This window comes from Halomonas aestuarii, assembly GCF_001886615.1.
GTDB classification, from domain to species: Bacteria; Pseudomonadota; Gammaproteobacteria; order Pseudomonadales; family Halomonadaceae; genus Halomonas; species Halomonas aestuarii.
The window spans coordinates 622,120-676,819 of the sequence record NZ_CP018139.1; the positions used below are offsets into that span (position 1 = coordinate 622,120).

The following is a 54,700-nucleotide window of genomic DNA, read 5'->3' on the forward strand; positions in this document are numbered from 1 at the left end:
CCACCAGGGCCGCCAGGGCCAGGGTCAGGTTGAGGGGGATGTTCTGCTGCTCGCTGTCAGGAGGGTGGGGCATGCCCGGTCTCACGGCCGTTGATGTCCGCTCATGATGCCGGGACACGGATCAATTGCAAGGTACCGGAACCATCCTCGACCGTCGGGCTCGAAGGCGGGTGTCCGCCAGGCGACAAACAAGGAACAAGGAGAGCCCCATGCCACACGCCCGCCCCCTGCGCCCGCTGCTCGTCCCGGCCCTGGCCGCACTGATGTCGATGGCCGCGCCGCCGACGATGTCCGGCGCCCTGGCCGCGGAGTTGCCCCACCGCCTGGATGTCCAGGCCGAGGCCGAACTGCAGGTCGTGCCGGACCGCGCCACCCTCAATGCCCGCCTCTGGGAACACACCCCGGCCGTTGCCCGGGAGGACGACGTCGACCGGGACGCCGGTGCCCTGCGCGAGGCGCGCGAACGCCTGGAGACCCGCGCGGCCGACCTGATCCGACATCTGGAAGCGCAGGGCGTGGAGCGCGAGTCGATCACCGCCGGCTCGCTGCAGGTGCAGCCGCAGCACCTGCCAGCCCTGCGGGGTAACAACGGCGAACGAGAGGACCGGGTACGCACCCGCCTCGAGCGTCCCCTGCGCATCGAGGTCGATGATCTCGCGCGACTGCCGGGGCTGCTAGACGCCTTGACCGAGGCCGGCGTGAATGCCCTGGACGGCGTCAGCTACGACCTGGCCGACCGAGACGCCGCCACCGACAGGGCGCTGGTCAAGGCACTGGAGAAGGCTCGCCACAAGGCCGACCTTATGGCCGAAACCCTGGGCGTCGCCCTGGGCGAGGTGATCGCCGTGAGCGAGACCCGCTCGCCGGTGTTCCAGCCGCGGATGATGGCCATGAGTGCCGACACCATGGAGAGGGCCCCCGCGGCGGAGTACCGCCCGGGCACCATCACCATCGATGCCGGGGTCAGCGTCAGCTGGGCGATCGAGTAGCGCCGCGCCAGACGCTCAGAGGTTGATGGTCTCCACACCGCCCATGTAGGCGCGCAGCGCCTCGGGCACGGTGATCGAGCCGTCGGCGTTCTGGTGGTTCTCCATCACCGCGATCAGGCAGCGCCCCACCGCCAGGCCGGACCCGTTGAGGGTGTGCAGCAGCTGCGGCTTCTTCTGGTCCGGATGGCGGAAGCGCGCCTGCATGCGACGGGCCTGGAACGCTTCGCAGTTGGAGATCGAGGAGATCTCGCGGTAGGTCTCCTGGCTCGGCATCCACACCTCCAGGTCATAGGTCTTGGCCGCGCCGAAGCCCATGTCGCCGGTGCACAGGGTGACCACTCGATAGGCCAGGCCCAGCGCCTGGAGGATCGACTCGGCATGGCCGCGCATCTCCTCAAGGGCCTCGTAGCTCTTCTCCGGCTCGACCATCTGCACCATCTCGACCTTGTCGAACTGGTGCTGGCGGATCATGCCCCGGGTGTCGCGACCGTGGGAGCCCGCCTCGCTGCGAAAGCAGGGCGTGTGGGCGGTCAGCCGCACCGGCAGCGCCTTGTGCTCGAGGATCTCGTCCCTAGCGAAGTTGGTCAGCGGCACCTCGGCGGTGGGAATCAGGTGGTAGCCGCGCTCGTCGTCCAGGCGGAAGAGGTCCTCGCCGAACTTCGGCAGCTGGCCGGTGCCGTGCAGCGATGCCTCGTTGACCATGTAGGGGACGTAGCACTCCTCGTAGCCATGCTCGAGCGTCTGCTTGTCGAGCATGAACTGGGTAAGCGCCCGGTGCAGCCGCGCGATGGGACCGCGCATCACGGCGAAGCGGGAGCCGGTGAGCTTCGCCGCCAGCTCGAAGTCCAGGTCGCCCTTGAGCGCCCCCAGGTCGACGTGGTCGCGCACCTCGAACTCGAAGGTCCGGGGCGTGCCCCAACGATGGAGCTCGACGTTCTCCTCCTCGCTCTGCCCTTCCGGCACGCTCTCGTGGGGCAGGTTGGGGATGCCGCTGACCAGGGTGTCCCACTCGGCCTGCACCTCGGCAAGGCGGGCCTTGGCGGCGTCGAGCCGGTCGCCCAGGTCGCTCACCTCGTCCAGCAGCGGCTGGATGTCCTCGCCTTGGGCCTTGGCCTTGCCGATCGCCTTGGAGCGGGTGTTGCGCTCGTTCTGCAGGGACTCGGTCTCGGCCTGCAGCTCGCGGCGCCGCGACTCCAGCGCCTCGAGGCGCCCGGTATCGAGGTCGTAGCCCCGGGTGGCCAGTCGTTGGGCGACCGCGTCGAGGTCGCTGCGCAGCAGTTTGGGATCGAGCATGGCATCCAGTCCGTTGCAGTCGGTGAAGGGCGGTCGGTGAAGATCGGCCGATGAAAATCAGGCGGCCCATTGTAGGCAAAAGGCGGCAGGAGCGCCACGCGGCGGGGCCCGCGGGGTGCGCGGCACCGCCCTGTCGCGGTAGAGTAGGCCCATCCCCTCTTCTCCGCCCGACCCCGTCGCGGCGGCACCACGATTGAACACGACACCATGATCGCACGCTTGGACACCGCTGACGCCAGCACCCTGCCGGGCCCCGACGCCCACTACCTGCGTTTCCTGGAGGCCCTGGAGGCCGAGGGCTTCGAGGGCGAGATCACCCCGGACCATGCCACCCGCACGGTGCTCGCCACCGACAATTCCATCTACCAGCGCCTGCCCCAGGCAGTGCTCAGCCCGCGGCACGGCGCCGACCTCGAGCGCCTCGCCCGCCTGGCCGGGCGCGAGGAGCACCGTGGGGTGGTCCTCGCGCCGCGCGGCGGCGGCACCGGCACCAACGGCCAGTCGCTCACCGACGGCCTGGTGGTGGACGTCTCGCGGCACATGAACGCGATCCTCGACATCGACGCCGAGAAGCGCCGGGTGCGCGTCCAGGCCGGGGTGGTCAAGGACCAGCTCAACGCCGCCCTGAAGCCCCATGGGCTCTTCTTCGCCCCGGACCTCTCGACCTCCAACCGCGCCACCATCGGCGGCATGATCTCCACCGACGCCAGCGGCCAGGGCAGCTGCGAGTACGGCAAGACCCGCGACCACGTGCTCGAGCTCGAGACCGTGCTGCTCGGCGGCGAGCGGCTGGTCAGCCGACCGGTGACAGACGATGAGCTCGGGCCGCTGTGCGAGCGCGACGACGTGACGGGGGCCGCCTATCGCACCGCCCGGGAGATCATCGACACCCAGAGCGCGCTGATCGACGCCACCTTCCCGCCGCTCAACCGTTGCCTGACCGGCTACGACCTGGCGCACCTGAGGGACGGAGAGGGTCGCCTGGACCTCAACAGCCTGCTGTGCGGCTCCGAGGGGTCGCTCGGCCTGCTCGACGAGGCGGTGCTCAACGTGCTGCCGATCCCGCGGCACTCGACCCTGGTCAACGTGCGCTATGCGGGTTTCATGGAGGCCCTGCGCGACGCCAAGGCCCTGATGGGAAGCGATTCGACGCCCACCTCCATAGAGACGGTGGACGACACCGTGCTGCTGCTGGCCATGGAGGACTTCGTCTGGGACAGCGTCGCCGAGTTCTTTCCGGCCGGCGACACCCCGGTGCGCGGCATCAACCTCATCGAGTTCAACGACGACGACCCCGGGCGCCTGGCCGAGCGGGTCGACGCCTTCTGCCGCCACCTGGAGCAGGATGCCACCGTCGAGCGGCTCGGCTACACCCTGGCCGAGGGCCGCAACGCGATCCAGCGGGTCTACGGCATGCGCAAGCGCGCCGTGGGACTCCTAGGCAACGCCCGCGGCGAGAAGCGCCCGATCCCCTTCGTCGAGGACACCGCGGTGCCCCCCGAGCACCTGGCGGACTTCATCGCCGAGTTCCGCGCCGCCCTCGACGCCCGAGGCCTCTCGTACGGCATGTTCGGCCATGTGGATGCCGGGGTGCTCCACGTACGTCCGGCCATCGACATGAAGGACCCCGAGCAGGAACGGCTGATCCGCGAGGTCTCCGACGAGGTCGTCGAGCTCACCCGGCGCTATGGCGGCCTGCTCTGGGGCGAGCACGGCAAGGGCGTGCGCTCGGAGTACTCGCCGGCCTTCTTCGGCGAGCTTTACCCCAGCCTGCAGCGGGTCAAGGCGGCCTTCGATCCCCACAACCAGCTCAATCCCGGCAAGATCGCGACGCCCTTCGGCAGTCACCCTGATCAGTCCTTCCACGACGACGGGGAATCGGGGGCAGGTCGCAGCGAAGGTCATTTGCCAGGGAGGGCAAATGTAGCGCCCAAGGAGGGGTTCACATCGCCTTCGCGATGGTCCGGCACCCCGGGGCCCTCCCCCGATAGCACGGGTGCGGGAGGCGTTGCCACATCCGAGGCGACCAAGGCCAAACCGGTCAAGTTCGTGGATCCCGGCCTGCTGGCCATCGACGGGGTGCCCACCCGCGGCCAGCTCGACCGCACCATCGACGAGCGGGTATGGCAGTCCCACGCCGCCACCGTCTACTGCAACGGCAACGGCGCCTGCTACAACTACGACCCAAACGACGCCATGTGCCCCTCCTGGAAGGCCACCCGCGACCGCGTCCACTCGCCCAAGGGGCGCGCGAGCCTGATCCGCGAGTGGCTGCGCCTGCAGGGCGAGGCCGGCATCGACCCGGTGGAGGAGTCCCGCCGGCAGCGGGCCGAGGGCGCCTGGGGGTTCGTCAAGCGCTTCCCCCGCCGCGCCCTCAACACCTGGCGCCGGGGCCGGGAAGCCGACTTCTCCCATCAGGTCTACGACGCCATGGCCGGGTGTCTGGCCTGCAAATCCTGCGCCGGCCAATGCCCGGTGAAGATCAACGTGCCGGACTCCCGCTCGCGCTTCCTCGAGGCCTACCATGGCCGCTACCTGCGCCCGCTGCGGGACTACCTGGTGGGCGGCATGGAGTTCCTGCTGCCCACGCTCTCCCGCGTTGCCCCGCTCTACAACGCCGCCCTGGGCAACCGCCTGGTCGACCGGCTGCTGGCCGGCCCGATCGGCCTGGTGGACAGCCCCCGGCTCTCCCGCGCCAGCCTCAAGAAGCAGCTCGCCGCCTGGGGCGTGGCGGAGGCCACGCCGACCTCGCTCGGCCTGCTCACCGAGGCCCAGAAGGCCAGGAGCGTGGTGCTCGTCCAGGACGCCTTCACCAGCCACTTCGAGGCGCGGCTGGTCATGGACATCGTCGAGCTGCTCTCGAGGCTGGACGTGCGGGTCTTCGTGGCGCCCTTCGCGCCCAACGGCAAGCCCCTGGACGTCCAGGGCTTCCAGGGGGCGTTCTCGCGCACCGCCGAGCGGCAGGCCCGTCGCCTGACGACGCTGGCCCGATTCGGGGTGCCCCTGGTCGGCATCGACCCGGCCATGACCCTGACCTACCGCCAGGAGTACGTGAAGGCGCTGGGGCCTGACGCGGTACCCGAGGTGCTGATGCTGCAGGAGTGGCTGGTGACCCAGTCATCCACCCTGGCGGCTCGCCTCGCCCCCGCGGGCCTCGACGTCGAGGACCCAGGCTACCGGCTGCTCTCCCACTGCACCGAGAAGACCAACGCCGCGGGCAGCCCCCGGGCCTGGCAGCAGTTGTTCGCCGCCTTCGGCCTGGACCTCGAGCTGGTCGCCACCGGCTGCTGCGGCATGTCCGGCACCTACGGCCACGAGGCGCGCAACCTCGAGACCTCCCGGACCATCTACGCCCAGTCCTGGCAGCCGCTGGTGGAAGATGCGGCCAACCGCGGAAGGCTGCTCGCCACCGGCTACTCCTGTCGCACCCAGGCCAGGCGGTTCTCGGACCAGGCCCTGCCCCACCCGCTGCAGGCCCTGCTCGAGACCCTGCGCCGCGCCGGCTGAGCCGACCACCAGCGCCCACCGGCGATGCGGCCGGTGGGCGCCGAGTCGCGCGGACACCGCGCGAGCAGGAGGCGCATCCATGAACCGCACCCTGATCCTCGTCGGCCTGCTGATCGTCGCCATCGGCCTGCTCTGGCCCTGGCTGTCGAGGCTGCCCTTCGGTCACCTGCCCGGCGACATCGTGATCCGCCGCGAGCATGTCACCGTCTACGTCCCGATCACCACCATGATCCTGGTCAGCCTGGTGGTCTCGGCGCTCCTGTGGCTGTTCCAGCGCTGACCCGAGGCTCGGCCGCGGCGATTGTGCGATCCATCGGCGGTGACTAATCTGCAGACTGCCCCACGCCAGGAAGCTCGCCATGGAAAGCCCCGCCGTCCTGCTCACCGGCATCGGTCTCCTCTCCCTCGCTTGTCAGTGGCTCGCCTGGCGGCTCAAGGTGCCCGCCATCCTGCCGCTGCTGATCATCGGCATCCTGGTCGGACCGATCACCGGCCTGCTGGACCCCGACGCCCTCCTCGGCGACCTGCTCTTTCCGCTGGTCTCGCTGGCCGTGGCGGTGATTCTCTTCGAGGGCAGCCTGACCCTGAGCTTCGCCGAGCTGCGCGGGCACGGCCATACGGTGCGTCGCCTGGTGACATGGGGCGTGCTGATCACGGCCGTGATCAGTGCCATGGCAGCCCGCTGGCTGCTCGACCTGTCGTGGGGGATGGCCAGCGTGCTCGGTGCCCTGCTGGTGGTCACCGGCCCCACCGTCGTGCTGCCACTGCTCGAGACCCTGCGCGCCAGGCAGTCCCTGACCCAGATCCTGCGCTGGGAGGGCATCCTCATCGACCCCATCGGCGCCATCGGCGCAGTGCTGGTCTACGAGTACGTGGTGATCGGCGCCTCCGGGGATGCCTTCACTCACACCCTGGGGCTGTTCGGCCTGACGGCGCTGATCGGCTTCGGCCTGGGGGGCATCGGCGGCTACCTCTGGGGGTGCGTGCTTCGTCACCACTGGCTGCCTCGCCAGCTGCACAGCTTCGGCACGTTGATGGTCATGCTGACGCTCTATACCCTCTCCAACCAGCTCTTCCACGAGTCCGGCCTGCTGACCGTCACGGTGATGGGCGTCTGGATGGCCAACATGCAGCGGGTGCCCACCGGGCCCATCGTCGAGTTCAAGGAGACCCTGTCGGTGCTGCTGATCTCGGGCCTCTTCATCCTGCTTGCCGCGCGGCTCGGCCTCGATCAACTGGCCCTGCTGGGCTGGCCGGCCTGGGCCTATCTGGGGGTGCTGATGCTGGTGGCGCGTCCGCTGACCGTGTGGCTCTGCACCGCGGGCAGCGGGCTCGACTGGCGGGAGAAGGCGCTGCTGGCCTGGGTCTCGCCAAGGGGCATCGTGGCGGCGGCGGTGGCCTCGCTGTTCGCCCTCAAGCTCGAGGCCCAGGGCCTGGCGGGCGCCGAGATGCTGGTGCCGGTGACCTTCATGGTGATCATCGCCACGGTGGTGGTTCAGGGACTACTCTCCCGCCCCCTCGCCGGCGCCCTGGGCGTCACGACCCCGCCGCCGCGAGGGTTCCTGATCCTGGGCGCCAACCCTGTCGCGCGTGCCATGGGCCAGGCACTGCAGGAGGCTGGCGTCGCCGTGCGTCTCTGTGACCACGACCGGGATGCCCTCGAGGACGCCCGCATGGCCGGACTGCCGACCTATTTCGGCAACCCGACCTCGGCGCATGCCCGGGAGCATCTGGAGATGACCGGCCTGGGCCACTTCCTGCCCCTCTCCCCCTACCGCGAACAGAACGACCTGGCCGCCCTGCACTTCGAGGGAGTGCTGGGGCATGGCAAGGTCTTCCAGCTGGCGGTCGACGGGGAGCGTGACGACGCGAGGGAGCGGCCCCGGCAACTGGCCGACCTTCCCCGCCTGTTCGGCCAGCAGGTGACCTGGAGCCAGCTGGCGAGCCTGGTGGCCCAGGGGGCGGAGGTGAGAACGACACGTCTGCACCAGGCCTTCGACTTCGACGCCTATGTCGCGACCCATGCGCATCGCCTGATGCCGCTGTTCTGCATCGATGCCCAGCAGAAGGTCCGCGTCGCCAGCGACCAGTCTCCGCTCGAACCACAGCCGGGGGAGACCCTGATCAGCCTGGTCTACTCCGACTCTCCCGCCTTCTGAAGGGACTTGCGTAGACAGAACGTCGACCTGCCGGCCGGACAAGCTGACTACACTTCGGTCGTGCCCGATGATTGTCCCCCATAACCATAATAAGGGATGAGCTCATGCCGTATCGTTTCACGCTCCTGCTGCTGGCCTGCTGGAGCACCCTCTCCTGGGGGCAGACCAGCGAAGACCCCGACCGACAGGAGGACACTCGCGTCCCCTCGGCCAGCGAGGCCTTGCCCACCATCACGGTGACCGCCCCGAGACTCGCCCGGGACCTCTACGACACCCCGGCGGCCGTCACGGCCCTGACCCGGGAGGATATCCAGCAGGGCCAGCAGGGCGTGCGTCTGGACGAGGCCCTGGTGACGGTACCCGGCGTCTTCCTCCAGAACCGGGACAACTTTGCCCAGGGCCAGCGCATCGCCATTCGGGGCTTCGGTGCCCGGGCCCCCTTCGGCATCCGCGGCATCCATGTGCGGGTCGACGGCTTCCCCTACACCCTCCCGGACGGCCAGGCCCAGGTCGATGCCGTGGACCTGGACAGCGCCGAGCGCATCGAGGTCATACGCGGCCCCTCCTCGGTGCTTTACGGCAATGCGGCGGGCGGCGTGGTGGATATCCAGACCGGCGACGGCAGTGAGCTGGTCCGTTCGCCCGTGGTGACCCTGCAGGGGGGCAGCCACGACTTCCGCAAGCTCGCCATTCGCAACGGCGGTGAATACGATCGGTGGATCCACAGCATCAGCGTGTCGGCACTGGACTTCGACGGCTATCGCGAGCAGAGCAAAGTGAAGAAGCGCCTGCTCAACGGCCGGCTGGGCTACCGGCTCGACGACGATCGCACCCTCTCCGCGCTGGTCAACGTGCTCGACAATCCGCGCGCCGAGGATCCCAGCGCCCTGACGGCCGAGGAGGTGGCCGAGGATCCCAGTCAGGCCCGCGATTTCGCCATCGACCTGGATTCTCGTCAGGAGGTCGAGCAGCAGCTGATCGGGCTGCACTACGAGGATCTCGCCATGGGGGAGGGGGAATTCAATGCCCGGGCCTTCGTCAGTCGACGCGACTTCCTGCAGCAGCTCCCCTTCCCCGGCAGCAGCCTGATCGACTACGAGCGCCACTACTACGGCGGGAGCCTGGACTACACCCTGCCGATGACGCTGGCGAATCGCCCGCTACGGACCGTGGTGGGGCTCGACGTGGCCCGACAGGAGGATGACCGCGGACGCCGCAGCGTCGATGGCACCGGCGAGGTCACGGGCGTCACCGCGAACGAACAGCAGAACGCCACGTCGGCAGGGGTCTTCCTGCAGAGCGAGCTGGGCCTGACCGAGCGCCTCGACCTGAGTGCCGGGGTCCGCCACGACAGCGTGCGCATGACCATCGACGACCGTCTGGTCGATGCCGACGACCCGGACCAGAGCGGCAGCCGCACCTTTCGCGAGTGGACCGGGAGCCTCGGGATGAGCTACCGCTTTCATCCTGACCACCAGCTCTATGCCACCCTCGGCACCGCCTTCGAGACCCCGACCTTCACCGAGTTTGCCCCCTCGGACGGCAGCGGCGGCTTCAATCCCGACATCGAACCGCAGACCTCGCTGAATCGCGAGGTCGGTCTGCGTGGACGGCTGGGCAGCGGGCTGACCTATGACCTGGCGGCCTTCTCGGTGCTCGTCGACGACGAGCTGATCCAGTTCCAGGCCTCGGATGGCCGCGACTACTACAGGAATGCCGGCAAGACCCGACGGGAGGGCATCGAGCTCGGCCTGGACTGGAACCTCAGCCTGGATTGGCGGCTGAGCAGTGCGCTGACGCTGGCCGACTACGAGTTCGAGCGATTCCGCGACGAGGATGGCAGCTACGACGGCAACGACCTCCCCGGGCTGCCCAGCCGACTGTGGATGAATCGCCTGACCTGGTACGGCAGCGGCGAGCGCTTCGCCACCCTGGAAGCCCAGTACAACGGCTCCTTCTATGCCGACAACGCCAACGAGGTGCAGATTCCCAGCCACTGGCTGTTCAACCTGCGCGCCGGCGACGCCTGGCGCCTGGGCGGCGGCAACACGAGGCTCGGGCTGAACGTCGGCGTCCGCAACCTGCTGGATGAGGACTACTACGAGAACGTGCGCATCAATGCCTTCGGGGGGCGCTACTACGAGCCGGCGCCGGGCACCACCTGGTTCGCGGGACTCGAGCTCGGCTTCTGAACCACTGTCGATGCCGGAAACGACAGCGGGCAGCCCGAGGGCTGCCCGCTGTGGTTCTCGTTCGAGGGCGGATCAGAAGAAGAGCCGCCTGAGCGCCTCACCGGGCTCGGCCTCGCGCATGAAGGCCTCGCCCACCAGGAAGGCGTTGACGTCGTGCTCACGCATGCGCAGCACGTCGTCCCGACTGTGGATGCCGGACTCGGTGACCACCGTGACCCCCGCGGGAATGCGCGGCAGCAGTTCCAGGGTCGTCTCGAGCCGGGTCTCGAAGGTGTGCAGGTCGCGATTGTTGATGCCCACCAGGGCGAGGTCGAGCCTGAGCGCCCGCTCGAGCTCATGGGCGTCATGGACCTCCACCAGCACGTCCATGCCGAGCTCGACGGCCTGGCGGTGCAGGTCCGCCATCCGGGCGTCATCCAGGGCGGCGACGATCAGCAGGATGCAGTCCGCCCCGATGGCGCGGGCCTCGCTCACCTGATAGCCATGGGTGATGAAGTCCTTGCGGATCACCGGCAGGCCACAGGCCTCTCGCGCCTCGATCAGGTAATCCTCGTGCCCCTGGAAGAAGTCGACGTCGGTGAGCACCGAGAGACAGGCGGCGCCGCCCTCGGCATAGCTGGCGGCGATCTCGCCTGGCCGGAAGTCCTCGCGCATCACGCCCTTGGAGGGCGAGGCCTTCTTGATCTCGGCGATCACCCCCGGGTCGCCGGCCTGGATGCAGCGGTCGAGGGCGGCGACGAAGCCCCGCGGCGCGTCCTGCTCGGCGGCCAGGCGCAGCAGCGACTGCTCGGAGACGGCGCGCGAGCGCTCGGCCACCTCCTCCTCCTTGCGGGCCAGGATGCGCTCGAGGATGGTGGGCAGGGCGGGAGCATCGGTCATGTCGGGTCTCACTGGGTGAACACGCGGGTGAAGTTGGCCAGCTCGCGGAGCTTCTCCAGCGGCAGCTTCGAGGCCTGGGCATCCTGGGCCATGGCGACCCCCTCCTCGAGGGTATCGGCCACGCCGGCGGCATAGAGCGCCGCACCGGCATTGAGCGCGACGATGTCGGCCGCGGGCCCCTCGCCCACCAGCGCCTGCTCGACCAGCCGCAGGCTGTCCTCGGCGGTCTTGACGCGCAGCGGGTCCAGCGACTGGCGCGGGATGCCGAACTGCTCGGGGGTGATGGTGTACTCGCGGACCTCGCCGTCCTTGAGCTCGGCGACCAGCGTCGGCTGGGCCAGAGAGATCTCGTCCAGGCCGTCCTCGGCATGGACCACCAGCACGTGGTCGCTGCCCAGGCGCCGGAGCACGTCGGCCATCAGCGGGACCAGCTCGGGGGCATAGACCCCCAGCACCTGGTTGGGCGCCCCGGCGGGATTGGTCAGCGGCCCCAGGATGTTGAACAGGGTGCGGACCCCCATCTCGCGACGCGGCGCCACGGCATAGCGCATCGCGGGATGGTGGTTGGGCGCGAACATGAAGCCCACGCCCACCTGCTCGATGCAGCGGCCGACCTGCTCGGCGTCGAGGTCCAGGTGGATGCCCGCCACGGCGAACAGGTCGGCGCTGCCGGAGGAGGAGGAGACGCCCCGGTTGCCGTGCTTGGCGACATGGGCGCCCCCGGCGGCCACCACGAAGCTCGCCGCCGTGGAGACATTGAAGAGGTTTGCGCCGTCACCGCCGGTGCCGACGATGTCGACCACGTTCTCGGCCTGGAGGTGCACGGGCGTCATCAGCTCGCGCATCACCTGGGCCGCGGCGCTGATCTCCTCGGCGGTTTCGCCCTTCATCGCCATGCCCATCAGGAAGGCGGCGATCTGCGGCTCGCTGGCCTCGCCGGTCATGATCTGGCGCATCACCGCGTGGGTCTCGTCGAAGCTCAGGTTCTCGCGGCGCATCACCGCACCGATGGCCTCTCGCATCTGCATCATGGTTCTCCTCGAATCAGGCACGGCCCAGCGGCGCTGAAGGACGACGCTCTAGAAAGTTGGCCAGGAGCTCATGGCCCTGGCGGGTGAGGATCGACTCGGGGTGGAACTGCACGCCCTCCACATCCAGTTCGCGATGGCGCAGCCCCATGATCAGCCCGGGGGTGACGTCGTCATCGTCGCACCAGGCGGTGACCTCCAGGCAGTCGGGCAGGCCCTCCCGCGCCACCACCAGCGAATGATAGCGCGTCACCTCCAGCGGGTCCTCCAGGCCCTCGAACACGCCCTGCCCCAGGTGGCGGATCCGCGAGGTCTTGCCGTGCATCACCTGGGGGGCGCGGACGACGCGCCCGCCGTAGACCTGGCCGATGGCCTGGTGGCCCAGGCAGATGCCGAGCACCGGGATGCGACCGGCGAAGCGGCGGATGGCGGCCATGGAGATGCCGGCCTCGTCGGGGGTGCAGGGCCCCGGGGAGATCACCAGGTGGCTCGGCGCGAGCGCCTCGATCTCGTCCAGGGTGATGGCGTCGTTGCGGTGGGTCTCCACCTCGGCGCCCAGTTCCCCGAGGTACTGGACCACGTTGAAGGTGAAGCTGTCGTAGTTGTCGATCATCAGCACGGACATGGCGGGCTCTCCGGCACTCGCCCGGCCGAAGCCGGACGACAGGAATCAGGGGTCACTCGAGGTTGTCCAGGCCGCGCTCGGCCATGGCCACGGCACGGAACAGGGCACGGCCCTTGTTGAGGGTCTCCTGCCACTCCATCTCCGGCACCGAGTCGGCGACGACGCCGGCGCCGGCCTGGACGTGCAGCTGGCCGTCCTTGATGACCGCGGTGCGGATGGCGATGGCGGTGTCCATGTTGCCGTGCCAGGAGAGGTAGCCCACGGCACCGGAATAGATGCCGCGCTTGACCGGCTCCAGCTCGTCGATGATCTCCATGGCACGGATCTTGGGGGCCCCGGAGAGCGTGCCGGCCGGGAAGGTGGCGCGCAGCACGTCCATGGCGGAGAGGCCCGGCTTCAGGCGGCCGGTGACGTTGGAGACGATGTGCATCACATGGGAGTAGTGCTCCACCGCCATCTGGTCGGTCACCTTGACCGACCCGATCTCGCTGATGCGTCCCACGTCGTTGCGCCCCAGGTCGATCAGCATCAGGTGCTCGGCGACCTCCTTGGGATCATTCAGCAGATCGGCCTCCAGCTCGCGATCCTCCGCCTCGGTCTTGCCGCGGACTCGGGTCCCGGCGATGGGCCGCACCGTGACCTCGCCATCCTCCAGGCGGGTGAGGATCTCCGGCGAGGAGCCGGCGACCTGGTGATCGCCCAGGTTCAGGTAGAACATGTAGGGCGAGGGATTGAGGCTGCGCAGGGCGCGATAGAGGTCCAGCGGGGCGGCCCGGTAGGGGATCGACATGCGCTGGGAGGGCACGCACTGCATGACGTCGCCGGCCAGCACATACTCCTTGATCTTCTCCACCGCCGCCTTGAAGCCCTCCTCGGTGAAGCCCGAGGTGAAGTCCCCCTCCTGCACCGCCTCGCGTCCCGTGCCCGGACTGATCGTATTGAGGGTGGCGCTGCGCAGGCGCACCTCGAGGCGCTCCAGCCGATCCACGGCGCGTTCGTAGGCCGCCTCCTCGGCCGGGTCGGCATGGGTCCAGAGGGCCAGCCGGCCGGAGAGGTTGTCGAACACCACCAGGTCGTTGCAGACCATCAGCAGAATGTCCGGCACGCCGATCGGGTCGGGCTTGGCATCGACATGGGCGCCGCGCAGGCGGGGCTCGATGTAGCGGATGGTCTCGTAGCCGAAGTAGCCCACCAGGCCGCCGTCGAAGCGGGGCTGGTCGTCGAGGCGCGGGACCCGGAAGCGGGCCTGGAAGCGCTCTATCCACTCGAGGGGATCCTCCACCTCCACGGCCCCCTCCTGCTCGCCGTCGACGATGTGGCTGACCGTGAAGCCGCGCACCTCGATGCGCTCCTGACACGGCAGGCCGATGATCGAGTAGCGCCCCCACTTCTCGCCGCCCTGCACGGACTCAAGCAGGAAGGTCCAGGGTTCATCGGCAAGCTTGAGGTAGGTGGAGAGCGGGGTATCGAGGTCGGCCAGCACCTCGCGGGTGACCGGAATGCGGTTATAGCCGGCGTCGGCCAGCTCGTGGAAGCGGTCGGGAGTCATCATGCCCGGGTCCTCGCGGCGGAGAGAAAGACACTGGTGGAACGAGAGACGCCCCGGGGGGGCGTCCGGTCAGGCGAGCGTCACCATCGCCAGGCGCCGGTCATGCCAGGGCGTGGGAGGGATCTTGCCGTGTCGCGGCGGGAAAAGGCATCCAGCGTCATGCGGGTGTCCATCGGAGGAGATCGCGAGATCCGTTATAACAAAAAACTATTGATATTGCGCTTCATTATAGCGCAGACAAAATCACCCTAAACGAGTTCCGCCAGCGATTCAACCGTGCCATCCGGGTGGCTCAGGGTCACCGGCACGCCGTGGTTGTAGCCGTAGGGCACCGCCAGGGTCCGGAAGCCCGCGGCGCGCCCGGCCTCGATGTCGTGGCGGGAATCGCCGACCATCAGGCAGGCCGAGGGCGGGATATCGCACTGGGCCGCCACGTGCAGCAGCGGGGCCGGATCGGGCTTCTTGCTCGCCAGACTGTCGCCCCCCAGGCAGAGCGCGAAGCGCCCATGTAGGCCGAAGGCCTCGAGGATGGGCGCGATGAAGGCACTCGGCTTGTTGGTAACAAGGGCCAGGTTGACGCCGCGCGCCTGCAGTCCTTCCAGGGCCTCGCGCACGCCGGGGTAGAGCCGGGTGCGGGCGCTGGGCGCGCGCCCGTAGTGCGCGAGGAAGCCCTGATGGGCACGGGCCAGCAGCGCCTCGTCGGGCTCCCGGTCCTGGGCGCTCTCCAGGGCGCGCGCCATCAGCCGTAGCGAACCGTTGCCCACCCAGTCGCGCACCCGTGGCTCGCCACGGGGCGCCAGGCCGAGGTCCGCCAGGGCGGCGTCCACCGCCGCGGCCAGGTCCGGCACGGAGTCGACCAGGGTGCCGTCGAGGTCGAAGGCGACCAGCCGGATATCGTTCAGGATGGGGTGCATGACGCCTCTCGTCGGGAACAGTCGGCTCGCCATTATGCCGCAGAGAAGGTGGGCATGACATCAGCAGGGGCCTATGCTGGAGTCCCTGACAGACTGGAGCCATTCCATGAGTGTGCCAAGAATCGTTGTGATCGGTGGTGGTGCCGGCGGCCTAGAGTTGGTCACTCGGCTTGGCCACAAGCTGGGGAGGCGGGGGCGCGCCGAGGTCGTGCTGGTCGACCGTAATGCCACGCACATCTGGAAGCCCCTGCTGCACGAGGTTGCCACCGGGGCGCTGGATTCGGGGCTGGACGAGATCTCCTACCAGGGCCACTCCAGTCTCCACGGCTACACGTTCCAGCGCGGCACCCTGAGCGGCATCGACCGTGAGGCCCGCACCCTGACTCTGGCCCCGGTGCTCGATGACGCAGGCAGCGAAGTACTGCCCTCCCGCGAGCTGGCTTACGATCAGCTGGTGCTGGCGCTGGGCAGCGTCAGCAATGACTTCGACACGCCCGGTGTCGGCGAGCATTGCCACTTCCTCGACAGCCCCCAGCAGGCCGAGGCCTTTCGCCAGGACATGCTCAACACCTTCCTGCGCCACAACGCCTCGCGTGTGGACCCGCCGGCGCGCATGACGGTGGGGATCATCGGCGCCGGCGCCACGGGCGTGGAGCTGGCGGCGGAGCTCCATGAGGCCTCGCGGATGCTGCACAGCTACGGGGTCACGTCATCCGACGCCGACCACCTCGATGTGCACCTGATCGAGGCCGCCCCCCGGATCCTGCCGGCCCTGCCCGAGCGCATCAGCCAGGCGGTGCGGGGTGAGCTGGAGCGCCTGGGGGTGAGGATCCATGCCGAGACCCGCGTGACACGGGTCGATGCCTCGGCGATCCATACCGCCGACGGCGCACGCATCGATATCGATCTCGGCGTCTGGGCGGCGGGCATCAAGGCCCCGGCCCTGCTCTCGGAGCTGGGACTGCCCACGGAGCGCAATCACCGCCTCAAGGTCCATGAGACCCTGCAGAGCACGGAGGACCCACAGGTGTTCGCCATGGGCGACTGCGCCAGCTGCCCGCAGAAGGACGGCAGCACGGTGCCCCCGCGCGCCCAGGCCGCCCATCAGCAGGTCGCGACCCTCTACCGCAACCTGCTCGCCCAGCACGCCGGCAAGCCCCTCAAGCCCTTCACCTACCGGGACCGCGGCTCGCTGATCTCGCTGGCGCACTTCGATGCCATCGGCAGCCTGATGCGCGGCGCCTCGGCGCGCAGCCTGTTCATCGAGGGGCACCTGGCGAGGTTCTTCTACGCCTCGCTCTATCGCATGCACCAGCGCGCCATCCACGGCACCCTCAAGACCGGCCTGATGGTCGTGGTGGATGGGCTCAATCGCTTCCTCAAGCCGCGCCTGAAGCTGCACTGACGCCGACACAACGACGAGGGCCGCCGGGTCTCCCCTGGCGGCCCTCGTCGGGACACAAGACGACCGATGCTCAGCGCCTGCCGAGGTCGCTCGCCGCGTCGCCGTGGTGATGGACATGCACGTCGCGCTGGGGGAAGGGAATGCTGATGCCCTCGCGGTCGAAGCGCCGCTTGATCTCCTCCGTCATCCCCCAGTGGACGTCCCAGTAGTCGCCGGCCCTGACCCAGGGCCGCACGATCCAGGTGACGCTGGACTCCCCCATCGCGCTCATGCGGATGTTGGGGGCCGGCTCGTCGAGGACCCGGGGATCGTCGGCGACCACGCCCTCGAGCACGCGGCGCACGCGGTCGATGTCGGCGTCGTAGCCGACCCCCACCGCCAGGTCGACCCGGCGGGTGTCGTGGGCCGAGACGTTGGTGATGGCGCCGCTCATCATCTGGCCGTTGGGCACGATGATCTTGCGGTTGTCGCCGGTCTTGAGCTCGGTGGTGAAGATCTGCACGTCCACGATCACGCCGGCCACGCCCCCGGCCTCGACGTAGTCGCCGATCTTGTAGGGACGGAAGATGATCACCATGACCCCGGCGGCGAAGTTGGCCAGCGACCCCTGGAGCGCGAGGCCCACGGCCAGGCCGGCGGCACCGATCACGGCGATCAGCGAGGCGGTCTGGATGCCGACCCGGCTGATGGCCGCCAGCACCACGAAGATCAGCAGCAGCGTATAGACGATGTTGCCCAGGAACTTGACCAGCAGCGGCTCGACCTTGGCCCGCTGCATGCCCCTGATCATCAGCCGATGCAGCCCCTTGGCGACCCAGCGGCCGATCACGAAGATGGCGGCCGCCGCCACCAGGTTGATGGCGAAGGCCAGGCCGGTGGTCTGGAGGTGAGCGATCAGGCCGCCCGGATCGATACCGTTGATGCCGTCCATGGACGTCTCCTCGTTCCTTGAAAGCGTGTCGTGCAAGGCCGCGGGGGCGGTGCCGGCGGCCCGCCCTTTATGGCCTCAATCCCGCGACTGCGCAAGCCAGCGACGCTTGTCCCGGGCGGGAAGGCGCTTGATGGCGGCCTCGCGCCGCAGCGCCTCGCCGTGGCTCCCGACGCACTCGTGGTGCACCAGCACCAGCGGCCCCTTGCCGCGCAGCGCCTTGGCGCCGCGGCCGGCACGATGCTCGGCCAGGCGTCGGTCGACGTCGGTGGTGATCCCGGTATAGAGGGCGCCCGAGGCGGTCTCGACCAGGTAGAGGTACCAGGCCCGGTCGTCCGACGGGGCCGGCGGGTCGGCGGCGTCCATCGACTCAGGCGCCGGCCAGGGCCCGACGGAAGTCCCCGATCACCCCGTCGTAGCGGTGCGGGTCGTCCTCGTTGCGCGCCTTGAACACCGCCGAGCCGGCGACGAAGGTGTCCGCCCCGGCGCGCGCGATCTCGGCAATGTTGTCGACCTTGACGCCGCCATCGACCTCCAGGCGGATCGGCCGCCCCGAGGCATCGATGCGGCGGCGCACCTCGCGCAGCTTGTCCAGGGTCCCGGGAATGAACGACTGGCCGCCGAAGCCGGGGTTGACGCTCATCAGCAGGACCATGTCGACCTTGTCCATCACGTAGTCGAGGTAGGCGAGCGGCGTGGCCGGGTTGAAGACCAGGCCGGCCCGGCAGCCGCCATCGCGGATCAGCTGCAGGGAGCGGTCGATGTGCTCGGAGGCCTCGGGGTGGAAGGTGATGTAGCTGGCCCCGGCATCGATGAAGTCGCCGATCAGCCGGTCCACCGGCTTGACCATCAGGTGGGCGTCGATGGGCGCGGTGACCCCGTGCTTGCGCAGGGCCTCGCAGACCATGGGACCGATGGTCAGGTTGGGCACGTAATGGTTGTCCATCACGTCGAAGTGGACGATGTCCGCGCCGGACGCCAGGACGTCGTCCACCTCCTCGCCCAGGCGGGCGAAATCGGCGGAGAGAATCGAGGGCGCGATCTGGAAGTCGGGTCGGGGGTCGGTCATGGCGACGATCGGTTCCTGTGAGAGTCGATGGGCACGATGGGCGGCATTCTAGCAGGATCTCGCCGCCCGCCGTATCGCTTGCAGGTTAGTGACACCGCGCCGATAGTGGTCAGGGCATGCCTTTCCCTTCCGGAGGAACTCCACGATGTCCGCCCGACTGTCCCGCTCCCTGGGTGCCGGCCTCCTCGCCGGCACGCTGCTCTTCGCCCCGACGCTGTTCGCCCAGCCGGCCATCCTCGAGGGGGAACGCTTCCACCCCGAGGAAGGCGCTCGGGGGATGGTGGCGACCAGCCATTTCCTGGCGTCCCAGGTCGCCCACGACGTCCTCGCCGACGGGGGCAACGCCGTGGATGCCGCCGTCACCGCGGGCTTCGCCCTGGCCGTCACCCAGCCCCGCTCGGGCAACATCGGCGGCGGTGGCTTCATGCTGATCTCCGACGAGGAGAGCGGCGAGGTCATCGCCATCGACTATCGGGAGGAGGCCCCGGCGGCGGCCACCGAGACCATGTTCCAGGACGAGGAAGGCAACGCCGTCTCCGAGTGGTCGCGCTTCACCCATCGCGCGGCCGGCGTGCCCGGCACCGTGGCGGGCCTGGCCTTGGCGCTGGAGAAGTACGGCACCCTGAGCCTGGCCGAGGCCCTGGCGCCGGCGATCCGGCTGGCCGAGGAGGGCTTCGAGGTGCCCCAGCGCTTCGTCGACGGGGTGAGCGAGGCCAGCGACCGCCTGACGAAGTGGGACTCGACCAAGGCGATGTTCTTCAAGGAGGACGGCAGCCCCTATGAGGTCGGGGAGACCTTCCGGCAGCCGGACCTGGCGGCGACCCTGCGGCGGATCGCCGAGCAGGGCGCGCGCGAATTCTACGAGGGTGAGACCGCCGAGCTGATCGTCGCCGAGATGCAGGCACACGACGGCCTGATCACCCTCGAGGACCTCGCCGGCTACCAGCCGGTGATCCGCGAGCCCAGCCACGGCAACTACCGCGGCTACGACGTCTACGCCATGAGCCCCCCCTCCTCCGGCGGCGCCCATATCGTGCAGATGCTCAACATCCTCGAGGCCTACGACATCGGTGACATGGGCTTCGGGGCGGCGAACACCATCCACCTGATGGCCGAGGCGATGAAACGCGCCTATGCCGACCGCTCCGAGTACCTGGGCGACACCGACTTCGTCGACGTCCCCCTCGAGGGCCTCACCTCCGAGGGCTATGCCGACGAGCTGCGCGCCAGCATCGCCATGGACCGCGTGACCCCGAGCGAGGAGATCGCCCCGGGCAGCCCGCTGCCCTACGAGTCCAACGAGACCACCCACTTCTCCATCGCCGACGCTGACGGCCTGGCGGTCTCCAACACCTACACCATCAACTTCAGCTACGGCTCCGGCATCGCCGTCGAGGGCGCCGGCTTCCTGCTCAACAACGAGATGGACGACTTCTCCGCCAAGCCCGGCGTGCCCAACGCCTATGGCCTGATCGGCGGCGCGGCCAACAAGATCGAACCGGGCAAGCGCATGCTGTCGTCGATGACGCCGACCATCGTCAAGCAGGACGGCAGGAACTTCCTGATCACCGGCAGCCCCGGGGGCTCGCGCATCATCACCACCACCCTGCAGGTGCTGATGAACGTCATCGACCACGGCATGAACATCCAGTCGGCGGTCAGCGCCCCGCGGATCCACCACCAGTGGCTGCCCGACGAGCTGCGCATCGAGGCCGGCTTCAGCCCGGACACCCTCGAACTGCTCGAGGGCAAGGGCCACGTGATCCGCCAGCAGTCGGCGATGGGCGCCGCCCAGTCGATCGTGATCGAGGACGGTCGCTTCTATGGCGGCGCCGACCCGCGGCGTTCCACCTCCTCCGCCATGGGGCTCTAGGCCCCCCTTCCCCGCCCCCGTCCGGGGGCGGGAGCGCCTCGGCGGATCACGGCTGCAGGCGGGTCCGGCGAGGCGATATACTCCAGACCCTGCCACTCACCGGGAGCCTTTCCATGCAGCGTCGACATTTCCTGGGGGCCTGCGCCCTGCTTCTCGCCACCGGCTGGCTGGTCGGCTGCGCCAGCCCCCACTACCTCCAGCTCGATCCCCGGCGTACCGCCGACGTCCCCCGGATCGGCAATGGCCAGAGCGTCACCGTGACGGCCGTGGATGGCCGCGACAGCGAGGTGATCGGCACGCGCACCGGCAGCGCCATGTCCACGGCGGTGATCACCGCCGACGCCCGGCAGCTGGTCCCGCGGCTTCAGGCCGAAGCCGAGCGCGCCGTGCGGGAGATGGGCTTCACCCCGACCACCGAGCGCGCCGAGGGGCGGCCCAGCCTGACGCTGACCCTGGATCACCTGGACTATGCCCGCGGCGAGAGTCGACCGATCGTCGAGGAGGCGCTGCTGGAGGCGGTGCTCATCGCCGAGGCGGTCAACGGCGGCACCACCTACACCGGCACCTACACCTCCCGGCGCACCCAGGGCTACGCCATCCGCCCCGACCAGGAAGCCAACACCCGCATGGTCAACGAGCTGCTGTCCGACGGCCTGGATCGCGCCTTCCGCGACCCCGAACTCGGCCGCCTGCTGGCCCGCTGAGCTAAAGCCTCGAGCCGGTTCAGGTCAGCGGACCGCGGCGCTCGAGCGCCCAGACGCTCTCGCGAAAGCCGTTGGGTTCCGGCTCGCCGTCCTCCAGGTGGGTGACCCGGAAGTTGGGCGCGAACAGCCGGCGCACCTCGTTGGCGGACACGCTGAACGGCGGGCCGCCCGGATCCCGGGTCAGGCTGATCAAAAGCCCCCGGGCTCCGGGAGGCACCAGCTGCGCCAGGTGGAAGGCATAGCGCTGGCGGGTGGCCTCGGGCAGCGCGATCAGGGCCGCCCGGTCGTAGAAGGCGCCGATCTCGGCCGCCTGCTCGATATGGAAGTGGAAGAAGTCACCGCGCCAGAGCTCCACGCTGCCCTGGCGGCAGATGTCGAAGCCATCCTGGCGATAGCGGGTGACTTCCCCCACCCCCTCGGCGACGAACTCCTCGATGGCCTGCTCGGCCAGCTCGATGCCGAGCACGGGATGGTCCTGGCGCGCCAGCCAGCGCATGTCCAGGCTCTTGCCGCACAGCGGCACCAGGACCTTGGTGCCGGCCCGCACCTCCAGGCCGGGCCAGTGGCGCACCAGGGCCGGGTGGGGCCGGTCACGGTGGAACCCGATGCGCCCCTCGCGCCAGCGCTGCAGCCAGTCGTCGTCCATCATCAGAACCAGCGATCACGCTTGCGGCGACGACGCGGCAGATGGGGCACGATCAAGCCGACCAGCAGGCCGGCACCGGCCACCCCGCCGCCATAAATGAAGTAGCGCATCAGCAGGTCCTCCTCCTGGGTATCCAGGCGCGCCTGGAGTTCCCGGATGGTGGCCCGCGACTGGGCGGTCTCCTCCTCGAGGGCCTGGTTGCGCGCCTCGAGCTCGGCGATGTGCTCCTCGCGCAGCTCCAGGGTATCGGTCATCGACGCCGTGCGGTTCTCCCAGGTGTCGTTGATGCCGGAGAGCTCCTCGGTCAGCGCCGACACCCTGGCCTCCAGCTCCGGCAGACGCTTCTGCGCGCTGGGGTCGTCCTGGAGCTCGCTGCTGAGCACCCAGACGATATCGCCTTCGCTGTCCTCCACCCGACTGTAATCGCCGCTGGTCTCGAGCACGGTCACCGGCTCGCCGGCGGTCAGGGTCCCGATGATCCGGTAGCCATCGGTCGGGCCGCTGCGCACGAAGGTGGTGAGTTCGTCCGACACCCAGGCGGTCCCGTCGGCCAGTTCCTGGGCATGGAGCACGGAGGGCAGCGTCGCGAGCGCGACGCCGAGTGTCAGTATCTTGAGTCTGTGTATCGTCATGCCATCGTCGTCCTGGCTGTCCAAGGCTCGCGTGTCGTTGCTCTGTCGCGTCGGGTGTACCACGTTCGGACCTCCCTGCCGACTGCGGCGGCGAGGCGGAACGTCGACCGTCCGGGTTACCCACAGCTGCTGTGGACAACCATCGGGAAAACCGCTGGAAACCCGCCGCAAGCCGGCATGGCCATCGTCCTGACCTCGTTCCGGTCATTTTTCGACCAGGCCACGCCGGGTGGTGCCCGCCCGCGAAGGGTCCACAGGGTACCACAGTCGTGCCGCGCGACCGCGGGGCCACGCTGGCCCCGATGCCGGGCACTGCGTATAATGGCGTGCCTTGTCCCGGGTGGCCATCCGGCCATCCGCCCACGTCCATCCAATGGTGCACCGTCGCGCCAGCTGCCGCGACCTACTCTTATGGCGAAGAAACTCTTCATCAAGACGCACGGCTGCCAGATGAACGAGTACGACTCCGCTCGCATGGCGGATCTGCTCGGCGAATCCCATCAGCTCGAGCTCACCGACGACGAGCGCGATGCCGACGTCATCCTGCTCAACACCTGCTCCATTCGCGAGAAGGCCCAGGAGAAGGTCTTCCATCAGCTCGGCCGCTGGAAGAAGCTCAAGGAGGCCAATCCGGAGCTGGTGATCGGCGTGGGCGGGTGCGTGGCCAGCCAGGAGGGCGAGGCCCTGCGCAAGCGTGCGCCCCATGTCGACATGGTGTTCGGTCCCCAGACCCTGCACCGGGTGCCGGGCATGCTCGACGCCCGCCGCGACGACCAGATCTCGGTGGTCGACGTCACCTTCCCCGAGATCGAGAAGTTCGACCACCTGCCCAAGCCGAGCTCTGACGGGGCCACCGCCTTCGTCTCGGTGATGGAAGGCTGCTCCAAGTACTGCACCTTCTGCGTGGTCCCCTACACCCGCGGCGAGGAGGTCTCGCGCCCCTTCGAGGCGGTGATGGACGAGGTCATCCACCTGGCCGATCAGGGGGTGCGCGAGATCAACCTGCTGGGCCAGAACGTCAACGCCTATCGCGGCGAGAACCAGCTCGGCGACGAGATCGACCTGGCCGAGCTGATCGCCTGCGTGGCGGCCGTCGAGGGCATCGACCGCATCCGCTTCACCACCTCCCATCCGGTGGAGTTCTCCGACAGCCTGATCGAGGCCTACGGCGAGATCCCGGAGCTGGTCAGCCACCTCCACCTGCCGGTGCAGGCCGGCTCGGACCGCGTGCTCGCCGCCATGAAGCGCGGCCACACGGTGGAGGAGTACGTCGAGAAGATGGAGCGCATCCGTGCGCTGCGTCCCGACATCAGCTTCTCCTCGGACTTCATCATCGGCTTCCCCGGCGAGACCGCGGAGGACTTCGAGTCCACCATGGACCTGATCCATCGCATCGGCTTCGACCACTCCTTCAGCTTCGTCTACTCGGCGCGCCCCGGCACGCCGGCCGCGGCCCTGGAGGACGACACCCCGGAGAGCGTCAAGAAGCAGCGCCTGGCGATCCTGCAGGAGCGCATCAACCAGCAGGCGATGCAGATCAGCCGACGCATGGTCGGCACCACCCAGCGCATCCTGGTCACCGGCTTCTCGCCCCGGGACCCGGGCCAGCTCTCAGGACGCACCGAGAACAACCGGGTGGTCAACTTCCGTGCCGCCAATCCCTTCGACCTGATCGGCTACTTCGTCGACGTCGAGATCAGCGAGGCACTGCCCAACTCCCTGCGCGGCGAACTGCTCTCCCCCGAGCGGTTCTGAGTCCGCGATTGCCCCGGCCAGTGCCGGGGCAGTAAGCTGAGCCCCACATCCACAACGCACGGATCCCCCAGTCTTGAGCCAGCCATCTTCTCAGGCCAATCGCATCATCACTCTGAACCTGGAACCCAACGACCCTCGGCGCCTGGCCAACCTCTGCGGCCAGCGCGACGAGCACCTCAAGCTGGTCGAATCACGGCTGGGCATCACCCTGCGCAACCGTGGCAACATCTTCCAGCTGGCCGGTCCCGCCAGCCGGGTCAAGGCCGCCGCCAACGTGCTGGAGCACCTCTACCGGGAGACCGAGGCCAGCGACCTCGAGCCGGACACGGTGCACCTCTTCCTGCAGGAGTCCGGGCTCGAGGCGCTCGACGAGGAGGAAGGCGACGAGCGCGACGACGAGGTGCTGCTGCGCACGCCTCGCGCGCTGATCAAGCCCCGCGGCCTCAACCAGCAGGGGTATGTCCAGAGCATCCGTGCCCACGACATCAACTTCGGCATCGGCCCGGCCGGCACCGGCAAGACCTACCTGGCCGTGGCCGCGGCCGTCGAGGCCCTCAACCAGCAGGAGGTGCGTCGCATCCTGCTGGTGCGACCGGCCGTGGAGGCCGGCGAGAAGCTCGGCTTCCTGCCCGGCGACCTGGCCCAGAAGATCGACCCCTACCTGCGCCCGCTCTACGACGCCCTCTACGAGATGATCGGCTTCGAGCAGGTGGCCAAGCTGATCGAACGCCAGGTGATCGAGATCGCCCCGCTGGCCTACATGCGCGGTCGCACCCTCAACAACGCCTTCATCATCCTCGACGAGAGCCAGAACACCACCCGCGAGCAGATGAAGATGTTCCTGACGCGCATCGGCTTCGGCTCCACGGCGGTGATCACCGGCGACGTGACCCAGGTGGACCTGCCCCGCGGCCAGACGTCGGGGCTGATCCAGGTGCTCGAGGTGCTCAAGGGGACCCCGGGCATCGGCGTGACCCACTTCGCCGCCAAGGACGTGGTGCGCCATCCGCTGGTCCAGCGCATCATCGAGGCCTATGACCACTTCGAGGCCGGCCAGGAAGCCGCCGAACGCGAGCGTCGCGAAGAGCGCGAGGCCCGTCGCGAGGCCCAGGCCGAGGAACGCCAGGCGCGCAAGAGCCAGCACCAGCGCCCCGACGACGACGGGGAGTCGTCATGACGAGCGACCCTTCGCCCGTCATCGTCGACCGCCAGGTGGCCCTCGATGCCGAGGACCTGCCCACCCAGGCCGACCTCGAGGCCTGGGTGGAGGCCGTGCTGTCGAGACAGGTCGATGAACCGCGACACGAGCTGACCATCCGCTTCGTCGACACCGAGGAGAGCCGACACCTCAACCGCGACTATCGCGACCGCGACCGGCCCACCAACGTGCTCTCCTTCCCCTTCGAGCTCCCGCCCGGGGTCGACCTCCCGCTGCTCGGCGACCTGGTGATCTGCCACCCGGTGGTGGTCCGGGAGGCCGGGGAACAGGACAAGTCGCAGCGCGCTCACTACGCTCACATGGTGGTCCACGGCACCCTGCACCTGCTGGGCCATGATCACCAGGAGGACGACGAGGCCGAGGCCATGGAGGCCCTGGAGCGCGAGATTCTGGCATCACTGGGGATCGCCGATCCGTATCTCACCCCCAGCCCTCCGCACCGCGATTCCGATACCGAGGACGAGAGAGCCGACGCATGAGCGAAGATCGATCGAGCGGCCAGGGCAACAGGTCCTGGCTCGACAAGCTGTTCAGTGCCCTGTCCAACGAAAGCGACGAGCCCAGCTCCCGAGGCGAACTGCTGGAGTTCCTCCGCCAGGCGGGCTCCCGCCTGAAGCTCGACCAGGACGCCATGATGATCATCGAGGGCGCCCTGAACATCAGCGACCAGCAGGTGCGCGAGGTGCTGATCCCCCGCTCCCAGATCACCGCCATCGCCCTCGACCAGCCCCTCGAGGAGTACCTGCCGGTGATCCTCGAGACCGGCCATTCCCGCTACCCGGTGATCGGCGAGAACCTCGACGAGGTCAAGGGCATCCTGCTGGCCAAGGACCTGCTGCCGCTGCTGCGCGGCGGCCAGGAGAACGGCCGACCCTTCCAGCTCGACGAGGTGTTGCGCCCCGCGATGTTCGTCCCGGAATCCAAGCGGCTCAACAGCCTGCTCAAGGAGTTCCAGGACACCCACAACCACATGGCCGTGGTGGTGGACGAATACGGCGGCACGGCGGGCATCGTCACCATCGAGGACATCCTCGAGGAGATCGTCGGCGAGATCGAGGACGAACACGACATCGACGAGGAGATCGATATCCGCGAGCTCGGCGACGAGCGCTTCGCGATCCGTGCCCTGACCACCATCGAGGACTTCAACGAGCGCTTCGGCACCCGCTTCTCCGACGACGAGTTCGATACCCTCGGGGGCCTGGTGATGCAGCGTTTCGGCCACCTGCCGGGGCGCGGCGAGCACACCGAGATCGGCGGCTGGCGCTTCACCGTCCTCAACGCCGACAACCGTCGCATCCGCCTGCTCGAGGCCGAGCGCTGCGAGGAGAGCCACGAGAAGAGCAGCGAGGAGTGACACGGCCCTTCCAGGGATGGACACGATCGATGGACACGATGGCTGAACTCCGCCTGCCCCCGGCCCTGGGATGCCTGATCGCCCTGGTGGCCGGGGGCCTCACCACCCTCAGCGCCGCCCCCTTCTCGCTCTGGTGGCTGGGCCCCGTCGCCGCCGGCCTCGTCTACCTGGGCCTTCACGCCCTGTCGCCCCGCCAGGCCGCGCTGCGCGGCCTCTGCTATGGCATCGGCCTGTTCGGCTCCGGGGCGTCCTGGGTCTATGTGTCGATCCACGACTACGGCTACACGGGCGTGCCCCTGGCGCTGCTGCTCACGGCGCTGTTCGTGGTGGGCCTGGCGCTGTTCTTCGCCGCCACCTTCTGGGGCTATCGGCGACTGTGCGGGCCGCGCCTGGCCCCGATCACCTTCGCCGGCGCCTGGGTGCTCGGTGAGTGGCTGCGCACCTGGCTGTTCACCGGCTTCCCCTGGCTGCTGCTGGGCAGTTCCCAGGTCGACTCGCCGCTCGCGCCGTGGGCCCCGGTGGGGGGCGTCTACCTGCTGTCGCTGATCGTCGCCCTGACGGGCAGCCTGGGCGTCGAGTGCCTGCGCCGTCGCTGGTGGGCGGCCCTCCCCCTCGCCGCCCTCTGGTTGGTCCCGCTGGCCCTGCCGGCCCAGTGGACGACGCCCGCCGGCGGACCGGTCAAGGTCGCGCTGCTCCAGGGCAACCTGCCCCAGCTGATCAAGTGGACGCCCGAGGGGCAGCGCCGGGCCGTCGATACCTACCTCACCCTGACCCGCGGCCTTGACGAGGAGGTCGACCTGGTGGTCTGGCCCGAGGCCGCACTGCCGATGTTCGAGGACCAGGCCGCGCCGATCCTCGCGCGGGCCCGGGCCGACCTGCCACAGGACACCGAGCTATTGACCGGCATCCTGCAGCGGGACGGCAGCGGCCTCAACTACAACAGCGTCGTCGGCCGGGGCGACGTCGAGGGCGAGTATCGCAAGGCTCACCTGGTGCCCTTCGGCGAGTACCTGCCCCTGGAGCGCCTGCTGCGCGGCGCCATCGCCTTCTTCGACCTGCCTGCCCCGGCCATGACCCCGGGGCCGGCCGACCAGGCGCCGATCCGGGCCGGCGACCTGGTCATCGGCAATGCCATCTGCTACGAGATCATCTACGCCGACCTGGTCGCCGCGCGGGCCCGCGAGGCCGGCGCGCTGCTGACGGTGTCCAACGACACCTGGTTCGGCGCCTCGATCGGGCCCCTGCAGCACCTGCAGATGGCACGGCTGCGCGCCCTGGAGAACGGCCGGCCGGTGATCCGCGCCACCAGCAACGGGGTCACCGCGCTCATCGACCCCCGGGGCCGGGTCACCGCCCGGGCACCGCAGTTCGAGACCGCCGTCCTCGAGGGCGAGATCACGGCCACCGAGGGCCTCACGCCCTTCACCCGCACCGGGAGCTGGCCGACCTGGCTGCTCGCGGCCCTGATGGTGCTGCCGGGGCTTGGCCGGCGGCGGTGAGGGACCCTGGGCCACGCCCGGCAAGACATCAAAAAACCCCGCCAATGGCGGGGTTCTTCGGTTCAGGGGATGTCGCTCCGTTCTCAGGCGTCGGACTCGCCCAGCACCTCGGGGATGGTCATGCGCACATAGCGACCGGGCGCCGGCTCGAGGATATCGAGCTCGCCGTCACCGGGCTCGCGCGCCGGCACCGTCTTCTCGGGATCGACATAGCCGTTGTCGAGCATCCACTGCTGCCAGTGCGGCCACCAGGAGCCCTCGTGTTGCTGGGCCCCCTCGAGCCACTGCTCGGCGGTGTCCGGCAGCTCGTCGTTGGTCCAGAAGCCGTACTTGTTCTTGCTCGGCGGATTTACGATCCCGGCGATGTGGCCGGAGCCGCCCAGCACGAAGGTTACCGGGCCCTTGGGCAGCAGCGCCCCGTAGTAGGTGCTGTTCCACTTGGCGATGTGGTCCTCGCTGGTGGAGATGAAGTAGCTCGGCGTGGAGATCTTGCGCAGGTCGATCTTGACCCCGTCGAGCTCGATCCCGCCGGGCTGCACCAGCCGGTTCTCCATGTACATGTGGCGAAGGTACCAGCCGTGGGTGCCGGCCGACAGATTGGTCCCGTCGGTGTTCCAGTAGAGCAGGTCGAACGGCGCGGGCGCGTCCCCCTTCAGGTAGTTGTTGATGTAGAAGGACCAGAAGAGGTCGTTCTCGCGCAACAGGTTGAAGGAGTAGGCCATGACCCGGCCGTCGAGGTAGCCGTCGCGCTCGAGCTTGGCCTCGATGCCCTCGATCACCGGCTCGGAGAGGAAGACGCCGATCTCGCCGGGGTCGCGGAAGTCCTGCAGCGTGGCCATGTAGGTCACCGACTTGACCTTGCGGCCGCGGCGGGTGCTGGTCAGGTAGGCCACGGTGGAGGCGGTCAGGGTACCGCCGATGCAGTAGCTCAGCAGGTTGACCGACTTCTCGCCGGTGGCCTGCTCGATGGCGCCCATGGCGTCGATGGGGCCCATCTGCATGTAGTCGGCCCAGGTCAGGTCACGCTGTTCCGGCCCGGGGTTGCGCCAGGAGATCAGGAACACCGTGTGGCCCTGCTCCACCAGCCAGCGTACCAGGGAGTTGTCCTGGCGCAGGTCGAGGATGTAGTACTTGTTGATCCAGGGCGGCACCACCAGCAGCGGCGTCTTGTAGACCTGCTCGGTGGTCGGCTTGTACTGGATCAGCTGGATCAGCTCGTTCTCGTAGACCACCGAGCCCGGCGTGACGGCAATGTTCTCGCCGATGGCGAAGGCACTGCGGTCGGTCATGGTGACGTTGAGACCCTCGGCGGAGTTGGCCAGGTCCTCGCGCAGGCGGGCGAGTCCCTCGACCAGGTTCTGGCCGCGGGTCTCCTCGGTCCTGCGCATAACCTCGGGATTGGTGGTCAGGAAGTTGGTCGGCGCCATGGCATTGACGAGCTGTCGCGCATAGAAGCCGAGATTGCGCTTCTGGTCGGCCGAGAGGCCATCCAGGCGTTCGATCAGATCCTCCACCATGCGCGAGAACAGCAGGTACTGCTGCATGATCGCCAGGTAATAGGGGTCGTCGCGCCAGGCATCGTCCTTGAAGCGCCTATCCCCCCGGGACGGAGTGATCAGCGGCTCGACGTCCTCGCCGGCCAGCCGACGCAGCGAATGCTGCCACAGCTGGACCTGGTCCTGGAGCAGCCGGGACTGGGTCTGCCACAGCAGGGGCGGATTCCGCATCAGTGATTCGGCGCCAGCCTGGAAGCTGCGTCGCATGTCTTCATGGACCGATTCCGCCGCATCGCTGGGCACCATGCGTGCCAGCAGATCCTGCATCAAGGCCTTGTATTCCTCGCCGATCGCGCTGAGCTGGGCGTTCCACGCCTCGAGCTCGGCCTGTGTCGGTGCTTGCACCCCTGACTGCATTGACCCCTCCTGTTGTTCATGACGGCCGGACATGACGCCGGCCTAGGGTTCGACGCGGCGTCTGCCGCATCACCTTGCGACGTGCAAGGCATGGCCAAAAAAGATGCTGCCCGGCACCCGCGGGGCGGGCGCCGGACAGAGGCGGTGACGGACGACGTCTCAGCGCTTGCGCGAGGACTGGCTGCTCGCCTTGGCCGGCTGGTCCGACTTGGCGGTCTCCTTCTTGACCGCCTGGCCGGCCTGCTCGGCCTGTTCCGCCAGCAGCTTGCCGGACTCGGCATAGAGCTTCTCCAGCTCGGCCTTGAACTCCAGGCTCATCTCGCTCATGGCCTTGGCGTCCTCGAGCATCTGCTTGGAGAGCTCGTTCATCATCTCGGCCTGGCGGGCGCCGAAGTCGCGCATGCTCTCGGCATCGCTGAGCTCGCTGGCATCGCGCATGCGCTCGGTGCCCATCTGGCTGTAGCGCTTCATGGACTCCATCTGATGCTGGGTCATCTTCTCCATGTTGTTCAGCATCAGGGAGTTGAGCTTGCGCATGGGTTCGAAGAACTTGCGGGCCTGCTCGTTGAATGCGTCGGTCATCTTGTCCTGCATGTCGAATTCCTCCTGGAGGATCGGTCACGAACGGTTTGTTGCACTGCACAAAGCCTAGTCTTCCACTCCGGTGGTTGCAACCGGATTGATGCGCCCTCCCGCGAAGGTCGCACGCGCCCTGCCAGACCTGGCATCAGCTCTCGCGCTTGCTCCGCGAGCGGGCGCTGGCGGTGGACTTGCGGGCGGTGCTGCCGGAGGTGTTGCTGGCGTTGCCGGACGACTTGCTGCCGCCGGAAGACGTCTCGCTGGAGGAGTCCCCCGAGGCCGACCCGCTGCCGCTGCCGGAACTGGTCGCGGCCTTGGACAGCATGTCGAGCATCATCTGCTGGTAGTTGCCGAAGCTGGACAGCCCCTGGGATAGCCCCTGGGTCAGGTTCTGCGACAACCCCTGCTGCTGCAGGAAGGGCTGCATCAGGCTCATCGGGTCGTATCCCTCCACGCCCGACTCCATCTGCTTGTGGATCCGGTTCAGCAGATCCTTCTGGAAGGCCTCCACGTCGGGCAGGCCCAGCGCCTGACGGAACTCCTCCGGGGTCAGGTCGAATTCGACGTTGATCTTCATGGCGTCACTCTTGTGGGTGGACGACTGAAGTGTAGCAGCCATGCCGGCTGACGCCGCTCAACGCAGCCGGGGCGTCGATACGCGGACCTCGCCGTTCTGGCCACGCTGGCGCAGCAGGTGATCCATCAGGGTCAACGCCATCATCGCCTCGGCGATGGGCGTGGCCCGGATGCCCACGCAGGGGTCGTGACGCCCTTTGGTGACGACCTCCACCGGCTGGCCGTGGACGTCGATGGAGCGCCCGGGCATGGTGATGCTGGAGGTGGGCTTCAAGGCCAGGTGCGCGATGATCGTCTGGCCGCTGGAGATGCCGCCCAGCACGCCGCCGGCGTGGTTGGAGAGAAAGCCCTCGGGGGTCATCTCGTCGCGATGCTCGCTGCCGCGTTGGGCCACGGCGGCGAAGCCGTCACCGATCTCGACGCCCTTCACCGCATTGATGCTCATCAGGCCGTGGGCCAGCTCGGCGTCCAGCCGGTCGAAGACCGGCTCGCCCAGGCCCGGGGGCACGCCCTCGGCCACCACGCTGATCTTCGCCCCCACCGAGTCCTGGTCGCGACGCAGCTGGTCCATGTAGGCCTCGAGCTCGGGCACCCGCGCCGGGTCGGGGCAGAAGAAGGGGTTCTCGTCCACCGCGTCCCACTGCTTGAAGTCGATGGTGATCGGGCCGAGCTGGCTCATGTAGCCGCGCACCCGGATGCCCTGCTGCGCCAGGTATTTCTTGGCGATGGCCCCGGCCGCCACCCGCATGGCCGTCTCCCGTGCACTGGAGCGCCCGCCCCCGCGGTAGTCACGGATGCCGTACTTGTGGTGGTAGCTGTAGTCGGCGTGGGCGGGCCGGAACTGGTCCTTGATCTTCGAGTAGTCCGTGGAGCGCTGGTCGGTGTTCTCGATCATCAGGCCGATGGCGGTGCCGGTGGTCACGCCCTCGAAGACCCCGGAGAGGATCCTCACCCGATCGGCCTCGCGTCGCTGGGTGGTGTGGCGGGAGCTGCCGGGGCGACGGCGGTCCAGGTCATGCTGCAGGTCCTCCTCGGTGAGCGGGAGTCCCGGCGGGCAGCCATCGACGATGGCCCCCAGTGCCGGGCCATGGCTCTCGCCGAAGGTCGTGACGGTGAACAGCTTGCCGAAGGTGTTGCCGGACATGAACGCTCCTCCTGGGGTCGGGAGAAATGGGGGCGAGAGGGGTGAATCAGGCGAAGGACGCCGCATGGGCGTCGAGTTCATCGGCGGTCAGGGCGAAGACGCCCTGGCCGCCGCGCTCGAATTCCAGCCACAGGAAGGGAACCTCGGGGAAGGCCGCCTCCAGGTGGTGATCGGAGTTGCCGACCTCGACGATCAGCACGCCCTCGTCGGTCAGGTGGTCGCGGGCCTCGCGCAGGATGCGCCGGACGATATCCAGCCCGTCGCGGCCCGCGCCCAGCGCCAGCGCCGGCTCATGGCGGAACTCGGCGGGCATGGTCGTCAGGTCCCGGGTGTCCACGTAAGGCGGATTGGAGACGATCAGGTCATAGCGCCGGCCGACGAGGCCCGCGAAGAGGTCGGACTCGACCGCGCGCACCCGATCCCCCACGTCATGGCGGGTGATGTTGAGGCGCGCCACCTCCAGCGCCTCGGGACTGATGTCTGCCAGGTCGACCTCGCAGGTCGGCAGGTAGCGCGCCGTGGCGATGCCGATGCAGCCCGACCCGGTGCAGAGATCCAGCACCCGGGCGGGCGGCTCGCCGGGGAACCAGGCGGCGAAGCCATGCTCGATGAGCTCGGCGATGGGCGAGCGCGGGATCAGGACCCGCTCGTCGACGCTGAACGGCAGCTCGGCGAAGAAGGCCTCCCCCAGCAGGTAGGGCAGCGGGCGGCGGGTCTCGATGCGGGCACGGACCAGCGACACGATGCGGGTACGCTCCATGGGCAGCAGCCTCGCCTCCAGGACCGCCGGGTCGACGTTCCAGGGCAGGTGAAGCGCCCCCAGGCTCAGCGCCACGGCCTCGTCCCAGGCGGACGCGGTACCGTGGCCGTAGTGAAGGCCGGCCAGGTGGAATTCGCTGGCGGCCCAGCGCAGGCAGTCGCGCAGGGTGATCAGGCCCTCGGTGAGGGCCTCGTCGCTCAGCACGAGGGTGGAGGAAGACGCATCAGGGGAAGATTCAGCCACGGGGCATCCTGGAGTCGGGGGTTCGAAGGAACAGGAGGTCAGATTGTAACCGGGGCCGCGGTTCACAGCCACGACTGGGGCGGTATACTGGCGCCACGTTCCACTACCCGAAGTCCCCATGAGTCGAGATCGCCACGTGCCGGACGACGACGAGATCAGTGCCTTCCGCCAGGCCCTGCGGGAGGCCGGCGTGCGCCCCATCGCCAGCAACCGCGCCGATCCCGGTCGCCGGCGTCGGCGCGACCCCGCCGTTGCCGAGCGGCGGGCGGCCGCCACCACGGTCACCGATGACATCGCCGGGGGCGGCCGCACCTCGGATGGCCGGGTCGAGCCGGTGCGGCCCTCGGAGTTCCTCGACTTCGCGCTCCCCGACCTGCCCTGGCGCACGCGACAGCAGCTCAAGCGCGGGCGCATCGCCTGGGAGGCGGGGCTCGACCTGCATGGCCACACCCTGGAGGAGGCCCGGGAAGAGCTGGAGGCCTTCCTGCGGGACGCCGCCGATCGCCGGCGACGCTGCGTGCTGGTCGTGCACGGCAAGGCCTGGGGCAGCACCAGCGACTATCCCGTGATCAAGAGCCACGTGAACGCCTGGCTGCGGGAATGGCCCAGCGTGCTGGCCTTCTGCTCGGCCGCCACGCTCGACGGCGGCACCGGGGCGGTCTACGTGCTGTTGCGTCGACGCGGCGCCCAGGCCTGAGCGGCGCGCCGCCGGCCTTGCCTCAAGACGGTTCCTCCTCCCCCGACGGCTCCACGACGACCGCCTGGCTCCCCCATCCCGGATGGGTGAGCCCCTCGAAGCGATCCAGCGCGTCCACGGCCAGGTGCCGACCGAGGCTGATCAGGGCCTCGGCCCGGTGGAACTCGTAGGCGCCACACACCGTCTTCGGCACCTCGATCAGCACGTCCGGCGGATAGCCCGCCACCTTGTACTTGGCCAGGGCCGCCTGGGTGATGTCGAAGGATGCCAGCACCATGTCCAGGCGCCCCCACTCCCGGTTGCCCCGCTCCAAGGCCTCTTCCATCTGCCCCTTCCTGACGCCGTTTCCGGCAGCCTCGTCGTTGGTAGTGCCGTTGGCATTGCCATTGGTGTTCCCTAAACCATCGAACAGTCGCCGGGCGGCCCCGCGCACCCCGTCGATCCAGCTGGCGAAGTCGATGCCACCGGCATCCCGGGCCTCCTCCCGGGCCTGCTCCTCGGCGGCCTCATCCGGCGGCAGCAGCTCCTCCAGGCTCACCGGCCGAGGGCTGTGGGCGGTGGCATTGACCGCCAGCACGAAGTCCGCCCGAGCCGACACCGTGGGAATGATCGGCAGGGGGTTGAGCAGCCCGCCATCCACCAGGACCTGGTCGTTGCGATGCACCGGCGTGATCACCCCGGGCACGGCGATGGAGGCGCGGATCCCCTCTAGCAGCGAGCCACTCTGGAACCACACCTCGCGCTGGCGGGTCAGGTCGGTGGCCACGGTGGTCACCGGAATCGCCAGGTCCTCGATGCGGGTATCGCCGATCAGGCTCTCGAGCTTGCCCATCACCTTGTTGGCCTTCATGGCCCCCATGGGGCTCCAGGTGACATCGACCAGCCTGACCACGTCGAAGTAGTCGAGCTGGCAGACCCAGTCCCGGTAGGCGGCGAGCTGCCCGGCGGCATAGACGCCGCCCACCAGGGCCCCCATGGAACACCCGGAGATCGCCACCACCCGGTAGCCCCGGGCCTCGAGTTCCTCGATCACCCCGATATGGGCGTAGCCGCGCGCCCCGCCGCTGCCGAGCACCAGCGCCACCGTCTTGTCGCGAGGGTTGTCGGCCTTGTGCTCCATGTTCATGATCCGCCCTCCCTCTCAGTTGATCCGCCCTGGCGAGTGCCAGGCGACGATGGCCGTCGCCACCTCTGCCACGGCCGCCGGCTCCAGGTGCAGGTGGTGCCCGCCCGACAGGACGCGTCGTGCCAGGTCGGCTACCGCGGCCCTGGCCCGGCGGGCCCGCGCCCGGTCGCCCAGGATGCCGGTCGTCCCCTCCACCAGCAGCACCGGGCAGCGAATCGCCGCCAGCATGGCCGTCACCTGTTCGGGGCAGAACCGCACCAGGGAGGGGCGCAGCAGGCGGGCATCGGTGCGCAACTGCACGTGGCCATCGGGCAACCCCTCCAGGTTGCGAGAGACCAGCGGCCGCGCCGTCTCGGCATCCAGGGGCGTCGCCCCGCCGGCGACCCGAGCCGCCACGGCGGCCTCACTATCAGGATAGCGCGGCGCCGAGGAGAGCGTGCGCCGATGGGCGAGAAGCCCCTTGCGCAGCTGGGCGGGAGCCTCGCCGGCGTCGGTGGTCAGGGCGCCCAGGCCATCGACCAGGACCAGGGCCTCGACGCGCTCCGGCAGGGCGGCCGCGGTCAGGCAGGCCACGCCGGCGCCCATGGAATGAGCCAGCAGGGTCGCCCGGGAGAGGTCCAGGTCGTCGCAGGCATCGAGCAGGTCGTGGACGTAGTCCCACAGCGCGTAGTCGCCGTGGCGATGCGCCGAGAGACCGTGACCGGCGAAGTCGATGGCCACCACCCGGATGCCGAGACGCTCGGCCAGGCGCGGGGCCAACCGCGAGAAGCTCGCGGCATTGTCCAGCCAGCCGTGCAGGGCCAGCCAGGTGGGGGCCGCCGGGTCGCCCCATGCCAGGGCCCCCAGGCGCCCGCCGGCGAGGCGCAGGTCCTGGGGCTGGCACGCAGACTCGCTCATGATGACCGCCCGATCAGGTCGTCGATCATCGCCACCAGGGCCGTGCGGGTGTCGTCGGGGCATTCCATGGGGAACATGTGGCCCCCCTGGACCTCGGCGACACGCACCCCGCGACGACGCAGCCGGCGCCGACGGTGGGCGGTGAGCACCCGTGACTCGCGACCCGCCAGCACGCCGAGCGGCACCTGGACCCGCTCGGGCAGGTCGTCGAGGTGGTCGGGCAGGTGACGGAAGATCTGCACCTCGATGTCGGGGTCGTAGACCAGCACCACGCGCCCGTCATCGAGCTGGCGGGTGCCGCCGTCCACGTAGTCGTGGAGGGCCTGGTCGGTGAAGCGGCGAAACAGCGAGCGGCGGCGCAGGTATTGGCTCATGGCCTCCTGGCTGGGCCAGGTGTCACGGCGCCCCAGGGTCCGGCCGGCCGGGGTGACGTGGTCGGCCAGGCCGAGGCGCTTGGCGGCCTTCATGATCCAGGCATCCAGGCCGAGCATCAGGGGGGGATCGAGCATCACCACCGCGCTGAAGCGCTCGGGAGACTGCTCGGCGGCCATGGCCATGAGCACTCCCCCCATGGAGTGCCCCACGCCGACCATCGGGCCCGGCAGCCGCGCGAGATGTTCCAGCAGCTCGTCGCGCAGGGCCAGCCAGTTGTGCCCCACCGGGAAGTCGGGGTGATGGCCGAGGCGATCCAGCGGGTGCACGTCGAAGCGCTCGGCCAAGGGCGCCAGGAAGCTGCGGTAGCTCTGCCCCGGGAACCCGTTGGCATGGGCGAAGACGAGAGGACAACGCGGGGGCTGGTCGGATCGGCTCATGGACTCTTCCTGCTGGCGGGCGTCGGGTCGGCACCCTTATGGCGCCTGGCGATAGCAGGCTAACGGGATTACCATGTTTCGCCAAGTCGTCCTTCGGCGACAGGCACAACGAGAGGAGCTCACCGTGGTCGACCCCCGCAAGCCCGCCCGAGACACCCGCGCCCGCAACCGGGTGTTCTTCGTCACCGTGATCGCCGCCGTGGTGGTCGGCCTCTGGCTGGTGCGCTAGGCCATGGCGCCCATGGAGCTCTCGGCCCTCTTCCTGAAGACCCTCGAGATCACCCTGCCGGTCTTCGCCATGGTCTTCATCGGCCTGGGGCTCAAGCGGGCGCGCTGGATCGACCCCGCCTTCGTCTCAACCGCGTCACAGCTGGTGTTCAAGGCGACCCTGCCGACGCTCATCTTCCTCAGTATCGTCCGCGCCGACCTGGGCGCCACCCTCGACCCGACCCTGCTCGGCTTCTTCGCCCTCGCCACCCTCGGCAGTGTCCTGTTCTGCTGGGGCTGGGCGACCCTGCGGGTGCCCTATCGGGAACGGGGCGTCTATATCCAGGGTGCCTTCCGCGGCAACTGCGGCATCGTCGGCCTGGCGCTCGCCGCGGGGATGTACGGCGACTTCGGCCTCTCCACCGGCAGCCTGCTGCTGGGCGTGGTGATCCTGACCTACAACGCCTTCTCGGTGATCGCCCTGGTCACCTACCAGGAGGGACAGCGGGCCGACTGGCGCAGCATCCTGCGCCATATCGCCACCAACCCGCTGATCCTGGCGGTCGTCGTCGCCGTCCCGGTGGCGGCGACGGGCTGGCCCCTGCCCGGCTGGCTGATGACCTCCGGCGACTACTTCGCCTCCCTGACCCTGCCGCTCGCGCTGATCTGCATCGGAGCCACGCTCTCGTTCAGCGAGATCCGCCACTCGGGTCGGCTGGCGGTCAGCGCCAGCCTGCTGAAGATGGTCACCCTGCCGATGCTGGCCACGGGCGCCGCCTGGCTGGCCGGCTTCGAGGGCCCGGCGCTGGGGGTGATGTTCCTGTTCTTCGCCAGCCCCACCGCCGCCGCCGCCTTCGTGATGGCCAAGGCGATGGGCGGCAACGCGGCCCTCACGGCCAACATCATCGCCCTGACCACCCTGATGGCGAGCCTGACGATCACCCTGGGCGCCTTCGGCCTGACCGCCGCCGGCGTGATCTAGGCTCCCGTCACGCGTTGCCGGCGGACCCGCCCGCCCGGGTGCCCTCGACCACCTCGAACTGCTCGATGCCGCCGCCCTCGGCGGTGGCCTCCGGTGGCAGCGGGTCGGCGTGGGCGCGCCTGAAGTCGTCGCTGCCGACCCAGTCGCGGAAGGCCTGCTGGCTCTCCCACTCGGTCTCCACCACGTAGGGCGCCTGGTTGCCCATGGGGCGCAGCACGCGCATGGCCAAGAAGCCAGGCTGCTGGTCGATCTGCCCCGCCCGGGCGCGGAAGCGCGCCTCGAACTCCTCCTCGAAGCCGGGGTTCACGTGGATGCGGTTATTGACGATATAGCTCACGGGACCTCCTGGTCGTTGATGTCCGCCGGCGAGACGAGGCGCAGCAGTCGCGCGCAGCCCGCCGCGCGGACCTCGGCCGTGAGTTCGGCCACGGCGGCCGTGGTGAAGCCGGGGCCCCGGTCGGTGCGCCCCTCCACCAGCAGCCCGGTCAGCGCCGCGACCAGCGGCATGTGGCTGACCAGCATCAGCGGGCGGTCGTCGGGCTCACCGAGCAGCCAGTCCACCACCGCCTCGGGCGGGTCGTCGGGGGTGATCAGCGCCAGGGTCTCTACCTCGAGCCCCAGCGGTTCGGCGATCCGCTGCGCGGTCTGGCGGGCCCGCACATAGGGGCTCGCCACCAGGCGCAGGCGCGTCGCGTCGAGGTCGCCGCGGGAGGCGAGCCAACGTCCCATGCGCTCCGCCTCGCGCTCGCCCCGCTCGGTGAGGGTGCGCTCGGCATCCGGCCGGCCGGGGCCGGCCTCGCCGTGGCGCATGATCAGCAGCCGCTCGGCCCATCGTTCGGTCATGCTGCTCCCCCGCCGTCGCGGCGATCCTGCCGAACATCGGCGCGCGGCAGCACGAACTCCACGTCGCTGCTCTGTTCGCCCTGCATCAGCAGCCGCGCCATCTCCCGGGCCGGCACGCCCTCGAAGAGCACCTGGTAGAGCCCCTCGGCCAGCGGCATGTAGACCCCGTCCTGGCGAGCCTTGTCGCGCACCAGGCGCACGGTGTTGACGCCCTCGGCCACCTGGCCCAAAGCCTCGACGGCCTCGTCGAGGGTCCTGCCCTCCCCCAGGGCCTGGCCCACCCGATAGTTGCGGGAGAGTGCCGAGGAACAGGTGACGATCAGGTCGCCGACGCCGGCCAGCCCCAGGAAGGTCATGGGGTTGGCGCCCTGGTCCACGGCGAAGCGGCTCATCTCGGCCAGGGCGCGGGTCATCAGCATGCTGCGGGTATTCTCGCCCATGCCCAGTGCCGCCGCCATGCCCGCGGCGATGGCATAGATGTTCTTCAGCGCACCGCCCAGCTCGACGCCGAAGCGGTCGTTGCTGGCATAGACGCGGAAGTAGTCGCAGCCCAGGGCGGCCTGGACCCGGGTGCGGGTCTCGGCGTCGTCGCTGGCGATCACCGTCGCGGTGAGCTGCTTCTGGGCGATCTCCGAGGCCAGGTTCGGCCCCGAGATCACGCCGATATGGGGAAAGCCGGTCTCCTCCTCGAGGATCTGGCTCATCAGCTTGAAGCCCTCCTCCTGGATGCCCTTGGTGGTGCTGACGAGGATCTGGCCCTCGTTCAGCCAGGGGCGCGCCTGACGCACCACCTCGCGGAAGGCCTTGGAGGGAATGGAGACCAGCACCAGGTCGGCGCCCTTCAGCACCTCCTCCATGGCGGTGGAGGCCACCACCGCGGGATTGATGGCGTAGTCGGGCAGGTAGCGGCCGTTGCGGTGGTCGCGCGTGATCTGCGCCGCCAGGTCGGGGTCGCGCAGCCACTGGCGGACCTCGGCCCCGTTGTCGGCGGCGATGCTGGCGAGCGCCGTGCCGAAGCTGCCGCCGCCGAGCACCGCCACGCGCATGGATGGGTCTGACATGATCGCCCCGGGAAGCTGAATGGATGAGGGGAGTGTAACGAAAAAACGCCCCGTCGAGGGGCGTGTCGTAGGCGGGAGCCGCCCGGACCGGTTGGCCGGTCCGGGCGTGCCGGGGTCAGTCGATCATGTGCAGCAGCGAGTCGATGCTCGATCTGGCATCACCGTAGAACATCCGGGTGTTGTCCTTGAAGAACAGCGGGTTCTCGATGCCGGAGTAGCCGGTCCCCTGACCGCGCTTGCAGACGAAGACCTGCTTGGCCTCCCAGACCCTGAGCACCGGCATGCCGGCGATGGGGCTGTTGGGGTCCTCTTGGGCGGCCGGATTGACGATGTCGTTGGAGCCGATGACGATGACCACGTCGGTGGAGGCGAAGTCGTCGTTGATCTCGTCCATCTCCAGCACGATGTCGTAGGGCACCTTGGCCTCGGCCAGCAGCACGTTCATGTGCCCCGGCAGGCGACCGGCGACCGGGTGGATGCCGAAGCGCACCTCCTTGCCGGCGCTGCGCAGCTTGCGGGTCAGCTCGCTGACCGCGTTCTGGGCCTGGGCCACCGCCATGCCGTAGCCCGGCACGATGATCACGCTTTCGGCGTCGTTGAGGGCGCTGGACACGCCGCCGGCGTCGATGGACACCTGCTCGCCCTCGATCTCCGCCGCCGGCCCCTTGGTGCCGCCGAAGCCGCCGAGGATGACGTTGATGAAGTTGCGGTTCATCGCCTTGCACATGATGTACGACAGGATCGCACCGGAGGAGCCCACCAGGGCGCCGGTGACGATCAGCAGGTCGTTGGAGAGCGTGAAGCCGATGGCCGCCGCGGCCCAGCCGGAGTAGCTGTTGAGCATCGACACCACCACCGGCATGTCGGCGCCGCCGATGCCCATGATCAGGTGATAGCCGATGAAGAACGCCAGGGCCGCCAGCAGCAGCAGGGTCCAGAAGCCCGCCCCGTTGAAGTAGAGGATGGCCAGCAGCAGCGACAGCGCCGCCGCGCCCGCATTGAGCAGGTGTCCGCCGGGCAGCTGCTTCGGCTTGCCGTCGACCTTGCCCGCCAGCTTGCCGAAGGCGATCACCGACCCGGTGAAGGTCACCGCGCCGATGAAGATGCCCAGCGCCACCTCGACCTGCAGGAAGGTCAGTTCCGCAGGCGTCTTGTGGGTGAGCAGGGCCGCGAAGGCGGAGAAGTTCTCCATGCCCTGCTCGGCGGCCTGGGCGGCCAGCACCCGGCGACGCTCCAGGTCCGCGCTCCAGGCCACGAACACCGCGGCCAGACCGACGAAGCTGTGCAGTGCCGCCACCAGCTGCGGCATCTCGGTCATGTCGACCTTCTTGGCCACATAGACACCCGCGGCGGCCCCGATCACCATCATCGGGATCATCCACACGTAGCCGCCGATGCCCGGTCCGAAGGCGGTGAAGAACACCCCCACGGCCATGCCGACGATGCCGTACCAGACGGCCCGCTTGGCCTTCTCCTGGTTACTCAGTCCCCCCAGCGAGAGGATGAACAATACACTTGCCGCGATCGCTGCGGCAGATACGAATCCTTGACCCAACATGTCGTGTCTCCGCCGCTCAGGATTTCTGGAACATGGCCAGCATCCGGCGTGTCACCAGGAAGCCACCCACGATATTGATGGATGCGATCAGCACCGAGATCGCCGCCAGCACGCCGACCACGATGCTGCCCGAGCCGATCTGCAGGATCGCCCCGAGAACGATGATGCCGGAGATCGCATTGGTCACCGCCATCAGCGGCGTGTGCAGCGAGTGGCTGACGCCCCAGATCACCTGGAAGCCGACGAAGCAGGCCAGCGCGAAGACGATGAAATGCTGCATGAAGGAGGCGGGCGCCACCTGGCCTAGCAGCAGCATCAGGGCGCCGCCGACCGCCAGCAGGGTCACCTGGCGCTTGGTCTGCGCCTTGAAGGCAGCATGTTCGGCGGCCTTCTTCTCCTCCGGGGTCGGCTCCTTCTCCTTGGGCTTGGGCTTGGCCGCGCCGATGGCCTTCACCTTGGGCGGCGGCGGCGGGAAGGTGACCTCGCCCTGATGGGTCACCGTGGCGCCGCGGATGACGTCATCCTCCATGTTGTGATCGATGACGCCATCCTTCTCGGGGGTGAGATCGGTCAGCATGTGGCGGACGTTGGTGGAATAGAGCAGCGAGGACTGGGTCGCCATGCGCGAGGGGAAGTCGGTGTAGCCGACCACCGTCACGCCGTTGTCGGAGACCACCTTCTCGTCGGCCCGGGTCAGGTCGCAGTTGCCGCCCTTCTCGGCCGCCAGGTCGATGATCACCGACCCGGGCTTCATGGCCGCGACCATGTCCTCCAGCCACAGCTTGGGCGCCGGCTTGCCGGGGATCAGTGCCGTGGTGATGACGATATCGACGTCCGGTGCCTGCGCGCGGAAGCACTCGAGCTGCTTCTCGCGGAATTCGGGGCTGGAGGGGGCCGCATAGCCGCCGCTCTCCGAACCGTCCTGGCTGTCCTCGAAGTCGAGGAACAGGAACTCGGCGCCCATGGACTCGATCTGCTCGGCGACCTCGGGACGCACGTCGAAGGCACGCACCACGGCCCCGAGGCTGGTGGCCGTTCCGATGGCGGCAAGCCCGGCCACGCCGGCGCCGATCACCAGCACCTTGGCAGGGGGCACCTTGCCGGCCGCGGTCACCTGGCCGGTGAAGAAGCGTCCGAAGTTGTTGCCGGCCTCGATCACGGCGCGGTAGCCGGCGATGTTGGCCATGGACGACAGGGCATCCATCTTCTGGGCCCGCGAGATGCGCGGCACCATGTCCATCGCCACCACGGTGGCGCCCTTGGCGCGACATCTCTCCAGCATGTCCTCGTTCTGGGCCGGCCAGAAGAAGCTGATCAGGGTCTGGCCCTCGCGCAGGCGCTCGGCCTCTTCCTCGAGGGGCTCGCGGACCTTGATCACCACCTCGGCCTCGCTCCAGAGCGCCTCGGCGCCGTCGACCACGGTGACGCCGGCATCGCGGTAGGCCGCGTCGTCGAAGCCCGCCGCGGCGCCGGCACCGGATTCGATGAGGCAGTCGTGTCCCAGCTTCTGGATGAACTTCGCGCTGTCAGGGGTCAGCGCGACGCGCGCCTCACCCTTGGCGAGCTCCTTGGGTGCACCAATCTTCACGTTGGATCTCCCGCTAGTTATTGAAATCTTGCACAGATGAGCCCGGTTATTCATACCTGAGCATGCCGCAATGCACAACAGCCAGGCGGGCGTTGACACTGGGCTCAATGTAGCACTATTGCCCCACAGAAAACGCGGGGATTCGTCCAAGGCGGACATCCTCGGAACGGGCGGGGTACCCACAAGAAGGCCGCCCGAAGGCGGCCTTGTGCGGTTGGCGACATCGCGGGGGATGTCGGTGCCGTGCGAGCGGTCAGGCGCTCAGCAGGGCATTGAGGCGCTTGACGTATGAGGCGGGATCGTCGAGGTGACCGCCCTCGGCGATGATCGCCTGGTCGAGCAGGATGCGCGCCAGGTCCTCGAAGCCCTCGCCCTCGACGCCCTCCAGGCGAGCCACCAGGGCATGCTCGGGGTTGAGCTCGAGGATCGGCTTGACCTCGGGCATCGGCTGGCCGGCGGCCTCCATGATGCGGCGCATCTGGAAGCCCATCTCGTGCTCGGGCAGCACCACGCAGGCCGGGGAGTCGGTAAGGCGATGGGTCACCTTGACCTCCTGGACCTCGTCGCCCAGCGCCTCCTTGACCCGCTTGACCAGTTCCTCCTTGGCCTTGGCGGTCTCCTCCTGGGCCTTCTTCTCGTCCTCGTCCTCGATCTCGCCGAGGTCCAGCTCGCCCTTGGCGACGTCGACGAAGTGCTTGCCCTCGAACTCGGTGAGGTGGCTCATCAGCCACTCGTCGATGCGGTCGTGGAGCAGCAGCACCTCGATGCCCTTCTTGCGGAAGACCTCCAGGTGGGGGCTGTTCTTGGCCGCGTTGAAGCCGTCGGCGACGATGTAGTAGATCCGCTCCTGCCCCTCCTTCATGCGCGAGACGTAGTCGGTCAGGGACTGGTCCTGGGTGGCGCTGTCGGTGTGGGTGCTGGAGAAGCGCAGCAGGCCGGCGATCTTCTCGCGGTTGGCGTGGTCCTCCGCCGGACCCTCCTTGAGCACGCTGCCGAAGGTGTTCCAGAAGGTCTGGTAGGCCTCCGGGTCCTTGGCCAGCTTCTTGAGCATGTCCAGGGCGCGCTTGGTCAGCGCCGACTTGATCTTCTCGACCTTCGGGTCCTGCTGGAGCAGCTCGCGGGAGACGTTCAGCGAGAGGTCACGGGTGTCCAGCACGCCCTTGATGAAGCGCAGGTACAGCGGCAGGAACTGCTCGGCGTCGTCCATGATGAAGACACGCTGCACGTAGAGCTTCACGCCCCGGGCGCCATCGCGCTCGTAGAGGTCGAAGGGGGCGCGCCCCGGCACGTAGAGCAGGCTGGTGTACTCGAGCTTGCCCTCGACCTTGTTGTGGCTCCAGGTCAGCGGGTCGCTGAAGTCGTGGGCCACATGCTTGTAGAAGGCCTTGTACTCGTCGTCGGTGAGCTCGGACTTGGGCCGCACCCACAGCGCCGTGGCCTCGTTGACGGTCTCCCAGGTGGTGGTCTCGCTGCCCTCGATCTCGTTGCCGTCCTCGTCGCGGGCCTTCTCGACCTTCGGCATGCGCACCGGCACCTCGATGTGGTCGGAGTACTTGCGCACCAGGCTCTTGAGGCGGAAGTCATCGGCGAACTCCCCGGCATCCTCCTTGAGGTGCAGGGTGATCTCGGTGCCGTGGACCTCCCGCTCGATGTCGGCGACGGTGAACTCGCCCTCGCCCTTCGAGTGCCACTCGACGCCGGCATCGGCCGCGGTGCCGGCCTTGCGGGTGCGAACGGTGATGTCGTCGGCGACGATGAAGCCGGAATAGAAGCCGACGCCGAACTGGCCGATCAGCCGGGCGTCCTTCTGCTGCTCGCCGGAGAGCTGCTTGAGGAACTCTGCGGTGCCCGAGCGGGCGATGGTGCCGAGGTTCTCGATCACCTCGTCGCGGCTCATGCCGATGCCGTTGTCGCGCACCGTCACGGTACGCGCCTCGGCGTCGTGGTCGATCTCGATGCGCAGCTCGCTGTCCCCCTCGTAGAGCGCATCGTTGTCCAGCGCCTGGTAGCGCAGCTTGTCGCAGGCGTCGGCGGCGTTGGAAATCAGCTCGCGCAGGAAGATCTCCCGGTTGGAGTACAGGGAGTGGATCATCAGGTGCAGCAGCTGCTTGACCTCGGTCTGGAAGCCGAGGGTCTCTTCATGGGTGGCAGTGGTCATGTGTCTCGGACCCCTCTTTCGACATGACGAAGGTGGCAAGGCCACCGGTGTGGAACTGTCGTCGATATGGGGACCGCTGCCGGCTTTTCAACCGTCGGTGGACGGGTCGCCGAGAACGAAATGAAGACGCGCCGTGGCGATCGGCACGCCCTCGCGCTCCTGCCAGGCCGTGACCTGCACGTTGCCCATGCGCCGGCCCTCCCTCATCAGGGTGCAGCGCGCCAGGGTCGGCGTCACCCGTGCCGTGCGCAGGTAGTCGATGGAGAGGTCGATGATGCGCGGCAGCCGAGGGGCCCGGGTAGCGAGCATCAGGTCCAGGGTCGCGGCGGTCTCCATGAAGGCGGCCACGACCCCGCCATGGAGCGCCGGCAGCAGGACGTTGCCGATGTTCCCCTCGCGCGGGTCGAGACGGAAAAGCAGGCCCTCCCCGTCCGGGTCGGGTCGGGCCTCGACGCCGATGCGCCTCGCATAGGGGATCAGCGACAGCCAGGCCTCCACGTCGCCCTCGGCGCGGGTCCGTGCCAGCCACTCGATGTCCTGGAAGCCTTCATGCATGGTCGTGCTCCTCGGCGAACAGCGCCTCGGCGAAGCCCGCAGGCGTGTTGCGAGGCCCCAGCCGCACGAAGTTGCCGATGCCCCTTGCCAGCGGCCGCCCGGCCTCCTGCCAGAGGGTGCCCTCGGTGAAGACCACCGAGGCGGTGACCCGGACCACCCGCGCCTCGGCGATGATGTCTCGCCCGGCCACCCCCGGCCGGTAGTGATCAATGCGCAGGTCCAGGGTGGGACAGACCTCCGGGGCCGGCAGGGCCGGCAGCACCGCCGAGCCGCAGGCGGTGTCCAGCAGCATGGTCAGCACCCCGCCGTGCACCAGCCCCCGGGCGGCGTCGCCGAGCAGGTCGTCGCTCCACGGCAGGCGCATGGTGGTCGCCTCGGGCGTCACCTCGAGCACCTCGAGGCCGAGCTCGCGCGTGTGGGGAATCACCGTGACGAAGCGCGTCAGGGCGCGCCGCCAGTCGTCGGCGCTGGGGGGATGGTCGTGGGGCATCCGGACCTCGGTGTGCGGCTGTCGGCAGAAGATTCAAACGATCGTATCAGGGCAGTCGTTCACCGTCGCGTCGACCTTCGCCGGGGGCCGTCGGCCCTCCCTCCCGATCTGCCCGCCAGGCGCGATAGCCCGCCAGGCGTCGATCGACCCGGGTCAGCAGCCAGCCGACGATCACCACATCGTCCACCAGCCCCACCAGCAGGAGCACGTCGGGAATCAGGTCGAGGGGCGAGACCAGGTACGCCAGGGCGGCCAGCATCCACAGGAAGGCCCCCCAGGGCACCGGCCGGTAGCGGCCAAGCAGCACGTCGCGGGTCATGGGCAGGAACAGCCGCAGGGCCCGCGCCATCTGGCCGAGCACGCGGGAGCGCCGGCGCAGTCGCGCCACCAGGAACCCGCCATCGAATCTGGCCATCTCGATCTCCTTGCCGCCACGCACAAATACCGCTACACGATAGGATATCGTCGCCCCCACGGACAGCCGGCGGCTGTCGGGCCACGGCGACACTACTCAAGGCACCCGCCATCAGCCACCATGGCGGGACTGCCGACCGCCACACCCGAGAGGCCACCCCATGCCCCTGTCATTCGGTCACTGCAAGACCCTGATCGCCGCCACCCTGTGCTGCTTGCCGCTGCTCGCCCAGGCCAGCGACCTGGCCATGCAGGAGGCCCTTCAGGCCGCGCGAAGCCAGCAGTGGCAGAAGGTCGACAGGGGCGCCATCAAGGACCATGTCCTGGCCGGCTACGTGGACTATCATCGGCTGCGTGGCCGCCTGCCCGGGGCCGAGCCCGAGACGGTACTGGCGTTCATCGAGCGCCATGGCGACTCCCCGCTGGCGGGGTGGATGCGCGGCCAGGCCATCGAGGAGTATGGCGAGGCTGGACGCTATGCCAGCCTGCTGGCGGTGGCAGACGGGGTTCCCTCGGGCACCGAGCGCCAGTGCCACTTCTACACGGCCCAGCTCGGCGCCGACCCGCAGGCGGCCGCCCGGGGAGGACGGGAGCTGTGGCGCGTCGGCCATTCGCAGCCGGAGGCCTGCAATACCCTCTTCGACACCCTGCGGGCCCGCGGCGACATCGGCCAGGAGGAGATCTGGGAGCGCATGACCCTGGCCTGGCAGGCCGGCGAGACCGGCCTGGCCGACTATCTCGGCCGGATGCTCGGCAACGCCTGGCAGAATGGCCGCTCGGCCATGGCCCTGCTGCAGAAGGACTTCTCCGCCATCACCCGGATCCCCGCCTGCCTCGGGCCGGAGTGCCGCGGCAGCAGCGCGCTCTTCGCCGCCGCGATGCACGGCTTCACCCGGGCGGATACCGAGGCCGCCCTGGAGGCCTGGCGCAAGCTCTCCCCTCACCTCTCGCTCGAGACCCGTCATCGCCGCGAGATCGAGCATGACCTGGCCTTCTACTCGCTGGTCCGCGAGGTCGACCAGAACCTCGATTGGGTCGACGACCTGCTGGCCCAGCGCGATGACGACGACCTGCTGGAGCTGCGGACCAGGACCGCGCTGGCCGATCGCGACTGGATGGGCGTGATCGACTGGATCGGCCGGATGTCGGCGGAGCAGCGTAGCGAGAGTCGCTGGCAGTACTGGACCGCCCGGGCCCAGCAGCAGCAGGGCAACGACACCCTGTCCCGCGAGGCCTATGCCCGAGCCGCCGAGCAGCGCAACTTCTTCGGCTTCGCCGCCGCCGACCGCCTCCAGCGGCCCTACGCCCTGAACCACGAGCGCAGCCCGATCGAGGCGGACGCCCGCGAGGCCGTGGCCGAGTGGCCGGCCGTGCGCCGTACCGAGGCCCTGCTGCGCATCGGCGAGCCCGGGCTCGCCGCCAGTGAGTGGCACGCCGCCGTGGCACGCGGCACCCGGCAAGAGGCCCGGCTGATGGCCGACTATGCCCAGCGGCGCGGCTGGCAGGCACGGCTGGTGCAGACCACCATCGCCGGCAAGCTGTGGGACGCCCTGGAGTGGCGCTTCCCCGAGGCCTATCGCGACGACTTCCTGCACTGGGGCCGTGAGACCCGCGTCGACCCCTACCTGCTGATGGGCATCGCCAGGCGCGAGAGCGCCTACAACCCCGAGGCGCTGTCGCCGGCCGGGGCCCGCGGCCTGATGCAGCTGATGCCGGGGACCGCCACCCTGGTCAGCCGCCGGCTCGGCATCAGCGACCCGGGGCCCTATGGCGTGCTCGACCCGGGCGTCAACATCTGCCTGGGCAGCGCCTATATCCGCGACATGCTCGACCGCTATCAGGGCAACCGGCTGGCCGCCACGGCCGCCTACAATGCCGGCCCCAGCCGCGTCGACCGCTGGCTGCTGGATGCCCCTCAGGAGTTCGACCTCTTCGTCGAGAGCATCCCCTTCCGCGAGACCCGCGACTACGTACAGGCCGTGCTCGCCTATCGGGTGATCTTCGAAAGCCTGGCCAAGGGCGGCGACACCTCTGGGGTCTCGATGCTCAGCCCGGCGGAGACGTCGGTGCGCTATGACCGCTCGCTGCTGGCCAGCAACTGAGGCGGCATCCCGACAGGCTCGACGCCAGCGGCCCCGGTGAACGCCGGGGCCGCTGGCGTTGGGGAGGGGGTCACTCAGCCCGGCGGGCGGGTCAGCGCCAGCTTGATGCCGAAGCCGACCAGCACGGCGCCGGTCAGGCCGTTGAGCCAGCGGCTGAACGCCGGGCTGGCGAGCCAGCGGCCCGCACTGCCCACCATCACCACGATGGCCACCTGCCACAGGTTGGCGACCACGAAGTGCACCCCGGCCAGCCACAGCGACTTGGCCAGCGCCGGGTCGTCCGGGGCGATGAACTGGGGCAGGAAGGCCATGTAGAAGACCACCGTCTTGGGGTTGAGCACGTTGGAGAGCAGCCCCTCGCGCACCGGCCGCCACAGCGGCACCGCCTGACGCTCTGCCTGGACGCCCGCCACGGGAAGCCCCTGTCCCCGGCGAGCGGCCAGCAGGCTCGCCACGCCGAGCCACACCAGGTAGGCGGCGCCGGCCAGCTTGAGCAGCCCGAAGGCCCAGGCCGACTGCAGCAGGATCAGCGAGATACCGAGTGCCGAGACCGTCGCATGCACGAAGAGGCCGCAGCAGATGGCCAGGCTGGTCGCCACGCCGTCGCGCCAGCCCCCGCGGGCGGTGTTGCGGATCACCAGCAGGGTGTCCACCCCGGGGCTCATGCTGAGCAGCGTGATGGCCACCAGGAAGGGCCAGAACTGTGCGTCGATGAACATGGGAAGCCCCGCGTGATGGTCGGGAAGGGGACATCGCCCCGGGCGGTGGATGAACCGGCCCGGCACTCAGCCGTTGAAGATGCCGCGCCTGGCATGACGCAGGGAGATCTGGTCGTTGAGGGTCCAGAAGTCGTAGAGCACGCCGAGCCCGCAGAGGCCGAAGGTCAGCAGGTAGAGGATGCCGGTCAGCCACTTGCCGAGGTAGAAGCGATGGATGCCGAACACCCCCAGGAAGGTGAGCAGCAGCCAGGCCAGGGAGTAGTTGATGGGCCCGGCCTCGAAGCGCAGGTCCGCCTGGCGGTCCATGGAGGGGATCAGGAAGAGATCGATCAGCCAGCCGATGCCTAGCAGCCCCAGGGTGAAGAACCAGATGGTCCCGGTGACCGGCTTGCCGTAGTAGAAACGATGGGCGCCGAGGAAGCCGAACAGCCACAGCAGGTAGCCGACCAGCTTGCTGTGAGTGTCTCGGGAGGCGATGCGCGATGGGCTCATGGAGGCTCTCTGTACCTGGGAGGATTCGGGCGGGAGGGATGCTGGACGCCCACGGGCTTTCCATCTACAGTGGTTTTTGCGGGCGACAGCGCCAGTCTCCCTGTGTCACTGTGTTGACGCAACCTTGGCGCTGCTGCACTATCCGCTACGTTGGTCAGCAAGCAGAAAAGTCGTCAGTTGTACTTCGATTCCTTCGATATACCCGGTGCGCACTTGCTTCTTGTCCTGCCCACGTATTACGGGCTCACGGCGAGGTCTTCCCTCCCGGACCCAGCACCATTATTTAGTTAGTTAAGGAAATCGACAATGGCAACTGGCACTGTCAAGTGGTTCAACGACACCAAGGGCTACGGCTTCATCTCTCCGGACGACGGCGGTGATGACCTGTTCGCTCACTTCTCCGAGATTCAGGCTGAAGGCTTCAAGTCCCTGCAGGACGGCCAGAAAGTCACCTTCGAAGTGACCCAGGGCAAGAAGGGCCTTCAGGCCTCCAACATCCGGGCAGCCGACTGATCCTCGGTTGAACCGGACGCGACCGACCGGCGATGCCGACCGGTCGCCGAAGAGAAAGGCCCACCGTTCGGTGGGCCTTTTTCGTGACGGGCCTCTTGCATCGAGAGGCCTGCTCCGCCGGCCGGCGAGGCGTCAATCGCCGCCCGCGTCGCTCCCCTGGAGATCGGACTCCAGGGCATCCCCCGGCGCCTGGCGCTCCGCCTCCTGAAACTGCTCCTCGATCTGGCGGCTCGCCTCCTCGAAGCGCTTCTCGGTCTCCTTGATGATGGCGTTGACCTCCTCCTCGCCGAGCTCATCCGGCACCGTCGAGACGTCATCCGGCAGTGAGGTGGGCTCCTCCAGGACCGCGTCCAGATCCATGGAAGCCTCCGTATCGGCCATCGGTTCGCTCTCCGGCGTCTGCCGCTCGGCCTGTTTGAACTGCTCCTCGATCTGGCGGCTCGCCTCCTCGAAGCGCTTCCCGGTCTCCTCGATCATGGCATCGACATCGGTCCGGGTGGTCTCGCCGGGCAGCGACGCGTCCTCGCCCAGGTTCTCGGCCGACGACTCATCGAGGGTCTCGTCCCGGGCCTGCGCGTCGATCTCGACCTCGCCGCCGTCGGCAGCGGACGCTTCGGCCATCCCGGCCTCGTCCGCTGCGCCGGCCGACTCGTCGGCGTCCGCCTCGGGTGTCGATGCCGCCTGTTCGGTTGGCTGCTCGGTCGTCGGCTCGGCCGCCGGTTCGGTTGCCGCGTCCTGCGCCTGCTCTTGCTGCACCTGCGCCTGCTCTTGCTGCACCTGCTCCTGCTCGGACGGTGCCGGCGTGTCCTCACCGTTACCGCACCCGGCAAGCCCCGCGACCAGTGCCAGGGCCGCGACCAGCGGCATCCAGGGTTTCATTGGCATTCTCCTGCTCGTGCCGAAAGGCGCCATTGCACCAGAGCCCCCTTGCCACCGCAAGGCGACACGCTGTCTCAGGTGGCGAAGAGCTGGCCGGCGATGTCGCGAAAGGCCTTGAACTCGATGGCATTGCCGCTGGGGTCCCGGAAGAACATGGTCGCCTGCTCGCCGGGCTCGCCCCGGAAGCGGATGTAGGGTTCGATCTCGAAACGCACGCCCGCCGCGGTGAGTCGGTCGACCAGGGCCTCCCAGTCGGCCATCTCCAGCACCACGCCGAAATGCGGGACCGGCACGCCGTGTCCGTCCACCGGGTTGCGGTGGTCATCGATGCCCTTCTCCCCCAGCCCTGGGTTCAGGTGGCAGACGAACTGGTGGCCATAGAGGTTGAAATCGATCCAGGTGTCGCTGGAGCGGCCCTCCGGGCAGCCCAGCAGCTCGCCGTAGAAACGCCGGGCCTCTTCAAGGTCGCGGACCTGGACGGCCAGGTGGAAGGGAGTGAGCATCGCGAAGTCCTCCGGGGATAATGAATGAGGGAAAGTCGATTTCCCATCATGCCGTCCCGCCGGCCGGCTGGCCACTCTCCCGCTCCATGCTCGGCAGGGGACATCCCAGGGTCCAGGCCACGGCGCTCAGCAATTCGGCTTCCTCGGGCTCGATCCGGCCATCGTGGGTCACGCAGCAGCTCATGGCCGCCAGCAGCGGTGCCCGCTGGGCCTGGACCAGACGGACCAGTCGTGCCATGGCCCAGTCGAGATCTGTGGCCTGGGCGGGCTCACGCACGAAATCCAGCGGCACGGCCAGCACGGCGGAGAGCCGCTCGACGGCCCCGCGCGCCTCGACGTCGTCGTCCTGGCCGGCCCGGGCCAGCGTCGAGAGCAGCAGGGAGAGCGGCCCGGAGAGGTCGGCCAGGTGGCGGTCCCGTCGTGCCCGGCGCTCGCCCTGGATGCCCTGGAGCACCAGGCGATGCAGGGCCCACTGGAGGGCCCCGGGGCGCGCCTCCAGGGACATCAGCCGGCGCAGGCAGGCCTGGAAGCGCGAAGACTGCGCCACGGAGAGGCGACGCAGCGCGGGCAGCGTCAGCTCCAGCAGGGGCAGGCGCTGGCCGGGCGTCAGCCGCGACAGGGACGGCTCGAGCCCCTCGAGTTCGACGAGCACCTCGGGCAGGGCCTGGCCAACCAGGGCCTCGCGCTGTGCCTCGCGGCTCTCGGGATCGACGCCCATCAGGATGCCGTAGACCAGCGCCCGGGCGGCATAGGGCTCGTGGGCCGCGGCGATCAGGCCCTCGTCGATCTCGCCGAGCCGCCGACGGGCCCGCTCGAGGTCCTCGGCGCTCGGCCGGCCGACGCTGGCCACGACCTCGTCGGCGAGCCTCTCCTCGGCCAACGCGGCATCGGCTCTCGCCTGGCCGGCCGCCGCCCCCGAGGACAGGCCCGCCATCCCGTGCATGGCGGCATGACGCGGCGGTGCCGTGGGGATGGCCGGCGCAGGGGGAAGGCTGCCGTCCCAGCGGGGCAGGACCCGGCGTATCCGCGCTTGAAGCGGCGGGTGGGTGGCCGTCAGGCGGGACAGGGAGCGCACGCCGCTGCCGAAGAAGAGATGGCTGAATTCCGGGGCATGGGAGGCGAGCAGCCGCGAGCCGAGTCGATGGGCGGCCAGCACCTTAAGGGCCCCGCCGATCCCCTCGGGATTGCGGGTGTACTGGACGGCGCTGGCATCGGCCAGGAACTCGCGCTGGCGGCTCACCGCCGCCTTGATCAGGTTGCCGCACAGGGTGCCGGCATAGCCCACCACCATCAGCGCGGCGCCGAGGCCCAGCACCGCGACATGCCCCCCGCCCCGCCGGCCCCTCAGGCGACGTCCGCTGCCCGAGGTCCGCAGCAGCATGCGACCGATCAGGCCGATCACCAGGATGCCGTGGAGCAGCGCCACCAGCCGCAGGTTCAGGCGCATGTCGCCGTGGAGGATGTGGCTGAACTCGTGGGCGATCACCCCCTGGAGCTGGTCACGATCGAGTGCCTCGATGGCACCCCGGGTGACGCCGATGGCCACGTCATCGAGGTCATGTCCGGCGGCGAAGGCGTTGATCGCCTGGTCCTCCAGCACGTATAGCTCTGGTACCGGCATGCCGGAGGCGATGGCCATCTCCTCCACCACGTTGAGCAGCCGGCGCTCCTGCGCGTCGCGGGTCTCGAGGTCGAGCGGCCGCCCGCCCAGGGCCTCGGCCACCACGCTGCCGCCGGCGCGCAGCTGGAAGTGACGCACCAGGCTTCCCACCCCCACCACCAGGATAACCGCCGTGGCCACCCCGGCCAGCAGGCGCGGCTCCATGGCCCGGGCCAGCGGCGCGGGGGCGAAGGTGCCGCCATCGAGCATCACCACAGCGAGGGCCAACGCCAGGGAGGCCACGCCGATCAGGGCCGCCACCGCCAGCACCAGCAGCACGACCAGCCGCCCCGTCAGCCGCCGGGCACGATCCTGGGCCGTGAAGAAGTCCATGGGCGCCGGCTCAGAATCTCACCCGGGGGGCCGTCTGGATCTCGGCGCTGTCCTCGAATTCCAGCAGGGCCGCCTCCTGCTTGTGGCCGAAGGAGCCGGCCAGCAGCACCGGGGGAAAGCTCTGTCGATAGGTGTTGTACTGCATCACCGCATCGTTGAAGGCCTGCCGGGCGAAGGCCACCCGGTTCTCGGTACTGGTGAGGGTCTCGCTGAGCTGTCGCATGTTCTCCGAGGCCTTGAGGTCCGGATAGGCCTCCATCACCACATTGAGGCGCCCGAGGGCCGCCCCGAGTGCCCCCTCGGCGCCGGCCAGCTCGGCCATGGGGCCCGGCTCGCCGGGCCTGGCCGCGGCATTCCGGAGCCCCACCTCGGCGGCATTGCGCGCCTCGGTCACCGCCTGCAGCGTCTCCCGCTCATGGCTCATGTAGGCCTTCGCCGTCTCCACCAGGTTGGGGATCAGGTCGTGACGGCGCTTGAGCTGCACCTCGATCTGGGCGAAGGCATTCTGGTAGCGGTTCCTGAGGGTCACCAAGCGGTTGTAGATGGCCACCCCGTAGACCAGCAAGGCACCCAGCAGTACAACGGGGAGGATCAGCGAGAGGTTCATGATGTCGGCTTCCCTTGTCGACCGAAGTGAGTCCGCCCGGGGCGGCTGCCCTTGACCACGGGGCGGT

At 69.0% G+C, this 54,700-nt stretch carries 53 protein-coding genes (1 of these 53 cut by a window edge); 18 read left to right on the top strand and 35 right to left on the bottom strand.

The genetic code is table 11. The annotated features are described in order from the left end of the window. A protein-coding gene (locus tag BOX17_RS02850) for an AI-2E family transporter (protein ID WP_071941966.1) crosses the window boundary here: on the bottom strand, positions 1-73 show its 5' end (the start). The gene continues 1,031 nt to the left of window position 1, outside the view; 73 of the gene's 1,104 nt are visible here — the first part of the coding sequence; its start codon is at positions 71-73; the stop codon falls past the left edge of the window. A 136-nt stretch (positions 74-209) separates the two neighbouring features. Here BOX17_RS02850 and BOX17_RS02855 point away from each other — a divergent pair, with 136 nt between their 5' ends. Next, on the top strand, positions 210-989 hold the full coding sequence (locus BOX17_RS02855) for an SIMPL domain-containing protein (protein WP_071941967.1): 780 nt from the start codon (positions 210-212) through the stop codon (positions 987-989). Positions 990-1,004: 15 nt separating this feature from the next. On the opposite strand, the gene serS is transcribed toward BOX17_RS02855, so the two are convergent. Beyond that, positions 1,005-2,282, bottom strand: coding sequence for a serine--tRNA ligase (serS, locus tag BOX17_RS02860; protein ID WP_071941968.1), 1,278 nt, complete (start codon positions 2,280-2,282; stop codon positions 1,005-1,007). Between the two features lie 207 nt (positions 2,283-2,489). Between serS and BOX17_RS02865 the strand changes: the two genes are divergently transcribed. The 4 genes from BOX17_RS02865 (at position 2,490) to BOX17_RS17220 (ending at position 10,140) form a co-directional block, all read left to right on the top strand. After that, a complete protein-coding gene (locus BOX17_RS02865; protein ID WP_071941969.1) occupies positions 2,490-5,789 on the top strand; it encodes an FAD-binding and (Fe-S)-binding domain-containing protein in 3,300 nt (1,099 codons plus the stop codon). A gap of 79 nt (positions 5,790-5,868) precedes the next feature. Beyond that, complete coding sequence (locus BOX17_RS02870; protein WP_071941970.1) at positions 5,869-6,069, top strand: DUF2905 domain-containing protein; 201 nt, start codon at positions 5,869-5,871, stop codon at positions 6,067-6,069. Between the two features lie 79 nt (positions 6,070-6,148). After that, a complete protein-coding gene (locus BOX17_RS02875; RefSeq protein ID WP_071941971.1) occupies positions 6,149-7,948 on the top strand; it encodes a cation:proton antiporter in 1,800 nt (599 codons plus the stop codon). Between the two features lie 104 nt (positions 7,949-8,052). Then, a complete protein-coding gene (locus BOX17_RS17220; protein WP_071941972.1) occupies positions 8,053-10,140 on the top strand; it encodes a TonB-dependent receptor family protein in 2,088 nt (695 codons plus the stop codon). 72 nt (positions 10,141-10,212) lie between these two features. On the opposite strand, the gene trpC is transcribed toward BOX17_RS17220, so the two are convergent. The 5 genes from trpC to BOX17_RS02905 all read right to left on the bottom strand — a co-directional run bounded on the left by trpC (position 10,213) and on the right by BOX17_RS02905 (position 15,135). Further along, positions 10,213-11,019, bottom strand: a complete 807-nt coding sequence (trpC, locus tag BOX17_RS02885) for an indole-3-glycerol phosphate synthase TrpC (protein ID WP_071941973.1) — start codon at positions 11,017-11,019, stop codon at positions 10,213-10,215. An 8-nt stretch (positions 11,020-11,027) separates the two neighbouring features. After that, complete coding sequence (gene trpD, locus BOX17_RS02890) at positions 11,028-12,047, bottom strand: anthranilate phosphoribosyltransferase (RefSeq protein ID WP_071941974.1); 1,020 nt, start codon at positions 12,045-12,047, stop codon at positions 11,028-11,030. Positions 12,048-12,063: 16 nt separating this feature from the next. Next, on the bottom strand, positions 12,064-12,672 hold the full coding sequence (locus BOX17_RS02895) for an anthranilate synthase component II (RefSeq protein WP_071941975.1): 609 nt from the start codon (positions 12,670-12,672) through the stop codon (positions 12,064-12,066). A gap of 52 nt (positions 12,673-12,724) precedes the next feature. Further along, positions 12,725-14,221 (bottom strand): anthranilate synthase component I, encoded by a 1,497-nt coding sequence (gene trpE / locus BOX17_RS02900; protein WP_071946579.1) that lies wholly within the window; start codon positions 14,219-14,221, stop codon positions 12,725-12,727. 248 nt (positions 14,222-14,469) lie between these two features. Beyond that, a complete protein-coding gene (locus BOX17_RS02905; protein WP_071941976.1) occupies positions 14,470-15,135 on the bottom strand; it encodes a phosphoglycolate phosphatase in 666 nt (221 codons plus the stop codon). A gap of 106 nt (positions 15,136-15,241) precedes the next feature. Between BOX17_RS02905 and BOX17_RS02910 the strand changes: the two genes are divergently transcribed. Beyond that, positions 15,242-16,540 carry an NAD(P)/FAD-dependent oxidoreductase gene (locus BOX17_RS02910; protein WP_071941977.1) on the top strand — a complete coding sequence of 433 codons (1,299 nt, stop codon included), beginning with the start codon at positions 15,242-15,244 and terminating at the stop codon, positions 16,538-16,540. A gap of 70 nt (positions 16,541-16,610) precedes the next feature. Here the strand turns inward: BOX17_RS02910 and BOX17_RS02915 are convergent, their stop codons facing one another. The 3 genes from BOX17_RS02915 to rpe form a co-directional block, all read right to left on the bottom strand. Then, positions 16,611-17,471, bottom strand: a complete 861-nt coding sequence (locus BOX17_RS02915) for a mechanosensitive ion channel family protein (protein ID WP_071941978.1) — start codon at positions 17,469-17,471, stop codon at positions 16,611-16,613. Positions 17,472-17,546: 75 nt separating this feature from the next. Next, entirely contained in the window at positions 17,547-17,834 is a 288-nt protein-coding gene (locus BOX17_RS02920) for a GIY-YIG nuclease family protein (RefSeq protein WP_071941979.1), read from the bottom strand. Between the two features lie 4 nt (positions 17,835-17,838). Next, complete coding sequence (gene rpe, locus BOX17_RS02925; protein ID WP_071941980.1) at positions 17,839-18,537, bottom strand: ribulose-phosphate 3-epimerase; 699 nt, start codon at positions 18,535-18,537, stop codon at positions 17,839-17,841. A 145-nt stretch (positions 18,538-18,682) separates the two neighbouring features. On the opposite strand from rpe, the gene ggt reads away from it, so the two are divergent. Together ggt and BOX17_RS02935 are read left to right on the top strand one after the other, a co-directional pair. Then, entirely contained in the window at positions 18,683-20,410 is a 1,728-nt protein-coding gene (ggt, locus tag BOX17_RS02930; protein WP_071941981.1) for a gamma-glutamyltransferase, read from the top strand. Between the two features lie 113 nt (positions 20,411-20,523). Then, the gene (locus tag BOX17_RS02935) at positions 20,524-21,114 is read left to right on the top strand and encodes a YajG family lipoprotein (protein WP_071941982.1); all 591 of its coding nucleotides are present in this window, start codon (positions 20,524-20,526) and stop codon (positions 21,112-21,114) included. Positions 21,115-21,133: 19 nt separating this feature from the next. On the opposite strand, the gene BOX17_RS02940 is transcribed toward BOX17_RS02935, so the two are convergent. Next, positions 21,134-21,760 carry a class I SAM-dependent methyltransferase gene (locus BOX17_RS02940; protein WP_071946581.1) on the bottom strand — a complete coding sequence of 209 codons (627 nt, stop codon included), beginning with the start codon at positions 21,758-21,760 and terminating at the stop codon, positions 21,134-21,136. A gap of 2 nt (positions 21,761-21,762) precedes the next feature. Further along, entirely contained in the window at positions 21,763-22,392 is a 630-nt protein-coding gene (locus BOX17_RS02945; protein WP_071946582.1) for a TIGR04211 family SH3 domain-containing protein, read from the bottom strand. 411 nt (positions 22,393-22,803) lie between these two features. Here BOX17_RS02945 and miaB point away from each other — a divergent pair, with 411 nt between their 5' ends. The 5 genes from miaB (at position 22,804) to lnt (ending at position 28,222) form a co-directional block, all read left to right on the top strand. After that, positions 22,804-24,147, top strand: a complete 1,344-nt coding sequence (miaB, locus tag BOX17_RS02950) for a tRNA (N6-isopentenyl adenosine(37)-C2)-methylthiotransferase MiaB (RefSeq protein WP_071941983.1) — start codon at positions 22,804-22,806, stop codon at positions 24,145-24,147. A 73-nt stretch (positions 24,148-24,220) separates the two neighbouring features. Next, positions 24,221-25,324 (top strand): PhoH family protein, encoded by a 1,104-nt coding sequence (locus BOX17_RS02955; RefSeq protein ID WP_071941984.1) that lies wholly within the window; start codon positions 24,221-24,223, stop codon positions 25,322-25,324. After that, the gene (gene ybeY, locus BOX17_RS02960) at positions 25,321-25,845 is read left to right on the top strand and encodes an rRNA maturation RNase YbeY (protein WP_071941985.1); all 525 of its coding nucleotides are present in this window, start codon (positions 25,321-25,323) and stop codon (positions 25,843-25,845) included. The genes BOX17_RS02955 and ybeY overlap by 4 nt, the downstream gene beginning before the upstream one ends. Next, the gene (locus tag BOX17_RS02965; RefSeq protein WP_071941986.1) at positions 25,842-26,723 is read left to right on the top strand and encodes an HlyC/CorC family transporter; all 882 of its coding nucleotides are present in this window, start codon (positions 25,842-25,844) and stop codon (positions 26,721-26,723) included. The genes ybeY and BOX17_RS02965 overlap by 4 nt, the downstream gene beginning before the upstream one ends. 29 nt (positions 26,724-26,752) lie before the next feature. Next, positions 26,753-28,222 carry an apolipoprotein N-acyltransferase gene (gene lnt, locus BOX17_RS02970; RefSeq protein ID WP_086830685.1) on the top strand — a complete coding sequence of 490 codons (1,470 nt, stop codon included), beginning with the start codon at positions 26,753-26,755 and terminating at the stop codon, positions 28,220-28,222. Positions 28,223-28,305: 83 nt separating this feature from the next. On the opposite strand, the gene phaC is transcribed toward lnt, so the two are convergent. The 5 genes from phaC to prmB all read right to left on the bottom strand — a co-directional run bounded on the left by phaC (position 28,306) and on the right by prmB (position 33,437). Continuing rightward, positions 28,306-30,135 carry a class I poly(R)-hydroxyalkanoic acid synthase gene (gene phaC, locus BOX17_RS02975; RefSeq protein WP_071941987.1) on the bottom strand — a complete coding sequence of 610 codons (1,830 nt, stop codon included), beginning with the start codon at positions 30,133-30,135 and terminating at the stop codon, positions 28,306-28,308. Between the two features lie 159 nt (positions 30,136-30,294). After that, positions 30,295-30,729, bottom strand: coding sequence for a phasin family protein (locus tag BOX17_RS02980; protein ID WP_071941988.1), 435 nt, complete (start codon positions 30,727-30,729; stop codon positions 30,295-30,297). 133 nt (positions 30,730-30,862) lie between these two features. After that, a complete protein-coding gene (locus BOX17_RS02985) occupies positions 30,863-31,291 on the bottom strand; it encodes a hypothetical protein (protein ID WP_071941989.1) in 429 nt (142 codons plus the stop codon). 57 nt (positions 31,292-31,348) lie between these two features. Further along, entirely contained in the window at positions 31,349-32,434 is a 1,086-nt protein-coding gene (aroC, locus tag BOX17_RS02990; RefSeq protein WP_071941990.1) for a chorismate synthase, read from the bottom strand. Positions 32,435-32,480: 46 nt separating this feature from the next. After that, complete coding sequence (prmB, locus tag BOX17_RS02995; protein WP_071941991.1) at positions 32,481-33,437, bottom strand: 50S ribosomal protein L3 N(5)-glutamine methyltransferase; 957 nt, start codon at positions 33,435-33,437, stop codon at positions 32,481-32,483. A 118-nt stretch (positions 33,438-33,555) separates the two neighbouring features. On the opposite strand from prmB, the gene BOX17_RS03000 reads away from it, so the two are divergent. Further along, positions 33,556-34,134 (top strand): Smr/MutS family protein, encoded by a 579-nt coding sequence (locus BOX17_RS03000; protein WP_071941992.1) that lies wholly within the window; start codon positions 33,556-33,558, stop codon positions 34,132-34,134. A gap of 22 nt (positions 34,135-34,156) precedes the next feature. Here the strand turns inward: BOX17_RS03000 and BOX17_RS03005 are convergent, their stop codons facing one another. Genes BOX17_RS03005 through BOX17_RS03015 form a run of 3 tightly spaced genes read right to left on the bottom strand, consistent with a single transcriptional unit; the run spans position 34,157 to position 36,969 of the window. After that, on the bottom strand, positions 34,157-35,260 hold the full coding sequence (locus BOX17_RS03005) for a patatin-like phospholipase family protein (protein WP_071941993.1): 1,104 nt from the start codon (positions 35,258-35,260) through the stop codon (positions 34,157-34,159). Between the two features lie 15 nt (positions 35,261-35,275). Next, positions 35,276-36,157, bottom strand: a complete 882-nt coding sequence (locus BOX17_RS03010) for an alpha/beta fold hydrolase (protein WP_071941994.1) — start codon at positions 36,155-36,157, stop codon at positions 35,276-35,278. Continuing rightward, positions 36,154-36,969, bottom strand: coding sequence for an alpha/beta fold hydrolase (locus tag BOX17_RS03015; RefSeq protein ID WP_071941995.1), 816 nt, complete (start codon positions 36,967-36,969; stop codon positions 36,154-36,156). Before BOX17_RS03015 ends, BOX17_RS03010 begins: the two co-directional genes overlap by 4 nt. 73 nt (positions 36,970-37,042) lie before the next feature. Between BOX17_RS03015 and BOX17_RS16920 the strand changes: the two genes are divergently transcribed. Then, the gene (locus tag BOX17_RS16920; protein WP_164508616.1) at positions 37,043-37,198 is read left to right on the top strand and encodes a hypothetical protein; all 156 of its coding nucleotides are present in this window, start codon (positions 37,043-37,045) and stop codon (positions 37,196-37,198) included. A 12-nt stretch (positions 37,199-37,210) separates the two neighbouring features. Continuing rightward, the gene (locus tag BOX17_RS03020; RefSeq protein WP_071946585.1) at positions 37,211-38,158 is read left to right on the top strand and encodes an AEC family transporter; all 948 of its coding nucleotides are present in this window, start codon (positions 37,211-37,213) and stop codon (positions 38,156-38,158) included. A gap of 7 nt (positions 38,159-38,165) precedes the next feature. Here BOX17_RS03020 and BOX17_RS03025 read toward each other — a convergent pair whose 3' ends face one another. The 9 genes from BOX17_RS03025 to BOX17_RS03065 form a co-directional block, all read right to left on the bottom strand. Next, positions 38,166-38,495 (bottom strand): antibiotic biosynthesis monooxygenase family protein, encoded by a 330-nt coding sequence (locus BOX17_RS03025; RefSeq protein ID WP_071941996.1) that lies wholly within the window; start codon positions 38,493-38,495, stop codon positions 38,166-38,168. Then, positions 38,492-39,001: a phosphohistidine phosphatase SixA gene (sixA, locus tag BOX17_RS03030; protein WP_071941997.1), complete on the bottom strand. Its 510-nt coding sequence runs from the start codon at positions 38,999-39,001 to the stop codon at positions 38,492-38,494. The genes BOX17_RS03025 and sixA overlap by 4 nt, the downstream gene beginning before the upstream one ends. Further along, positions 38,998-40,062 (bottom strand): NAD(P)H-dependent glycerol-3-phosphate dehydrogenase, encoded by a 1,065-nt coding sequence (locus BOX17_RS03035; RefSeq protein WP_071941998.1) that lies wholly within the window; start codon positions 40,060-40,062, stop codon positions 38,998-39,000. The genes sixA and BOX17_RS03035 overlap by 4 nt, the downstream gene beginning before the upstream one ends. Positions 40,063-40,177: 115 nt before the next feature. Further along, entirely contained in the window at positions 40,178-41,620 is a 1,443-nt protein-coding gene (locus tag BOX17_RS03040) for an NAD(P)(+) transhydrogenase (Re/Si-specific) subunit beta (RefSeq protein ID WP_071941999.1), read from the bottom strand. A 16-nt stretch (positions 41,621-41,636) separates the two neighbouring features. Then, complete coding sequence (locus BOX17_RS03045) at positions 41,637-43,208, bottom strand: Re/Si-specific NAD(P)(+) transhydrogenase subunit alpha (protein WP_071942000.1); 1,572 nt, start codon at positions 43,206-43,208, stop codon at positions 41,637-41,639. A 253-nt stretch (positions 43,209-43,461) separates the two neighbouring features. After that, a complete protein-coding gene (htpG, locus tag BOX17_RS03050; protein ID WP_071942001.1) occupies positions 43,462-45,366 on the bottom strand; it encodes a molecular chaperone HtpG in 1,905 nt (634 codons plus the stop codon). Positions 45,367-45,453: 87 nt separating this feature from the next. After that, positions 45,454-45,921 carry a PaaI family thioesterase gene (locus BOX17_RS03055; protein WP_071942002.1) on the bottom strand — a complete coding sequence of 156 codons (468 nt, stop codon included), beginning with the start codon at positions 45,919-45,921 and terminating at the stop codon, positions 45,454-45,456. Next, positions 45,914-46,411, bottom strand: coding sequence for a PaaI family thioesterase (locus BOX17_RS03060; RefSeq protein ID WP_071942003.1), 498 nt, complete (start codon positions 46,409-46,411; stop codon positions 45,914-45,916). Before BOX17_RS03060 ends, BOX17_RS03055 begins: the two co-directional genes overlap by 8 nt. Positions 46,412-46,457: 46 nt before the next feature. Further along, positions 46,458-46,826: a YkvA family protein gene (locus BOX17_RS03065; protein ID WP_071942004.1), complete on the bottom strand. Its 369-nt coding sequence runs from the start codon at positions 46,824-46,826 to the stop codon at positions 46,458-46,460. Positions 46,827-46,986: 160 nt separating this feature from the next. Between BOX17_RS03065 and BOX17_RS03070 the strand changes: the two genes are divergently transcribed. After that, entirely contained in the window at positions 46,987-48,927 is a 1,941-nt protein-coding gene (locus tag BOX17_RS03070; RefSeq protein ID WP_071942005.1) for a transglycosylase SLT domain-containing protein, read from the top strand. Positions 48,928-49,001: 74 nt separating this feature from the next. Here the strand turns inward: BOX17_RS03070 and BOX17_RS03075 are convergent, their stop codons facing one another. Further along, positions 49,002-49,646, bottom strand: a complete 645-nt coding sequence (locus tag BOX17_RS03075; protein ID WP_071942006.1) for a LysE family translocator — start codon at positions 49,644-49,646, stop codon at positions 49,002-49,004. Positions 49,647-49,712: 66 nt separating this feature from the next. Beyond that, positions 49,713-50,138 (bottom strand): NINE protein, encoded by a 426-nt coding sequence (locus tag BOX17_RS03080; protein WP_071942007.1) that lies wholly within the window; start codon positions 50,136-50,138, stop codon positions 49,713-49,715. 306 nt (positions 50,139-50,444) lie between these two features. Here BOX17_RS03080 and BOX17_RS03085 point away from each other — a divergent pair, with 306 nt between their 5' ends. Further along, complete coding sequence (locus BOX17_RS03085; protein WP_040187864.1) at positions 50,445-50,651, top strand: cold-shock protein; 207 nt, start codon at positions 50,445-50,447, stop codon at positions 50,649-50,651. Between the two features lie 132 nt (positions 50,652-50,783). On the opposite strand, the gene BOX17_RS16925 is transcribed toward BOX17_RS03085, so the two are convergent. The 4 genes from BOX17_RS16925 to BOX17_RS03105 form a co-directional block, all read right to left on the bottom strand. After that, complete coding sequence (locus tag BOX17_RS16925; RefSeq protein ID WP_071942008.1) at positions 50,784-51,530, bottom strand: prolipoprotein diacylglyceryl transferase; 747 nt, start codon at positions 51,528-51,530, stop codon at positions 50,784-50,786. A gap of 74 nt (positions 51,531-51,604) precedes the next feature. Further along, positions 51,605-52,033, bottom strand: coding sequence for a VOC family protein (locus BOX17_RS03095; protein WP_071942009.1), 429 nt, complete (start codon positions 52,031-52,033; stop codon positions 51,605-51,607). Between the two features lie 46 nt (positions 52,034-52,079). Next, the gene (locus tag BOX17_RS03100) at positions 52,080-54,026 is read right to left on the bottom strand and encodes a M48 family metallopeptidase (protein ID WP_071942010.1); all 1,947 of its coding nucleotides are present in this window, start codon (positions 54,024-54,026) and stop codon (positions 52,080-52,082) included. 10 nt (positions 54,027-54,036) lie between these two features. Beyond that, positions 54,037-54,633: a LemA family protein gene (locus BOX17_RS03105; RefSeq protein ID WP_071942011.1), complete on the bottom strand. Its 597-nt coding sequence runs from the start codon at positions 54,631-54,633 to the stop codon at positions 54,037-54,039. Between the last annotated feature and the right edge of the window lie 67 nt (positions 54,634-54,700).

Excerpts from the sequence above, each read along its gene's own strand:
- BOX17_RS03035 (WP_071941998.1), bottom strand. The coding sequence starts at position 40,062 with ATGTCAGACCCATCCATGCGCGTGGCGGTGCTCGGCGGCGGCAGCTTC.
- BOX17_RS02865 (WP_071941969.1), top strand. The coding sequence starts at position 2,490 with ATGATCGCACGCTTGGACACCGCTGACGCCAGCACCCTGCCGGGCCCC.
- sixA (WP_071941997.1), bottom strand. The coding sequence starts at position 39,001 with ATGACCGAACGATGGGCCGAGCGGCTGCTGATCATGCGCCACGGCGAG.
- trpE (WP_071946579.1), bottom strand. The coding sequence starts at position 14,221 with ATGACTCCCGACCGCTTCCACGAGCTGGCCGACGCCGGCTATAACCGC.
- BOX17_RS02915 (WP_071941978.1), bottom strand. The coding sequence starts at position 17,471 with ATGGACGGCATCAACGGTATCGATCCGGGCGGCCTGATCGCTCACCTC.
- BOX17_RS02895 (WP_071941975.1), bottom strand. The coding sequence starts at position 12,672 with ATGTCCGTGCTGATGATCGACAACTACGACAGCTTCACCTTCAACGTG.
- BOX17_RS03105 (WP_071942011.1), bottom strand. The coding sequence starts at position 54,633 with ATGAACCTCTCGCTGATCCTCCCCGTTGTACTGCTGGGTGCCTTGCTG.
- BOX17_RS02870 (WP_071941970.1), top strand. The coding sequence starts at position 5,869 with ATGAACCGCACCCTGATCCTCGTCGGCCTGCTGATCGTCGCCATCGGC.
- BOX17_RS03000 (WP_071941992.1), top strand. The coding sequence starts at position 33,556 with ATGAGTCGAGATCGCCACGTGCCGGACGACGACGAGATCAGTGCCTTC.
- BOX17_RS02875 (WP_071941971.1), top strand. The coding sequence starts at position 6,149 with ATGGAAAGCCCCGCCGTCCTGCTCACCGGCATCGGTCTCCTCTCCCTC.
- BOX17_RS02935 (WP_071941982.1), top strand. The coding sequence starts at position 20,524 with ATGCAGCGTCGACATTTCCTGGGGGCCTGCGCCCTGCTTCTCGCCACC.
- phaC (WP_071941987.1), bottom strand. The coding sequence starts at position 30,135 with ATGCAGTCAGGGGTGCAAGCACCGACACAGGCCGAGCTCGAGGCGTGG.
- aroC (WP_071941990.1), bottom strand. The coding sequence starts at position 32,434 with ATGTCCGGCAACACCTTCGGCAAGCTGTTCACCGTCACGACCTTCGGC.
- serS (WP_071941968.1), bottom strand. The coding sequence starts at position 2,282 with ATGCTCGATCCCAAACTGCTGCGCAGCGACCTCGACGCGGTCGCCCAA.
- BOX17_RS02965 (WP_071941986.1), top strand. The coding sequence starts at position 25,842 with ATGAGCGAAGATCGATCGAGCGGCCAGGGCAACAGGTCCTGGCTCGAC.
- miaB (WP_071941983.1), top strand. The coding sequence starts at position 22,804 with ATGGCGAAGAAACTCTTCATCAAGACGCACGGCTGCCAGATGAACGAG.
- ybeY (WP_071941985.1), top strand. The coding sequence starts at position 25,321 with ATGACGAGCGACCCTTCGCCCGTCATCGTCGACCGCCAGGTGGCCCTC.
- htpG (WP_071942001.1), bottom strand. The coding sequence starts at position 45,366 with ATGACCACTGCCACCCATGAAGAGACCCTCGGCTTCCAGACCGAGGTC.
- BOX17_RS16925 (WP_071942008.1), bottom strand. The coding sequence starts at position 51,530 with ATGAAACCCTGGATGCCGCTGGTCGCGGCCCTGGCACTGGTCGCGGGG.
- lnt (WP_086830685.1), top strand. The coding sequence starts at position 26,753 with ATGGACACGATGGCTGAACTCCGCCTGCCCCCGGCCCTGGGATGCCTG.
- BOX17_RS02980 (WP_071941988.1), bottom strand. The coding sequence starts at position 30,729 with ATGCAGGACAAGATGACCGACGCATTCAACGAGCAGGCCCGCAAGTTC.
- BOX17_RS03015 (WP_071941995.1), bottom strand. The coding sequence starts at position 36,969 with ATGAGCCGATCCGACCAGCCCCCGCGTTGTCCTCTCGTCTTCGCCCAT.
- BOX17_RS03095 (WP_071942009.1), bottom strand. The coding sequence starts at position 52,033 with ATGCTCACTCCCTTCCACCTGGCCGTCCAGGTCCGCGACCTTGAAGAG.
- BOX17_RS02855 (WP_071941967.1), top strand. The coding sequence starts at position 210 with ATGCCACACGCCCGCCCCCTGCGCCCGCTGCTCGTCCCGGCCCTGGCC.
- BOX17_RS03075 (WP_071942006.1), bottom strand. The coding sequence starts at position 49,646 with ATGTTCATCGACGCACAGTTCTGGCCCTTCCTGGTGGCCATCACGCTG.
- BOX17_RS03005 (WP_071941993.1), bottom strand. The coding sequence starts at position 35,260 with ATGAACATGGAGCACAAGGCCGACAACCCTCGCGACAAGACGGTGGCG.
- BOX17_RS03065 (WP_071942004.1), bottom strand. The coding sequence starts at position 46,826 with ATGGCCAGATTCGATGGCGGGTTCCTGGTGGCGCGACTGCGCCGGCGC.
- BOX17_RS02910 (WP_071941977.1), top strand. The coding sequence starts at position 15,242 with ATGAGTGTGCCAAGAATCGTTGTGATCGGTGGTGGTGCCGGCGGCCTA.
- BOX17_RS03080 (WP_071942007.1), bottom strand. The coding sequence starts at position 50,138 with ATGAGCCCATCGCGCATCGCCTCCCGAGACACTCACAGCAAGCTGGTC.
- BOX17_RS02905 (WP_071941976.1), bottom strand. The coding sequence starts at position 15,135 with ATGCACCCCATCCTGAACGATATCCGGCTGGTCGCCTTCGACCTCGAC.
- trpD (WP_071941974.1), bottom strand. The coding sequence starts at position 12,047 with ATGCAGATGCGAGAGGCCATCGGTGCGGTGATGCGCCGCGAGAACCTG.
- BOX17_RS03010 (WP_071941994.1), bottom strand. The coding sequence starts at position 36,157 with ATGAGCGAGTCTGCGTGCCAGCCCCAGGACCTGCGCCTCGCCGGCGGG.
- BOX17_RS03020 (WP_071946585.1), top strand. The coding sequence starts at position 37,211 with ATGGAGCTCTCGGCCCTCTTCCTGAAGACCCTCGAGATCACCCTGCCG.
- BOX17_RS03070 (WP_071942005.1), top strand. The coding sequence starts at position 46,987 with ATGCCCCTGTCATTCGGTCACTGCAAGACCCTGATCGCCGCCACCCTG.
- BOX17_RS03085 (WP_040187864.1), top strand. The coding sequence starts at position 50,445 with ATGGCAACTGGCACTGTCAAGTGGTTCAACGACACCAAGGGCTACGGC.
- BOX17_RS02985 (WP_071941989.1), bottom strand. The coding sequence starts at position 31,291 with ATGAAGATCAACGTCGAATTCGACCTGACCCCGGAGGAGTTCCGTCAG.
- BOX17_RS03060 (WP_071942003.1), bottom strand. The coding sequence starts at position 46,411 with ATGCCCCACGACCATCCCCCCAGCGCCGACGACTGGCGGCGCGCCCTG.
- BOX17_RS03055 (WP_071942002.1), bottom strand. The coding sequence starts at position 45,921 with ATGCATGAAGGCTTCCAGGACATCGAGTGGCTGGCACGGACCCGCGCC.
- BOX17_RS03040 (WP_071941999.1), bottom strand. The coding sequence starts at position 41,620 with ATGTTGGGTCAAGGATTCGTATCTGCCGCAGCGATCGCGGCAAGTGTA.
- rpe (WP_071941980.1), bottom strand. The coding sequence starts at position 18,537 with ATGACCGACCCCCGACCCGACTTCCAGATCGCGCCCTCGATTCTCTCC.
- BOX17_RS17220 (WP_071941972.1), top strand. The coding sequence starts at position 8,053 with ATGCCGTATCGTTTCACGCTCCTGCTGCTGGCCTGCTGGAGCACCCTC.
- BOX17_RS02940 (WP_071946581.1), bottom strand. The coding sequence starts at position 21,760 with ATGGACGACGACTGGCTGCAGCGCTGGCGCGAGGGGCGCATCGGGTTC.
- BOX17_RS16920 (WP_164508616.1), top strand. The coding sequence starts at position 37,043 with ATGTTTCGCCAAGTCGTCCTTCGGCGACAGGCACAACGAGAGGAGCTC.
- ggt (WP_071941981.1), top strand. The coding sequence starts at position 18,683 with ATGTCCGCCCGACTGTCCCGCTCCCTGGGTGCCGGCCTCCTCGCCGGC.
- trpC (WP_071941973.1), bottom strand. The coding sequence starts at position 11,019 with ATGACCGATGCTCCCGCCCTGCCCACCATCCTCGAGCGCATCCTGGCC.
- BOX17_RS03100 (WP_071942010.1), bottom strand. The coding sequence starts at position 54,026 with ATGGACTTCTTCACGGCCCAGGATCGTGCCCGGCGGCTGACGGGGCGG.
- BOX17_RS02945 (WP_071946582.1), bottom strand. The coding sequence starts at position 22,392 with ATGACGATACACAGACTCAAGATACTGACACTCGGCGTCGCGCTCGCG.
- BOX17_RS02920 (WP_071941979.1), bottom strand. The coding sequence starts at position 17,834 with ATGGACGCCGCCGACCCGCCGGCCCCGTCGGACGACCGGGCCTGGTAC.